44 protein-coding genes and 1 pseudogene (1 of these 45 running past the window's edge) are annotated in these 57,671 nt (G+C 45.3%); 15 read left to right on the forward strand and 30 right to left on the reverse strand.

Features of this window, described 5'->3' with window-relative positions; translation table 11 throughout:
* From L4D76_RS17790 to L4D76_RS17825, 8 genes and pseudogenes are all read right to left on the reverse strand, one after another.
* On the reverse strand, window positions 1-342 hold a 342-nt coding region (locus L4D76_RS17790), incomplete at its 3' end, for a transposase (protein WP_428442230.1).
* Between the two features lie 203 nt (window positions 343-545).
* The gene (locus L4D76_RS17795; protein WP_428442231.1) at window positions 546-1,211 is read right to left on the reverse strand and encodes a CDP-alcohol phosphatidyltransferase family protein; all 666 of its coding nucleotides are present in this window, start codon (window positions 1,209-1,211) and stop codon (window positions 546-548) included.
* Complete coding sequence (locus L4D76_RS17800; protein WP_428442232.1) at window positions 1,199-2,371, reverse strand: pyridoxal phosphate-dependent aminotransferase; 1,173 nt, start codon at window positions 2,369-2,371, stop codon at window positions 1,199-1,201. The genes L4D76_RS17795 and L4D76_RS17800 overlap by 13 nt, the downstream gene beginning before the upstream one ends.
* 95 nt (window positions 2,372-2,466) lie before the next feature.
* Window positions 2,467-3,291, reverse strand: coding sequence for a phosphocholine cytidylyltransferase family protein (locus L4D76_RS17805; protein WP_428442233.1), 825 nt, complete (start codon window positions 3,289-3,291; stop codon window positions 2,467-2,469).
* A 640-nt stretch (window positions 3,292-3,931) separates the two neighbouring features.
* Window positions 3,932-4,102: pseudogene (locus L4D76_RS17810) on the reverse strand (IS66 family transposase); the annotation flags it as partial.
* A gap of 192 nt (window positions 4,103-4,294) precedes the next feature.
* Window positions 4,295-5,170: an IS5 family transposase gene (locus L4D76_RS17815; RefSeq protein ID WP_428442234.1), complete on the reverse strand. Its 876-nt coding sequence runs from the start codon at window positions 5,168-5,170 to the stop codon at window positions 4,295-4,297.
* A gap of 388 nt (window positions 5,171-5,558) precedes the next feature.
* The gene (locus L4D76_RS17820; RefSeq protein WP_428442235.1) at window positions 5,559-6,014 is read right to left on the reverse strand and encodes a YaiI/YqxD family protein; all 456 of its coding nucleotides are present in this window, start codon (window positions 6,012-6,014) and stop codon (window positions 5,559-5,561) included.
* 151 nt (window positions 6,015-6,165) lie between these two features.
* A complete protein-coding gene (locus L4D76_RS17825; protein WP_428442236.1) occupies window positions 6,166-7,761 on the reverse strand; it encodes an ABC-F family ATPase in 1,596 nt (531 codons plus the stop codon).
* 362 nt (window positions 7,762-8,123) lie between these two features.
* Here L4D76_RS17825 and L4D76_RS17830 point away from each other — a divergent pair, with 362 nt between their 5' ends.
* Window positions 8,124-9,752: a methyl-accepting chemotaxis protein gene (locus L4D76_RS17830; protein ID WP_428442237.1), complete on the forward strand. Its 1,629-nt coding sequence runs from the start codon at window positions 8,124-8,126 to the stop codon at window positions 9,750-9,752.
* 143 nt (window positions 9,753-9,895) lie between these two features.
* Here the strand turns inward: L4D76_RS17830 and tdh are convergent, their stop codons facing one another.
* On the reverse strand, window positions 9,896-10,927 hold the full coding sequence (gene tdh / locus L4D76_RS17835) for an L-threonine 3-dehydrogenase (protein WP_428442238.1): 1,032 nt from the start codon (window positions 10,925-10,927) through the stop codon (window positions 9,896-9,898).
* Window positions 10,928-11,131: 204 nt separating this feature from the next.
* Complete coding sequence (locus L4D76_RS17840; RefSeq protein ID WP_428442239.1) at window positions 11,132-12,343, reverse strand: glycine C-acetyltransferase; 1,212 nt, start codon at window positions 12,341-12,343, stop codon at window positions 11,132-11,134.
* Between the two features lie 228 nt (window positions 12,344-12,571).
* Here L4D76_RS17840 and L4D76_RS17845 point away from each other — a divergent pair, with 228 nt between their 5' ends.
* The 6 genes from L4D76_RS17845 (at window position 12,572) to L4D76_RS17870 (ending at window position 20,902) form a co-directional block, all read left to right on the forward strand.
* Window positions 12,572-13,483 carry a LysR family transcriptional regulator gene (locus L4D76_RS17845; RefSeq protein ID WP_428442240.1) on the forward strand — a complete coding sequence of 304 codons (912 nt, stop codon included), beginning with the start codon at window positions 12,572-12,574 and terminating at the stop codon, window positions 13,481-13,483.
* 169 nt (window positions 13,484-13,652) lie between these two features.
* Complete coding sequence (locus L4D76_RS17850) at window positions 13,653-14,096, forward strand: DUF4174 domain-containing protein (protein WP_428442241.1); 444 nt, start codon at window positions 13,653-13,655, stop codon at window positions 14,094-14,096.
* A gap of 164 nt (window positions 14,097-14,260) precedes the next feature.
* Window positions 14,261-16,117 carry a maltodextrin glucosidase gene (gene malZ / locus L4D76_RS17855; protein WP_428442242.1) on the forward strand — a complete coding sequence of 619 codons (1,857 nt, stop codon included), beginning with the start codon at window positions 14,261-14,263 and terminating at the stop codon, window positions 16,115-16,117.
* Between the two features lie 158 nt (window positions 16,118-16,275).
* Window positions 16,276-17,376 carry an anhydro-N-acetylmuramic acid kinase gene (locus L4D76_RS17860; RefSeq protein ID WP_428442284.1) on the forward strand — a complete coding sequence of 367 codons (1,101 nt, stop codon included), beginning with the start codon at window positions 16,276-16,278 and terminating at the stop codon, window positions 17,374-17,376.
* A gap of 417 nt (window positions 17,377-17,793) precedes the next feature.
* Entirely contained in the window at window positions 17,794-19,233 is a 1,440-nt protein-coding gene (locus L4D76_RS17865; RefSeq protein ID WP_428442243.1) for a glyceraldehyde-3-phosphate dehydrogenase, read from the forward strand.
* Window positions 19,234-19,615: 382 nt separating this feature from the next.
* Entirely contained in the window at window positions 19,616-20,902 is a 1,287-nt protein-coding gene (locus L4D76_RS17870) for a polysaccharide deacetylase family protein (protein ID WP_428442244.1), read from the forward strand.
* A gap of 325 nt (window positions 20,903-21,227) precedes the next feature.
* Here the strand turns inward: L4D76_RS17870 and ppsA are convergent, their stop codons facing one another.
* Window positions 21,228-23,600 carry a phosphoenolpyruvate synthase gene (gene ppsA, locus L4D76_RS17875; protein WP_428442245.1) on the reverse strand — a complete coding sequence of 791 codons (2,373 nt, stop codon included), beginning with the start codon at window positions 23,598-23,600 and terminating at the stop codon, window positions 21,228-21,230.
* A gap of 183 nt (window positions 23,601-23,783) precedes the next feature.
* Between ppsA and ppsR the strand changes: the two genes are divergently transcribed.
* Together ppsR and L4D76_RS17885 are read left to right on the forward strand one after the other, a co-directional pair.
* Window positions 23,784-24,617, forward strand: coding sequence for a posphoenolpyruvate synthetase regulatory kinase/phosphorylase PpsR (gene ppsR / locus L4D76_RS17880; RefSeq protein ID WP_428442246.1), 834 nt, complete (start codon window positions 23,784-23,786; stop codon window positions 24,615-24,617).
* Window positions 24,618-25,013: 396 nt separating this feature from the next.
* Window positions 25,014-25,742, forward strand: a complete 729-nt coding sequence (locus L4D76_RS17885) for a hypothetical protein (protein WP_428442247.1) — start codon at window positions 25,014-25,016, stop codon at window positions 25,740-25,742.
* 378 nt (window positions 25,743-26,120) lie between these two features.
* Here the strand turns inward: L4D76_RS17885 and fruA are convergent, their stop codons facing one another.
* Genes fruA through fruB form a run of 3 tightly spaced genes read right to left on the reverse strand, consistent with a single transcriptional unit; the run spans window position 26,121 to window position 30,019 of the window.
* Window positions 26,121-27,860, reverse strand: a complete 1,740-nt coding sequence (gene fruA / locus L4D76_RS17890) for a PTS fructose transporter subunit IIBC (RefSeq protein WP_428442248.1) — start codon at window positions 27,858-27,860, stop codon at window positions 26,121-26,123.
* Between the two features lie 21 nt (window positions 27,861-27,881).
* A complete protein-coding gene (pfkB, locus tag L4D76_RS17895) occupies window positions 27,882-28,901 on the reverse strand; it encodes a 1-phosphofructokinase (protein ID WP_428442249.1) in 1,020 nt (339 codons plus the stop codon).
* On the reverse strand, window positions 28,901-30,019 hold the full coding sequence (gene fruB / locus L4D76_RS17900) for a fused PTS fructose transporter subunit IIA/HPr protein (protein WP_428442250.1): 1,119 nt from the start codon (window positions 30,017-30,019) through the stop codon (window positions 28,901-28,903). Before fruB ends, pfkB begins: the two co-directional genes overlap by 1 nt.
* Window positions 30,020-30,316: 297 nt before the next feature.
* Between fruB and cra the strand changes: the two genes are divergently transcribed.
* Window positions 30,317-31,300: a catabolite repressor/activator gene (cra, locus tag L4D76_RS17905; RefSeq protein WP_428442251.1), complete on the forward strand. Its 984-nt coding sequence runs from the start codon at window positions 30,317-30,319 to the stop codon at window positions 31,298-31,300.
* Between the two features lie 358 nt (window positions 31,301-31,658).
* On the opposite strand, the gene L4D76_RS17910 is transcribed toward cra, so the two are convergent.
* From L4D76_RS17910 to L4D76_RS17940, 7 genes are all read right to left on the reverse strand, one after another.
* Entirely contained in the window at window positions 31,659-32,711 is a 1,053-nt protein-coding gene (locus L4D76_RS17910; RefSeq protein WP_428442252.1) for a sensor domain-containing diguanylate cyclase, read from the reverse strand.
* 430 nt (window positions 32,712-33,141) lie between these two features.
* The gene (locus tag L4D76_RS17915; protein ID WP_428442253.1) at window positions 33,142-34,686 is read right to left on the reverse strand and encodes a GTPase family protein; all 1,545 of its coding nucleotides are present in this window, start codon (window positions 34,684-34,686) and stop codon (window positions 33,142-33,144) included.
* Window positions 34,667-35,842 (reverse strand): YcjF family protein, encoded by a 1,176-nt coding sequence (locus tag L4D76_RS17920; protein WP_428442254.1) that lies wholly within the window; start codon window positions 35,840-35,842, stop codon window positions 34,667-34,669. The genes L4D76_RS17915 and L4D76_RS17920 overlap by 20 nt, the downstream gene beginning before the upstream one ends.
* 106 nt (window positions 35,843-35,948) lie before the next feature.
* On the reverse strand, window positions 35,949-36,830 hold the full coding sequence (locus tag L4D76_RS17925; RefSeq protein WP_428442285.1) for an efflux RND transporter periplasmic adaptor subunit: 882 nt from the start codon (window positions 36,828-36,830) through the stop codon (window positions 35,949-35,951).
* 17 nt (window positions 36,831-36,847) lie between these two features.
* Window positions 36,848-37,051 (reverse strand): DUF1656 domain-containing protein, encoded by a 204-nt coding sequence (locus tag L4D76_RS17930; RefSeq protein ID WP_428442286.1) that lies wholly within the window; start codon window positions 37,049-37,051, stop codon window positions 36,848-36,850.
* 5 nt (window positions 37,052-37,056) lie between these two features.
* Window positions 37,057-38,697, reverse strand: a complete 1,641-nt coding sequence (locus tag L4D76_RS17935; RefSeq protein WP_428442255.1) for a TolC family protein — start codon at window positions 38,695-38,697, stop codon at window positions 37,057-37,059.
* A gap of 10 nt (window positions 38,698-38,707) precedes the next feature.
* Window positions 38,708-40,942 (reverse strand): FUSC family protein, encoded by a 2,235-nt coding sequence (locus L4D76_RS17940; RefSeq protein ID WP_428442287.1) that lies wholly within the window; start codon window positions 40,940-40,942, stop codon window positions 38,708-38,710.
* 269 nt (window positions 40,943-41,211) lie between these two features.
* Here L4D76_RS17940 and L4D76_RS17945 point away from each other — a divergent pair, with 269 nt between their 5' ends.
* Entirely contained in the window at window positions 41,212-41,553 is a 342-nt protein-coding gene (locus L4D76_RS17945) for a putative quinol monooxygenase (protein ID WP_428442256.1), read from the forward strand.
* 83 nt (window positions 41,554-41,636) lie between these two features.
* Here the strand turns inward: L4D76_RS17945 and L4D76_RS17950 are convergent, their stop codons facing one another.
* From L4D76_RS17950 to L4D76_RS17965, 4 genes are all read right to left on the reverse strand, one after another.
* The gene (locus L4D76_RS17950) at window positions 41,637-42,941 is read right to left on the reverse strand and encodes an amidohydrolase (RefSeq protein WP_428442257.1); all 1,305 of its coding nucleotides are present in this window, start codon (window positions 42,939-42,941) and stop codon (window positions 41,637-41,639) included.
* A gap of 107 nt (window positions 42,942-43,048) precedes the next feature.
* The gene (locus L4D76_RS17955; RefSeq protein ID WP_428442258.1) at window positions 43,049-44,044 is read right to left on the reverse strand and encodes a lipocalin-like domain-containing protein; all 996 of its coding nucleotides are present in this window, start codon (window positions 44,042-44,044) and stop codon (window positions 43,049-43,051) included.
* 131 nt (window positions 44,045-44,175) lie between these two features.
* A complete protein-coding gene (locus L4D76_RS17960; RefSeq protein WP_428442259.1) occupies window positions 44,176-46,635 on the reverse strand; it encodes an ABC transporter permease in 2,460 nt (819 codons plus the stop codon).
* Window positions 46,616-47,287 carry an ABC transporter ATP-binding protein gene (locus L4D76_RS17965; RefSeq protein ID WP_428442260.1) on the reverse strand — a complete coding sequence of 224 codons (672 nt, stop codon included), beginning with the start codon at window positions 47,285-47,287 and terminating at the stop codon, window positions 46,616-46,618. Before L4D76_RS17965 ends, L4D76_RS17960 begins: the two co-directional genes overlap by 20 nt.
* A 529-nt stretch (window positions 47,288-47,816) precedes the next feature.
* Between L4D76_RS17965 and L4D76_RS17970 the strand changes: the two genes are divergently transcribed.
* Window positions 47,817-49,277, forward strand: coding sequence for an SDR family oxidoreductase (locus L4D76_RS17970; protein WP_428442261.1), 1,461 nt, complete (start codon window positions 47,817-47,819; stop codon window positions 49,275-49,277).
* A gap of 55 nt (window positions 49,278-49,332) precedes the next feature.
* Here the strand turns inward: L4D76_RS17970 and L4D76_RS17975 are convergent, their stop codons facing one another.
* The 4 genes from L4D76_RS17975 to rsuA form a co-directional block, all read right to left on the reverse strand.
* The gene (locus L4D76_RS17975; protein WP_428442262.1) at window positions 49,333-50,904 is read right to left on the reverse strand and encodes a BCCT family transporter; all 1,572 of its coding nucleotides are present in this window, start codon (window positions 50,902-50,904) and stop codon (window positions 49,333-49,335) included.
* Window positions 50,905-51,272: 368 nt separating this feature from the next.
* Window positions 51,273-51,944: a DUF2913 family protein gene (locus L4D76_RS17980; RefSeq protein WP_428442263.1), complete on the reverse strand. Its 672-nt coding sequence runs from the start codon at window positions 51,942-51,944 to the stop codon at window positions 51,273-51,275.
* 16 nt (window positions 51,945-51,960) lie between these two features.
* On the reverse strand, window positions 51,961-53,151 hold the full coding sequence (locus L4D76_RS17985; RefSeq protein ID WP_428442264.1) for a Bcr/CflA family multidrug efflux MFS transporter: 1,191 nt from the start codon (window positions 53,149-53,151) through the stop codon (window positions 51,961-51,963).
* Window positions 53,152-53,383: 232 nt separating this feature from the next.
* Window positions 53,384-54,079 carry a 16S rRNA pseudouridine(516) synthase RsuA gene (gene rsuA / locus L4D76_RS17990; protein WP_428442265.1) on the reverse strand — a complete coding sequence of 232 codons (696 nt, stop codon included), beginning with the start codon at window positions 54,077-54,079 and terminating at the stop codon, window positions 53,384-53,386.
* A gap of 320 nt (window positions 54,080-54,399) precedes the next feature.
* Here rsuA and L4D76_RS17995 point away from each other — a divergent pair, with 320 nt between their 5' ends.
* The 3 genes from L4D76_RS17995 (at window position 54,400) to rplY (ending at window position 57,367) form a co-directional block, all read left to right on the forward strand.
* Window positions 54,400-54,894: a GNAT family N-acetyltransferase gene (locus L4D76_RS17995; RefSeq protein ID WP_428442266.1), complete on the forward strand. Its 495-nt coding sequence runs from the start codon at window positions 54,400-54,402 to the stop codon at window positions 54,892-54,894.
* 236 nt (window positions 54,895-55,130) lie between these two features.
* The gene (gene radD / locus L4D76_RS18000) at window positions 55,131-56,873 is read left to right on the forward strand and encodes a DNA repair helicase RadD (protein ID WP_428442267.1); all 1,743 of its coding nucleotides are present in this window, start codon (window positions 55,131-55,133) and stop codon (window positions 56,871-56,873) included.
* A gap of 215 nt (window positions 56,874-57,088) precedes the next feature.
* Window positions 57,089-57,367 (forward strand): 50S ribosomal protein L25, encoded by a 279-nt coding sequence (rplY, locus tag L4D76_RS18005; protein WP_428442268.1) that lies wholly within the window; start codon window positions 57,089-57,091, stop codon window positions 57,365-57,367.
* A 97-nt stretch (window positions 57,368-57,464) separates the two neighbouring features.
* Here the strand turns inward: rplY and L4D76_RS18010 are convergent, their stop codons facing one another.
* On the reverse strand, window positions 57,465-57,671 hold the 3' portion of the coding sequence (locus L4D76_RS18010; protein ID WP_428442269.1) for a DUF1289 domain-containing protein. It continues 48 nt past the right edge of the window; 207 of the gene's 255 nt are visible here — the last part of the coding sequence; its start codon lies beyond the right edge, outside the window; the stop codon is at window positions 57,465-57,467.

A 57,671-nucleotide genomic window follows, 5' to 3' on the forward strand; every position in this document is an offset into this window, starting at 1 on the left:
AATGCTAATGTCCAGAAGGCCGTGCTCATCCAATCGGAACACCGTGCTTTCAAAGATGCGATCAAAGCAACCGTGCCGGCTCCAGTACCTGAGCTTCCGGTAAATGCGGGAGTAATGAATTTCCGGACGACAGTCATCCCCTTTTTCTATTGGGAGTTCAGCCCACTGACAACCCGTGTGTAAGAGTTTCAGGATGCAGTTGAAGATTTTATAGTCGGTGATTTTTGGGGATGGTCCAGACTTGGGTTGCTTGAGGTGGGGTAAGATAAATTCATCGAATTGCTGAGGTGTTAAATTGGTCGGGATCCTTTGCCACCGCTGACTTCTCGGTTTTTTGGCCATGAACGTTCCTGTCTGTTGGCAAAAATCGGAAGTCTACTCTCTATCCCTTACCCAGAGCACCTTTCAGACAAATTCAGGGACATCTCGAAACCCGCAATGAGTTGGGCAAAAGGCAGCGCTCGGCGGCATCACCAAAGTGGCTGGCCGCACCCTACAGCAAAAATTAAAAGTGCTGATGTTTCAAGCCCTTCGCCCTGCTCATATCACCCGGCTGTATGGTGTAACTGCCAGCCATAAATCAATGTTAACAAGAGAGTGTAGACGGTAAGAATGTAATACCAACCGCCACTCAATTTCGGGGTTTTAATCGGTGCCACATTTAATATCGCTAATGCCACTAAGACAATATAGAGGAGTGTGGCGAAAACAGACGCACCGACAAGGCCATCAAAAACAAAAAGAAAGGCCAGGATGATGCTGTTATTGTCCAATGCTAAACCTTGGTAGGTTGATTCGTCGATCAAACCAAATACATTGAAATAACTTAATCTGAGCACTCCTGCTGCGACGATAATAAAAGCTCCCGGAACGAACCAAGGACTAAAATTACCGTAGCTTAATAAAACGACTGCAGGGCAGATGCCAAAGCTGACAATGTCGATCAGTGAGTCGAGTTGCCCACCGAATAGCCGCTGCTTTTCAGTCCTGCCTTTCAGCCGTCGGGCGATAATCCCATCGCTCCAGTCAAAGAATATGGCCCAAATCAGCCCGATCATTGCGGCTGGGAATATACCTAAAATAGCGAAATATATTGCCAGCACCGAAGAAAAAAGCCCCGCCAGTGAGCAGAGGTTGGGTAAGTCTTTAGCGAAGGAGAGTATCGTTGCTGGTGTCACAAGCGAGTCGTCGGTGCTTTCTACTGCTGACATGTGTTTTCCTCTGGCTCTGCGTTATTGACAGGAACGGCATCGTTACTTGAATTAAGCTTTCCAGCGGCTACTATGTTATTTAACGCAGCGACGATATTGCTGTTTTCAGCTGGAGTGCGACTGGCTATACGAATATAGCGGTCAGATTCAGGCATGCTTTTACCTTCGCAATGTTTAATATATATATTGTGATCAACGAACAGTTTTCGAGCCACATCCGGGCCGGAAGGTGCGTGATCGGGGAGGCGGCAGAAAATATAGTTGGCTTCTGGTTTATAGACAACCATACCGTCGATCGAACAAAGGTCTAGATAAAACTGATCCCGTTCTTTCCGAACCTGGGCGCAGCTAGTCTCGAACTCTTCACGGTATTCAGGTGCCATTTTTAGAAAAGTCTCGGCAAAACCATTCAAGTTCCAAATATGTAGTCCCGCACGAACTTTATCAGCAAAAGCAGCATTGGCCGTGAGCATATAACCGATACGCAAGCCGCAGATACCGTAAGCCTTACTCATGCTCTTAAAAATCGCCAGATTTTGGTACTGTGCGATATCTCTTTCAAGCGTCTCTTTATCGCGATTGCTGGCAAAGTCGATAAAGGACTCATCGACGATGAGCATGCAGTCGTGCTCGGCCAGTTTTGTCACCAAACGAATAAGGTCAGCCTTGGGTACCAACAATGAAGTTGGGTTGTTGGGTGTCACCACTATCGCAACATCGGCCTTGCAACGTTGTGCCTCTGCAGCGAACTTGTCTACGTCAAGCTGGAAAGATGGCGCATCAAGCGCAAACTCGACAACGGTTCCTACTGGAGCGGCATTGGCATACTCATTAAAAGACGGCACAGGAATAATGAGTTTTTTCGCAACATGCCCAGAGACGATTTTGATAAGTTCTGCGGCACCGTTCCCCACCACAATTCGTTCCGGTGGTTGATCAATCAGGTCCCCTACCCAACCGGCCAATGTGCCTTGGGCAACGGGATAATTTAGGACTAACTCATGGATTTGGCTTTTCAGCAGTTCAAAGAACCGCTCTGGTGGAAAGTGAAGATTGTACAGGTAGGCATGATCAATAAAGCCATAGCGCCAATAGCCTCCATGGGCAGTGGCGAGTGCTTCATATTGCTGTTCTCTAGAGGTTTGATCTTGATTCTGCATTACTTTGATTCTTACCTTATCAGGCTATAACAGGCGCGGTTGGCACACTGAAGAGCACATTGCGCCACAAAATGAATAGAAGAGTAGCAAGCGCTCTATACAGTGTCTGTTTTTTTATTTGCACGAATATTCTGAATATCCGTCACCAGAGGTCTAAGCCAGCGTTCAGCGGCTGTGGTCTGAGGAGCACGAGGAAACAACAGCTCCGCCTGATGCAAATCTGCTACGGTATCAATCTCATACCATCGGTCTTCGTGAAAGAAAACAGCTTCAAATTTAAGCGAACCGTTGGCCACCATATCGGCAAATACCACTTCATAATATTCACCAACACGCTCGTCAGTAATATAGCGGTCTAACAACGTTATCATCTTATGCCAGCTCTCCAAGGATAGGCTGTAGATGTTAACGGTTTTATACCGGAGTTTATCATCTAGATTCTGTTTAACATGGAAAGCAGTGACGTCTTCTTTGGCATTGAGTTCAACGGTTGTTCCATTCATCCAGGGTAGGATATTGGAAATCGCCATTCTGTCCGGTGTTAGCATATCCTCTAGCATGGATTTTTCAAAAACCAGATCGCTTTCTATCAGCATAAATGGCTCTTGGATAGCCTGCCGAGCCAGCCAAAGTGAGTAAATATTGTTGGTTGTCTTATAGACAGGATTAAAGACGTACTCGACCTGCATATCCGCAGCGTTTTTTTGAAGAAATTCACGGACACAATGATCCAAGTATCCTGTTACCACCACCAATCGACTGATACCCAGCGAACGGAGATTATCAACCAAACGACCTAAAATGGGTATTCCTCCGACCTCGGTAAGACACTTTGGTGCATCAAGGGTTAATGGGCGCAGGCGTGATCCAGTGCCTGCGGCTAAAAGCAGTGCAGTAGTTATACGATTACCAATAGTCATAAATAGTCAGTTATCCTCACAGTCATAGCTAGAAATTTTATCGACGTCAGTTTTTTGTCTTTTCAACCAGGCCTCTATTTCATCCCTATAGAAGCGTCATCAACTCCCTATTTTGGACCCAGTAAGCTAACCTTTTTGCGCCAGTCGTTAGAGATGGCCGCTGCTGAGCTTAAAATATTTGGCCCACACATCTACGGTCAAGATCACAACAAATAAACTTCTGTAAACTTCTGTTAACAATCTTATCGTTTGTATACTAAGTAATTATTGACGCAGTTGCAAAAATTATCAGCCAAAAATCAGTAATTTATCTATTTTCACGCAGTAATAATGTTTAGTGATGTAATCATTGGTAGTTATTTTTTATCACTCAAATCACAAAAAACACCATCGGAAACGGAAGTCTGGCCAATCAATAATACAACTACTTTTTAACAAAACTTCCTGTTAAATCAATGATGAACCAACGTGACCTGACGCACAAAAACATCAGATTCCTTTGATGCTTGCCAGCTTTCTGAACATCAATGCAAATGATAAAATTATCACCTAATTACAATTTTTGTGAGATTGATCACGGAAGGTAATTAAAGTGCAATTATCAAAATTCTGTAACTGTTCACCCGCAAATGGTTGACAGTTAGAACGTTAGCTCTTTAGGTATTGGGTAATAGGTCTTTTCAATGCAAGCTCGCACCACCGATTTTAACCAGTCATAAGGGTTGAGTCGGAGCAGCTTTGCCGTTTCAAGGAGAGACAACATGCGTTGCCTAAACTGCTCTCCTCGATGGGAACGCACACCATAGCAACCAACTCATTGCGGGTTGTAGAGTGATTGGGATTGGGTCGCTATCAAATGAGTCTTCTCTGACGGTTTGAAGCTGGAGTTTTAGCTCTGGCGGACGTTAAATCACCGATTTTCGCTGTCCTCGGTGTTTGCAGAGCACAGCGATCCGGGAGAGCCCCATCCTGAGACTCTCCTGACGCCACTTACTTACAAAACTCAGCTCTGGCAGAAGTGCCTGAGGTTGATCATCGTATAAGCGATCGTTTTTAGCGCGTAATGCACTGGACTGAGCCGTTCAAACCGGAGCAACAGACGCTTAAACTTGTCTTCCCAGGCAAAAACACGCTCGATGGTACGGAAACGTTCTTTGAAGATATCCGGGTTATAAAACCGCTTTCGACCCCGCTTGGAAGCCTTGCGGTTCCTGGGATTCTCCGGAATATTCGGTGTCATCCCCTGGTTGAAGATCACCTTCCGATTGGTTCGGCTATCATACACACCATCCAGGCTCATGATGCGACCCTTCAGGTCAAGGCCAACCGCCTTAACCATCTGCTTCAGAGACTTCATGGCCTCTGGCAGCAAAGGACATTCATTGCGATTGCCTGGTGCAGCGATAAAGGGGGCGATGACGTTGCAGTTGCGATCACAAACAGCCACGACTTTATCGCCTTTCATGTGCTTATGCCCATTGAATCCAAGGTTATCCCCTCCCTTCTTGGCGGCCGTTGACGTCCCATCTCCTTGGAGAATACTAATGTCCAGAAGGCCGTGCTCATCCAATCGGAACACCGTGCTTTCAAAGATGCGATCAAAGCAACCGTGCCAGCTCCAGTACCTGAGCTTCCGGTAAATGCGGGAGTAATGGATCTCCGGGCGACAGTCATCCCCTTTTTCTATTGGAAGTTCAGCCCACTGACAACCCGTGTGTAAGAGTTTCAGGATGTAGTTGAAGATTTTATAGTCGGTGATTTTTGGAGGAGGTCCATGCTTAGGTTGTTTGAGGTGGGGTAAGATAAATTCATCGAACTGCTGAGGTGTTAAATTGGTCGGGATCCTTTGCCACCGCTGACTTCCCGGTTTTTTGGCCATGAACGTTCCTGTCTGTTGGCAAAAATCGGGAGTCTACTCTCAATCCCTTACCCAGAGCACCTCTCAGACAAATTCAGGGACATCCCGAAACCCGCAATGAGTTGATTGCGATAGACTTCACCTTTCATGACCTGAAGGCGAAAGGAATCTCTGATTACGAAGGAACCATGGCTGACAAGCAACGTTTTTCAGGCCACAAAGAGATGGGACAAGTAAACACCTATGACCGTAAAACCGACATCGTTCCGACAATCGGCTCGGAAAGTATTAGCAAATAGTATTAGCAAAGTATTAGCAGTCGAAGTGGGCTCTGTTTGAATTTTTAAAAATCAAGGGTGATAAAACGGAGAAAAGAGAGGGTGAGAACGCACACCCTTACCACTATAACTTACTGTTTTTTATGGTTTTTCATAACAAACGCATCTAGCTTATTGGCAAAACTCTGACGATCAGATTGATTCAACGTGGCAGGGCCACCCGTTTGAATTCCGCTGCTTCGCATGGTTTCCATGAAATCACGCATTTGTAAGCGCTGCTTAATCGTGTCTTTGGTGTACATTTCACCACGAGGGTTTAATGCATGTACTTCATTTGTGATCAGCTCATCGGCTAAGGGAATATCAGCGGTGATCACCAAGTCCCCTTTTTCAGCTTGCTGCACAATGTGATTATCTGCCACATCAAAGCCTGCCGGAACTTGTGTTGATCGAATATGTGGTGAAGGCGGTACTCGCACATGGTGGTTTGCGACTAACGTCACCATGATCCCTACTCGGTTTGCCACACGAAACAGGATCTCTTTAATCACATTCGGACACGCATCGGCATCAACCCAAATCTGCATCTTATACTCTTCCTTTTTTTGTCGTTCATGACTGAACGCCATTTTATACCAATCTGCATAACAGCATACAAAAAAGCCGCCATTAATTAACGGCGGCTTTTTTAGCTTCTACAGTTTGCTCTTTTGCAAACCAATAGAGCGGACTAATAGATTAGCCTGTAAGACCTTGCTTACGTAGGTACTCTTCGTAAGTACCGTGGAAATCTTCAACGCCATCTTTAGTGATTTCAAGGATGCGAGTTGCAACCGAAGATACGAACTGACGGTCATGAGATACAAACATTAATGTACCTTTAAAGTTCTCAAGCGCAAGGTTCAATGCTTCGATAGATTCCATATCCATGTGGTTGGTTGGTTCATCCATCAGAAGGATGTTTGGTTTTTGCATGATTAGCTTACCAAACAACATACGACCTTGCTCACCACCAGAAATCACTTTAACAGATTTCTTGATGTCGTTTTGAGAGAACAGCATACGACCAAGGATACCGCGAACAACTTGCTCGTCGTCACCTTCGTTTTTCCACTGGCCCATCCAGTCAAGAAGTGTCATATCTTCTTCGAAGTCTGCACTATGGTCCTGAGCATAGAAGCCGATATTGTGGTTTTCAGACCACTTGATCATGCCTTCCATTGGTTCCATTGCACCAGCAAGGGTATTAAGGAGAGTAGATTTACCGATACCATTCTGACCGATAATTGCGATACGCTCGCCCACTTCAACCATTAGCTTAACGCCATTGATTAGAATGTTCTCGCCGTAACCTTGCTTTAGACCTTCAACTTCCAGAGCATTACGGAAAAGCGGTTTTTCCTGGTCAAAACGAATGAACGGAGTTTGACGGCTTGATGCTTTAACTTCGCTAAGCTGGATCTTATCAAGCTGCTTCTGACGCGACGTTGCTTGTTTTGCTTTTGATGCGTTAGCAGAGAAACGGCTTACGAACGTTTGTAGTTCAGCCATCTGTGCTTTCTTCTTCGCATTATCAGCATGTAGCTGATCACGTGATTGCTCTGCCGCGAACATGTACTCATCATAGTTACCAGGGAACAGGCGAAGTTCACCGTAATCCAGATCAGCCATGTGGGTACAAACACTGTTTAAGAAGTGACGGTCGTGCGAGATGATGATCATTGTGCAGTTACGTGCCAACAAGATCTCTTCCAACCAGCTAATAGTGTGGATGTCCAGGTTGTTCGTCGGTTCGTCAAGAAGCATAATTTCCGGGTCCGCGAAAAGAACCTGAGCAAGAAGAACTCGTACTTTAAGACCCGGAGCAACTTCGCTCATTAGGCCAAAGTGCTGCTCTTCAGGAATACCAAGACCAAGAAGTAGTTCACCAGCACGTGCTTCTGATGAGTAACCATCCATTTCAGCGAATTCTGTTTCTAGATCGCCAACACGCATACCATCTTCATCTGACATTTCAGGCAAAGCGTAAATACGGTCACGTTCTTCTTTTACTTTCCAAAGCTCTTTGTGACCCATGATAACGGTATCAACAACAGAGTACTCTTCGAATGCAAACTGATCCTGGCCCAGTTTCGCCATGCGCTCATTTGGATCTAATGAAACAGTACCGCCTGATTGCTCTAATTCGCCGCCAAGGATTTTCATGAATGTTGACTTACCACAGCCATTCGCACCGATTAGACCGTAACGCTTACCGCCGCCGAATTTAACTGAAATATTTTCAAACAATGGCTTATCGCCAAACTGCATTGTAATGTTAGCTGTAGAAATCAATGTACTGTTCCATAAATAGTTTATGTATCAAGCATTAAAAAAGCCGACATCATTAGCCAGCTTCTTCAATTTTAATTGCGGCGAAGTATAGCAGGTTTCGTGAGCCACATCACTATGAATAATGATTGTTTATCCATATTTGTCTATCAAACAATGCCTTACTGACTTAGCACTTAATGGTCTCTCCCCTCCGTCATACCCGAGGCGTCGGAAATCCATGAACGAAGTGGATTACTACATGCAGCACTGTGATCAACCATTACAAACTGTCTAGAAATGTGAGCACAACTGTAAGGTATTGCTACACTTTAGTCGTTAAAAACTCACTAAGCGGTATTCATACGATCAATCTCAGGAGGAGAATGATGAACGCATTGTCAATTAGGAAACGATTATTATTACTCATCATTATTGCTGTTCTTGCACTAATAACGGTAACAAGCATTACCTTGATAAATCAGAAAGCCGATATGATGGCTGAACGAAAAAATCAAATTCAGGTGCTGGTTGAAACTGCAGAAATCCTAGTCACCCGCTTGTATCAACAAGCAAATGCAGGTGACATCACAATGAATGAAGCAGAACAACGAGCCAAACAAGCCATTGATGCCATGCGATATGGAAAAAATGGTTACTTTATGATCTATAACACTCAGGGAGTGATGGTACACCACCCTATTGCTACCAATCTTATCGGTAAAAATCTCAATACCCTGCAAGATATAAATGGGGTATATATTGTGCGCGAACAAATTTCTACAGCACTCAATGGTGATGGTTTTGCTGATTACTACTGGAAAAAATCAAGTAATGACGAAACGCCCTACCATAAAGTTTCATATTCTATCTTCTTCGAACCTTGGGGATGGGTACTCAATACCGGCTTATATGTCGATGATGTTGAGTCAGCTTTCTGGGGCAGCGTTACTCTATTACTTCCTGCTATTTTGTTAATTGCAGCTCTATTGGTAGCAGCATCTCTTGTCATATCTTCTAGTATCGTTTCACCATTAAACAAGTTACAACAGCTAATTAGTCTGGCGGAAAAAAACTTAGATCTGACGGCTCGCTCAACTATTACCGGTAACAATGAAGTATCGGCCGTGGGTCAGGCATTCAATAGCCTGATGGACGCTTTTGAACAAACCCTTACCAGTATTTCCCATGGTGCCACTCAGCTTAACAAAGAAGCAGAAAAACTCGATAATTTATCAGATTATATCGTTACAGCATCAACACATCAGTCTGACGATACTAGCTCTATTGCAGCTTTAGTGCATGAATTTACATCCAGTATCAATACCATTTCGCTTGATGCCGATCAGATGAAACAACTCTCAAATGAAAGCGGCAACCACGCATCTCAAGGTGCAGCCACCATGCACCAAACCTTAGATAACATGAAAAAAATGTCTGAGACATCCATTGAATCCAGCAATGCTGTATCAGATTTGGATGGTCACTCTAAGGAAATTGAAGGCATTATTAATGTCATCAAGAACGTTGCTGAACAAACGAATTTGCTTGCACTGAATGCTGCGATTGAAGCCGCAAGAGCCGGAGAACAAGGCCGTGGTTTTTCTGTTGTAGCAGAGGAAGTCAGAAACTTAGCCGAACGTACTTCTGATTCGACTAAACAGATCACCTCTACAATTCAAGATCTGAGAATAGGTATTGAGAACACGGTTAACCATATTGAAAACAATGTGACTGCTGTTAATCACAATATGGAACAAACTCAAAAAGCAGAATTAAAAGTACTTCACATGCAAAAAATGTCTGAACAACTAATCATGATCATTGATGAAGTCTCTGGCTCATTACACGAGCAATCGAATGCAAACAATGAACTAGCAGAACGCATTCATAAAATTGCAGATATGGCGACAAATAACCATCAATCCGCAGCAGAAGTTCAAGTAGCCGCTAAGGAAGTGAACAGCTTGGTATCAACATTTCAGTTATCTATTAATCGGTTTAACGTTTCATAGTTAACTTTCAACTTAGTACTTTGTGTGCAGTTACGGGGGCTTTTATTTTCAGGAAAGCCTTGACTGCACATCGAGTTATTTATCAAAAAAAGGCGAACCCAGAGGCTCGCCTTACATTCAGCTATAACGTCGATTAGTACGACTTATTCCCAATCAAGGATCACTTTGCCAGACATGCCAGAACGCATGATGTCAAAGCCCTGCTGGAAATCGTCTATCTTGTAGTGGTGCGTGATAATTGGTGTTAAATCCAAACCAGACTGAATCAAGCTTGCCATCTTATACCACGTTTCAAACATCTCACGACCATAGATACCTTTGATAATCAAGCCTTTAAAGATCACCTGATTCCAGTCTACCGCCATATCTGATGGTGGAATACCCAGCAGTGCAATTTTACCGCCGTGGTTCATGTTCGTTAACATGCTGTTGAATGCTGACGGCACACCGGACATTTCCAGACCCACATCGAAGCCTTCGGTCATGCCCAGTTCAGCCATCACATCTTCAAGCTTCTCTTCCGCAACGTTAACGGCACGTGTTACGCCCATCTGACGAGCAAGATCAAGGCGGTATTCGTTCACATCAGTGATAACAACGTGGCGAGCACCAACGTGCTTTGCAACAGCTGCCGCCATAATACCAATTGGACCTGCACCGGTTATGAGCACGTCTTCACCCACTAGATCGAACGATAGCGCCGTATGAACAGCATTACCAAACGGGTCAAAGATAGATGCCAGATCGTCAGAAATGCTGTCAGGAATCTTAAACGCATTAAATGCAGGAATGACCAAATACTCAGCAAATGCGCCTTCACGGTTTACACCCACACCTGTCGTGTTACGGCACAGGTGTGTACGACCACCGCGACAGTTACGGCAATGGCCGCATGTAATATGGCCTTCGCCAGATACACGGTCACCGATTTCAAAACCACGAACTTCCTGGCCGATGCCAACCACTTCACCAACATACTCATGACCGACAACCATTGGTACCGGTATGGTTTTTTGTGACCATTCGTCCCAGTTGTAGATATGGACATCAGTACCGCAAATCGCCGTTTTCTTGATGCGGATAAGTAGATCATTGTGGCCCATTTCAGGCTTGTCTACTTCGGTCATCCAGATGCCTTGTTCAGGCTTTAGTTTTGATAGCGCTTTAATTTTCATTGTTCTATTCGCTTACATCTTGAATGCTGTAATAGGCCAGGTTGGTCACCCTTGATAGCCTTTTACAGCATATAACGAGAATAAAGTTGCCTCTTGGATCTTTAAGAGACACGTTTGGAATTAATTTGAAGTATCGAGTAGATAGTGTCGAGAAGCGAGTAAAGGACGATAAATACTCGTCCCTCGCTTCCCGCAGCCCGAGACTTAAATAATCCCCATCTCTTTGCCCACTTCGATAAACACATCGATTGCGCGATCTAGTTGCTCAGGTGAATGAGCTGCAGACATTTGAGTACGAATACGCGCTTGACCTTTTGGTACTACAGGGAAAGAGAAACCAACGACGTAGATACCTTTCGCCAGTGCACGTTCTGCAAATTCTGCCGCTACTTTCGCATCACCCAGCATAATTGGAATGATTGCGTGATCTGCACCAGATAGTGTGAAGCCAGCCTCAGCCATACGAGTACGGAAGTGCGCTGAGTTTTCCCATAGACGCTTACGCAGGTCACCACTTTCAGCAAGCAGGTCGATAACACGAATCGATGCAGAAACAATCGCAGGGGCCACTGAGTTCGAGAACAAGTACGGACGAGAGCGCTGACGTAACCAATCAATCACTTCTTTCTTACCAGCCGTATAACCGCCCGAAGCGCCGCCCATGGCTTTACCCAATGTGCCCGTAATGATGTCGATGCGATCCATTACATTGTGGTGCTCGTGTGTACCACGGCCATTTTCGCCCATAAAGCCGACTGCGTGTGAATCATCGATCATCACAAGCGCACCGTACTTATCAGCAAGATCACAAATTGCAGGAAGGTTAGCAACAACACCGTCCATCGAGAAAACACCGTCAGTAACAATCAGTGTATTGCGAACACCCGCTTCCTTCGCGGCAATCAGCTGCGCTTCGAGCTCTGCCATATTGTTGTTTGCATAACGGAAACGCTTGGCTTTACAAAGGCGAACACCATCGATGATAGATGCGTGGTTTAGGGCATCAGAGATAATTGCATCTTCAGGGCCTAAGATTGTTTCGAACAGGCCGGTATTGGCATCAAAACAAGAGGTATACAGAATTGTATCTTCCGTACCCAGAAAGGCCGATAGTTTTTGTTCTAGTTCTTTGTGAGAATCCTGAGTACCACAGATAAAACGTACCGATGCCATGCCGAAGCCATGCTCATCCATACCGGCTTTTGCCGCTTTAATCAGTTCAGGGTGATTGGCTAAACCAAGGTAGTTGTTCGCGCAGAAGTTCAGAACTTCTTCACCAGTATCAACACCATCTTTGTTAAGGATAGAAACAGCCGCTTTTTGCGCTGACGTAATGATACGCTCAGACTTGTATAATCCCTCAGCTTTTACGTCTTCGATTTGCTGGTTGATTTGGTCGTAGAATGCAGCAGACATAGTGTTCCTCACATTTATTATATTTTGGGGAAATAGCTATCCAGTGAAATACAAACTTAACGCATGTCTTACAACATCGATAAGGTCACTTAACACTCGCTCGTAGATTATTAGCTAATAAATCGTACAATTAACACATCGATTTAACTTTAAACATTCTAATTCAAGTGCATTACAACTATTATCCCCTCATGTGGAAAATGATTGTTGAACCTGAGGCACAAATCCGTGGACACTAACAGACTTATTGCATTAATGCCTGATCTCGCAGTCTTTATTATTGTTGTTGATGAAGGCAGTTATACGGCTGCAGCAAAGAAGCTTGGTGTCACGCCATCTGCGCTCAGTAAACAGATTTCACGCCTCGAGCAGTCTCTTTCGGTCAAGTTAATTGAACGCACTACCCGTAAGTTAATGATCAGTGAGTCTGGCACTAAAATTTATGAACAATGCAAGGTAATGACCAATGCTGCTAAGCAGGCTGTTGAGATCGCCAGCTCTGAACATACCATTCCATCAGGCATGCTCACCGTGGCCGCGCCAAAAGCCTTTCTGAGTATAGTACTGCAACCCTTAGTGACCCCTTTTCTTACGCAATACCCTGATATTCAGCTAAAGCTAAAAGCCTCTGATGGTGAGATTGATATCCTTTCTGAAGGCATCGATGTTGTTTTTCGTTTAACAGAACACCCTTCAGAAGCCTTGGTGAATAAAAAGATTGGTAAAGTAAATCTAACCTTATGTGCAAGCCCTGATTACCTTGAACAACGTGGCGAACCGCAAGTGCCAACCGATCTGATTGATCACGATTGTATCTACCTGGGTGAAACCGCCACCGACCATATTTGGGACTTCGTCAAAGACGACCAATTTTACACCGTGAGTGTGACGGGGCGCTACGCCGTGAATCACTCTCAGATGCGTTTGAAAGGCGTTAAAGACGGTTTAGGTATTGGTATTTTCCCTGATTTTGTGATCAAAGAAGCACTGGAAAAAGGCACTGTCAAAGAAGTACTAAAAGACTGGACGATCAAAGGCAACTATCAGGGAGATATCGCCCTTCAATTTGCCCAAACGAAGTACATGCCAGCAAGGCTTCGTGCATTTATCGATTATATTTCAGAGCATCTCTCTCAGTAACCGCGGGCTCATAACGTCATCCTCGTCGGCTCGGGGATGTCTATACCCAAACCACCGCCGCACTTACCCCCTCATAGCAGTCACACTGTCTTATAATTATTGGCATGGATCATAAAGAATCCCAAAGCGCCACTGGTCGTACTAAGTAACAATACTTAGGAGAACGACAATGAATATTCTCGCTTATGGCCTGTTAGTATCTCTCTTGCTGGGCGCTAACACTTGCCTTGCATATCCTCAAGGTTCCATGCACTGGAACCATCGCAGTATTCTCTTTTTTGCTCCCGAGAAAGACCAACATGTTCAGCAATTCATTAAGCAAGTGATGATGAACGAGTGCGTACTGCAAGAAAGGGACATTAAAACGGTTATCATTACCCATGATGGTTTTCATCAACCTGCCGATGTGTTCAGCCCAGAGACAGTTGCGCTACTGCAACGTAAATACAATATCAAGGAAACCAGCCACACAGGGGTCCTGGTCGGAAAAGACGGTCTTGAAAAGCATCGTTGGGGTAAAGAAACCAATTGGATTCTATTAACCGAATTGATAGATCATCTGCCGATGCGACAAGTCGAGATGCGAACGCGCCCAAGTCGATGCAGTATTTAAAAACAAATAAAGACTCGCTTTCTTTTTAACGGACTGACGTTTCCTACGCCTGTTCCCCTACTCCTTTCTTTTTTTGACCTGGGGTGAGTTTCTTGTCTTCAAAAATTGCTAACTTATAAATCAATTGAACATCCCAATAGCTGAAACAGGCAGAGATAATAACAATGAAGACGCCATTTCTTTACCACGGCCAGGATAACTACTGGCTTGCTCCTACCTCACAAAGCCTGAAGTTAACGTTAGTCAGTGAAGCCGGCACCTTGATTTCAGCGATCTTTATTCGCTGCGAGCCTGATAATGAAGAGCTGCTGATCGACATGGAGCGTGGAGAAATCAAAGGCCGCCTTCAATACTGGCATGGCGATATACCGTTAAATGGTCACCAAGCCACGACTCACTACTGTTTCAAAGTAATGCAAAACAGTCGGCAATGGTGGCTGCACGGCAGTGGTACTTCTCCTCGTATCCCGGGCAAAGAAAGTCATTTCAAATACAACCGTGAGGATCAGCCACCAGCATGGGTAACACAGCAAATTTTCTATCAGATCTTTCCAGACCGTTTTGCCAATGGTGAACCTGAAATCAGCGTTAGTTCTAATAAATATTGTTTACAGGGAGATGAACGCCCAACCATCGCAAAAGCATGGGGAGATCCGGTATCCGATCAAAGTGCTGATGTCCAGAGTGAGTTTTATGGCGGTGATCTGCGAGGGATCCAGAACAACATTGATTACCTACAAGATCTCGGCGTCACTGCACTGTATTTGAATCCGATATTTACCGCACCAAGCAATCATAAATATGATACAACCGATTATCGCAATATTGACCCGCATTTAGGCACTAACGAACAATTTGCGGAGATGGTTAACGACCTTCATAACCGTAAAATGAAAATCGTGCTGGATGCCGTTTATAACCATACCTCGGTTGATCATCCGTGGTTTGATATGTACCAGCGCAACAGCCAAACACTGGGCCTTGGTGCTTATGATCATCCGGATTCTGTTTATCGTCATCATTACCAGTTCAACGGCGATTCAAATCAATACATCAGCTGGAATGGCATATCGACACTGCCTAAGCTCAATTTCTCAAATCCGGATGTTCAGAATTATATTTACGCCGGAGAAGATGCCGTTATTAAACACTGGCTGCGCCCGCCTTACAATATTGATGGCTGGCGTTTTGATGTCATTCACATGTTAGGTGAAGGGGCCGGTGCCGCGAATAACGCCCATTATGTGAAAGCATTTCGTGAAGCTGCCAAATCGGTAAACCCTGAATGTTACGTACTGGGTGAGCACTTCTTTGAGGCGTCAAATTGGCTGCAAGGGGATCAAGAAGATGGCGCCATGAACTACTACGGTTTTGCCCACCCTGTTCGCGCTTTCTTCGCCAAGCAGGATATTGCCTATCACCCTTGCCAGATAGATGCCCAGGAACTGATGGATTGGTTAAACGAGGCACGCACTAAACTGCCCTGGTTAAACCAGCTTTCGCAACTGAATCAGCTCGACAGCCATGACACTATGCGCTTCCTGACGATGCTTGGTGACGATAATGAAACCATGCATCTGGCACTGTTAATGTTGTTTGCTTATGTAGGCACACCATGTCTGTATTACGGCACGGAAGTTGGTTTGCAAGGCGGTCAGGATCCCGACAACCGCCGTTGTTTCCCGTGGGAACGCACTACGAATCCTCATTCGACCTTTGACTATCTTCAGCAGTTAATTGGTTTGCGGAAATCATCTCGTGCGTTGCAGCTAGGCAGCGTGCAATGGCTGTTGGCAGAAAATCAGCACTTTGCTTTTGCTCGAACACTAAACGACGAGAGCGTTATTTGCCTGATCAACAACAGTGCCAGTGCCAAAACCTTGCACTTACCGGTTTGGCAACTCGGTATTGAATCTGGCTCACTGAAAGACTGCCTGACAGATGATGAGTGGCAGGTAAAAGACGGTTCACTGGCGATAACACTGGCTGGCAAAGAAGGCCTTCTGCTGTCGTATTCCTGAGCATCTCGCAGTCCTGAGTATCATCTTGCAATAACAATGGCCGAAATTAGCTTCGGCCATTGTTATTTCTGACTCTGCCCTTTCCATCTTGATCCCTTTCAGTTTACATTGGTTATTATTTATAGGGGGTCCATTCCCTTGTTATGGCTGAGGAACTTATGGGTCTTGAACGTTATATTGGCATTATGTCCGGTACCAGTATGGATGGTGTCGATACTGTTTTAGTAGAGATTGACGGCACTGATATTCGTTTGCTCGGTGAGCATTCGTTTCCTATGGATGCCAGCCTGAAACAGGCTCTACTTGATATTTGTTTGGGTCAGCCAACAAATCTTCAAACTATTGGTGAACTTGACCATCGTTTAGGTCACTTGTTTGCCGATGCTGTATTAGCGTTACTGACAAAAACAGGTAGCTCTGCCAAATCAGTAAAAGCCATCGGTTGTCACGGACAAACTGTATTCCACTCGCCCGAAACTCAATACGCCTTCACCATGCAGCTAGGTGATGCCAACATCATCGCTGCCAAAACCAACATTACGACTGTTGCCGATTTTCGGCGTAAAGATATGGCGTTGGGCGGCCAGGGAGCACCACTCGTCCCTGCATTTCATCAGCAACTCTTTCATGATCCCGTCATTACCCGAGTCATTTTAAACATTGGTGGCATTGCCAATATCACCGTTTTGGCACCAGACACACCCGTCACTGGTTTTGATACCGGGCCCGGCAACATGTTAATGGATGCATGGATCAATAAGCACAAAGGCTTGCCCTATGATGAAAATGCACAATGGGCAAAGACCGGTACGGTTAATCAGCCCCTTCTGGAACAGCTGCTTAATGACAGATATTTTCAGCTGGCCCCCCCAAAGAGCACGGGGAGAGAGCTCTTCAACTTGCCATGGTTAGAGCTGCATCTTGCTGACTTTATCCTTCTCCCTGAAGACGTACAGGCCACGCTAGCAGAATTTACTGCCGTAACCATTGCCAACGATGTAAGAAAACAGAGTCCGGGAGAGTTGTTAGTCTGTGGCGGCGGTGCCCACAACCCACAATTGATGCAACGATTGAGTGAGTTATTACCACAATGGGATGTACTGACAACAGCAGATCGGGGTGTTGATATCGATAATATGGAAGCCATGGCTTTTGCCTGGCTCGCTTATCGAACACTACATAACCAGCCTGGCAATTTACCAGAAGTTACTGGTGCCAGTAGGCCAGCTTCTCTGGGAGCGATATACCCGGCGTCATAGTCTGGCTACGCATCCGCCTTGCCCAACCCGTTAAAGTCATGGTTTGGGCTTCTTTTTATCGTGAAACACATCTCATATCTATTTTTTAATCTGAAAATGCATTCGGATTACAAATGAAGTAACACACCAATCACAACTCATTAAAAAATAAGTCTCCTGCTAATTATCGCCAAACAGATAAATCTCGCGTTTTATATGATAAAAACCACCCATTTACACCCGTAAAGATCACATTTTACAGTCATTAATTTTACTAGGAGAAAAACGACGCAAACGTTACACTTCTGCCACATAAAAACAACAAAATCCTTGATGACATTTTATCCAACTTCTCCCTGTAACTGTTTAGCTCACCGCTATTTCATGCAATAGCAAAGAGAGTAATAGTTACCAAAACGTGAAAGGTGCTAAGTAATAATGAGTCCGGAAAAATACCTTCTTGATTGGCAAACGAGCCAAACGAATGCAGAATCCATCTCACCACTTCTTGGTCAGCTATACCGACAAAAAGGCGTTGAAGTCCTTTTGTTTGGTCGCCAATTAGTTAATGCTTCTACCATTGACATTATCAAAGCGCACCGTGTTGCTCGTCGCTATACCGGTGAAGCTTTATCTCCAACCCAAACCCTTCCTGTCATTAAAGCGCTTACCGAACTCGACCTGTCTCCTTGTCGAGTTGATATTGGCCAGTTAGCTTATGCTTATTGGAAAGATCGAGACGATGAACACGGTTTAAATGACTTTTTACAGACTGCCCTAACAGAGTCACTGAGTAGCACGCAATCTGTTGAACCCCGTGATGTGGTACTTTATGGCTTTGGCCGTATTGGCCGGTTGCTTGCTCGTCTCTTGATTGAAAAGAGTGGCCCGGGTTACCCGCTTCGTTTACGTGCCGTTGTGGTACGTGGTGGCAAACATGGCGACTTAGAAAAACGGGCGAGCCTTTTGCGCCGAGACTCTGTTCATGGCCCATTCAATGGCAGTATTACTGTTGATGAAGATCGCAAAGCCATTATCGCTAATGGTAACTTCATTCAAATCATCTATGCGAACAGTCCAGCGGATGTCGATTACACTACCTACGGTATCAATAATGCGTTAATCGTCGATAACACGGGTATTTGGCGTGATAGTGAAGGACTAGGCCAGCACCTTGCCAGCAAGGGTGCTGAAAAAGTACTGCTTACCGCGCCGGGCAAAGGCGATATCAAAAACGTCGTGTTTGGTGTCAATGAGTCGGTTATCCAGGAAGATGACAAGATCATCTCAGCGGCAAGTTGTACCACCAATGCCATCACTCCGGTACTAAAAGCGGTCAATGATAAGTACGGAATTACTTCAGGTCATGTTGAGACGGTTCACTCATTTACCAATGATCAGAACCTGATTGATAATTTCCACTCAGGTGATCGCCGCGGTCGTTCCGCATCGCTTAACATGGTATTGACTTCAACAGGTGCAGCCAAAGCCGTCGCCAAGGCTCTGCCAGAGCTTTCAGGAAAACTGACCGGCAACTCAATTCGCGTACCAACGCCAAATGTATCAATGGCCGTTGCTAACCTGAATTTAGAATCGGATGTTACCGCCAACGAGCTCAACGACTATTTACGTGACATGGCACTGGTATCGCCACTGTCTGGTCAGATTGATTTTACTGAATCGACCGAAATCGTATCCAGTGACATTGTCGGCTCTCGCCATGCGGGTGTTGTAGATGGTGTGGCGACCATAGCCCAGGATAATCGTTGCGTATTGTATATCTGGTATGACAATGAATTCGGTTACAGCTGCCAGGTGGTTCATTGTATGGAACAAATGATGGGGGTCCGTTATAAGACCTACCCAATGCTTAAGTAACTCTTACTATAAGCGATAACAACAAACTCTTGTTCTTTGCCGCCTGCGTCTACCAGGCGGCTCTTATATACCTAATCGCTCAAATAAACTCTTTCCCCTGACAATTGGCAATAAAAGCCAGTGCGCTCTTGATCTTATTTTACCATGCAAAATATGTCACCCCCACAAAGTCTCAGTGATGTCATGCGCAGATACATCATGCTGATAAATATATTATTCCCGGTGTTATTGAGTTCGCATTATGCACCTCACATACTTATTGCGGTTTATATGCACAGTAAGTGTGTATTAAATCAATAAGATACCAGATTCATTTACTGGCATGTGGGGCTGAATCCCTCAACGGAATCTAAGCGACTCTCAAATAAAGAAAGGATATAAAATGAAATTTAAGAAAACAGTTCTGTCTGCATTGTGCACCGCAACTATTTTAGCAAGCTCAATGGCTGCTCAAGCGGCACCAAAAGGGACGATTTACCTTACTTTTGATGATGGCCCAGTCAATGCGACAGCGCCTTTGATCGATGTGCTTAATGAAGGCGATATCAAAGCAACATTTTATTTCAATGGTTGGCACTTAGACGGTATTGCCGATGAAAATGAAGATAAAGCACTCGACGCTTTCAAGTACGTATTAGATTCTGGTCATGTCGTAGGTAACCACAGCTATGACCATATGGTACATAACTGTGTTGATGCAAATGGTGATAACAGCGCTGCGGCATGTAACGTAACAGGCAACCACCAAATCGATTCATACCAGGATGCCGTATATGATGCATCTATGTTTGATAAAAACTTAGAAGTCATTGAATCATATATTCCGAATGTAAACAGCTACCCTAACTACAAAGCCAATAAGTTAGCTCGCCTGCCATACACCAATGCCTGGCGTGTAACCAACACTTTCAAAGCTGATGGCCTGTGTGCAACATCTGATGATTTCAAACCTTGGGAAGCAGGTTATGTATGTGATCCGCTAAACCCTTCAAACAGTGTTCGCACATCCATCCAGGTAGCAGAAATTCTAACCGATAAAAACTATCGACTCCATGGCTGGGATGTAGATTGGGCACCTGAAAACTGGGGTATCGCAATGCCGGCCAACAGCCTGACGGAAGCTGATGCATTCTTAGGCTATGTTGATGCAGCTATCAATGCATGTGCCCCGACGACTATCAACCCTGTAAACTCAAAAACACAAAACTTCCCATGTGGTACATCACTGCATGCTGACAAGGTAATCATACTAACGCACGACTTCCTGTTTGAAGATGGCAAGCGTGGTATGGGGGCAACTCAAAACCTACCTAAGCTGGCGAAGTTTATTAAAATCGCAAAAGAAGCAGGTTATGTCTTTGATACGATGGACAACTATGCACCAGCATGGTCCGTCGATGTTGCATATGCAGCAGGTGATTATGTCACTCACCAGGATACTGTCTATAAAGCAGTAAAAGCCCATACAGCACAAGCTGACTGGGCTCCATCTTCAACATCTACCCTATGGGTTAACAACATGCCAACAACGGTATGGACAGTGAATGTAAGCTATAACGATGGTGATGTTGTAAGTTATATGGGTAACCGTTACGTTGTTAATGCTGCTCATACTTCACAAGCAGCCTGGACACCAAGCACAGAGCCAACTCTATTTACTCAGCTATAATCAGTTGTAACTAATACTTCATCACAGAAATTTTGACGAGTTCTGTCACCAAACTTCGTCATTCCGTAAAGTGAGGTACGAACTTATACGGAATCTAAGGAGCAGACGGTTAGAACTGGATCCCGGATATCTCGTTCCTCTATTCCGGGATGACGTGTTTAGGAACTTCAACTGTTCATAATTTATGTGAAAGAGTACTTGTCATCTGATTAAAGTACACTCCGCTGAAAACAAAAGCGTGAAGGTTAGCCTTCACGCTTTTCAGTTTTTTACCTAGCACAATATTCGCAGTCAGATCACGAATATTGCGCAGCTACCTTTCATTTTAAGCGGATAGATTTTTCCCTAAATGTACCCAGGTTTCAACCACGGTATCAGGATTCAACGAGACCGAGTCAATGCCTTGTTCCATCAGCCAATCAGCGAAATCTTCATGATCCGATGGTCCTTGACCGCAAATGCCGACATACTTACCCGCTTTGTTCGCAGCTTTAATCGCCATCGAAAGCATAGCTTTAACTGCAGCATTGCGCTCGTCAAACATGTGGGCAATATCACCAGAATCCCGGTCTAAGCCCAAGGTTAATTGCGTCATGTCGTTAGAGCCAATCGAGAAGCCGTCAAAGTACTTCAGGAAGTCATCCGCCAGAATCGCATTCGAAGGCAATTCACACATCATGATCACTTTCAGTCCATTCTCACCACGACGTAAATCAAACTTAGCGAGCAAATCGATGACAGATGCCGCTTCACTCACGGTACGCACAAACGGGATCATGATTTCAACGTTCTTTAATCCCATTTTCTCGCGTACACGTTTAATCGCTTCACACTCAAGCGCAAAACAATCCTGGAACTGCGGTGAGATATAACGAGAAGCACCACGGAAGCCAAGCATCGGGTTTTCTTCCGTTGGTTCAAAGCCACTGCCACCAACCAGATTACTGTACTCATTCGACTTAAAGTCAGACATACGTACAATCACACGCTTCGGCCAGAAAGCAGCCGCAAGGGTAGAAATTCCTTCGGTGAGTTTGGTAATGTAGAACTCAACAGGGTCGCTATAACCCACAATACGCTGGTCAATCTCGGCTTTCAGTTCATCCGATTGCTCGTCATAATTTAACAGTGCTTTCGGGTGAATGCCGATCATCTTATTGATAATGAACTCCAGACGCGCCAGCCCGACCCCTTCATTAGGAATACAAGCAAAATCAAATGCGCGATCAGGATTACCGACATTCATCATCACTTTAAGTGGCAAATCAGGCAGATTGCTAACTGAAGAGCGGCGCACTTCAAAGTCAAGCTCCCCTTCATACACAAAGCCAGTTTCGCCCTGGGCACATGAAACCGTAACCAGTTGACCTGTCGTCAAGGTCGCTGTCGCCGAAGCACAACCCACAACAGCCGGAATACCTAATTCACGAGCAATAATTGCAGCATGGCAAGTACGACCACCACGGTTTGTCACAATCGCCGACGCTTTCTTCATGACCGGTTCCCAATCAGGATCCGTCATATCAGCCACCAGCACATCACCTTTTTGTACCTGATCCATTTCACTCAAATCAGAGACAACACGAACCTTGCCCGTACCGATCCGCTGGCCTATTGCACGACCTTCGATTAACGGCGCACCCTGACCATTAAGGTGGAAACGCTCCATCACCTGCTGATCGTCACGTGAGCGAACAGTTTCAGGGCGTGCCTGTACAATGAACAGTTCACCGGTTACACCATCTTTCGCCCATTCGATATCCATTGGACGGCCATAGTGCTTTTCGATGATCATTGCCTGCTTGGCCAAAGACTCTATTTCTTCATTTGTTAAGGAGAACTGCTTACGCTCATCAGCGGTGGTATCAAGCACTTCGACTTGGGTACCCAGCTCTTCACCTTCGGCGTAAACCATTTTGATTAGCTTCGAGCCAAAGGTACGACGCACCACGGCAGGATTACCGGCCTGCAGCATTGGTTTGTGTACATAGAACTCATCAGGGTTTACAGCGCCCTGCACAACCATTTCACCCAAACCCCAAGAGGAAGTAATAAATACCACCTGATCAAAACCTGATTCAGTATCTAGCGTGAACATTACTCCTGAGGATGCCACATCCGAGCGAACCATGCGCTGGATACCCGCAGAGAGTGCCACCCCCTTGTGCTCGAATCCCTGATGGACACGATAGGAAATGGCTCGGTCATTGAACAGCGAGGCAAATACATGCTTCACCGCTTCGATAACCGCATCAATACCACGAACGTTAAGAAAAGTTTCCTGTTGACCTGCAAATGAAGCATCTGGCAAATCTTCAGCGGTCGCTGATGAACGAACGGCAACAGAGAGCATCTCATCACCTTCACCCAGCTCGCTATAGCATTCGCGAATATCCTGCTCCAAATCGGCTGGGAGCGACGCCTCTAGAATCCAATTTCGGATCGTTTCACCTGCCTGTTGTAATGCATTCACATCATCAACGTCCAGTTTATCTAGAAGGTAATGAATACGATCGTTTAAATCACTCGCATCAAGAAACCGGTTAAATGCATAAGACGTTGTTGCATATCCATTCGGTACTTTTACGCCGGCACCGGCAAGATTTGCAACCATCTCGCCCAGTGACGCATTCTTTCCACCCACTTTATCAACATCGTTCATTGATAAAGCATCATACCAAACAACATTCTTTTGCACCGTGACTCTCCTTTATTGGATTCAACAATTTATGTGGGCAACCTCCCAACGAAAACGATTGCGTTAGCAGTTAAAAAAATACTGCGACACAATAGCCGGGTCGATCACCATACCCTGTAAGATTATTGTTATAAGTATTGATACCGCCAACGTTACAGAATAATTTTAAGGATTCAACTTGTTATGCAGAGCAAATCAAATTTTCGTGATGTGTTTTACGTTTCTGATGCTACAGCGATTACTTCTGAAACACTCGGACACGCTATTTTGGGGCAATTCCCTCTCGAAACTCGTCAGACCACCCTACCATTTATTGAAACGAATGAACGGGCAACTCAGGTAAAAAACATTATTAATCAATCGTTTGAAACGACAGGCGTAGAGCCTCTTGTCTTTTACTCGATTGTATTGCCTGAAGTGAAAACTATCATTGAACAAAGTCAGGCACATTTTTATGATGTGCTTAATGTGCTGGTTGAGTCATTAAAAAACGATTTGCAACTCGAACCGCAACCACAACTACAACGGTCACACAGTATTAACAGAGACGCAGCAAGCTATCAGGATCGTATAGCCGCAATTGAATACACCTTAGCGCATGATGATGGGATTTCACTGAATAATCTTGATCAGGCCGATGTGATTTTATTGGGTGTTTCTCGCTGCGGAAAAACCCCAACCAGCCTTTATTTAGCCATGCAATTTGGTATCCGTGCCGTCAACTACCCTTTCATCGCCGAAGACATGGCAAGCTTGAAGCTGCCTGCGGTTATTGAGCCTTATCGCTACAAGACCTATGGCCTGACCATAGATGCAGAACGTCTGGTTGCCATTCGTCACGAGCGCTATGCAAATAGTGATTACGCCAGTAGACAACAATGTGAATGTGAATTGAATAAAGTTGAAGCCATGTTTCGTCGCGAAGCCATCCCTTACCTCAATACATCGTCGCTATCAGTCGAAGAAATCTCGACTCGCTTGCTGGATATAAGCGGTCTAAAACGCAAAATGTGCTAACGATAAACATTTTTATCGTCTAAAAATAAGCATCACTTTGCGTGCCAAATGCCGCTCTGATTACAACTAACAGGAAATGCTGAGTTGGCTGTGTTCAAACCAACAAGCGACCGGCATTTCTTCTCTTCAAGATGCTTTGGTTGCGGTGTTTTACCGCAATTTCTGGCCCCTGCAAGAATTTCATTTAATAGCCTGATCCAAAGGATTGAATAACACGAGTAAATCCTAACCACTCGCTGTTAAAGATAAATTTCTCACAAATGAGAGCATGAATATACTTTAAAATCAGATTGTTACTTTTAGTTCAATTATTCCCTTCGTATTAATCAAAAAAGCCCTAGTTCTTGTAATATGCTTACTTTGTGATTCATAAATAATTACACAGGGGTTGCTGAGATGCTTAGGCCAGTGCTAATTTTTCTGACTTTATTGATCACGGCCTGTGGGGGGTCAGACGGTGATACTATTGAAACCAATAGTGCCCTGGATGAACTCGCAAATGAACGGCACGCAAGTGTTCATTTCGTCAATACCGCAAATCAGTCGGTCGACTACTTTGTCAAAGAAACAGACAGTTCAACACCCCTCTTTGACGACGCAAGCAAAGTGGCGACCAATAACAATGACAAAAACGAAATCAATCAACATCCAATTCGCTGGTCAACACCAACACCATTACATATTGATCTAGGTATTGGGGATACCAACACTCAGACCGGGAAAAGTGAAATCACGGATGTATTACTCAATAACTCAGACAGTATATGGGCAATTGCCTGGTTAGATGCCGATCAACTAGACGGCAATCAACTCGCACTTTCATCATTTACTCATACTCCGCAATTATCAAACCAGGAAGGTATGTACAGTGTTCGTGTATTTACTCATACGACAATCGATATTAGAGCCATAGCCTCTTATTCTAAAACTGAGCCAACCTTAGAAAAAGGGGAAATTTCAAATCAATTGACCGTTGAAAGCTGCAGCAGTGGACTATCTTTCAAACCTGGAAGCGATTCTGGAAGCGATTATCAAAGCATTAGCTTATGTGATTTAGATCCAGGGAAATTATACCTGCTAGTAACTGACGGCAACGAGTTGTTAATCGCAGCAGAAATAAAATAATCACAACAACAACAATAACAATAACAATAACAATAACAACAACAACAACGTTGGGGACAACAATAACAACAAGTAACACCTGCGCATTAAGCGGAAACGCTTTCTATACCGCAAGGAACACCTGCAAAACATAAAGTATTTACTGGGGCCGGCTTTCTTATTGTGCTTTAGCAGTTGATAAATTGCACACTCCGGGGAAGGAAGCCTGCTAGATTTTAGTATCAATAAACAGAATAAGAGATACTGAACGCAAGTAAATGCAAAAAATTCATGTAGGCAGCGGTGGCAAAAGCCCCGGCATTATCAGTGCCGGGGCTTTTTATTTTGGCTCTACCTGAGATGTCTGCTTATCAAGCAACGGGTCACGGTTGTTAATCGTTACGCCGTCACCAGTTGTTCTTGCTCTGACTTTTTAAGGAAAGCATAAGTCACACCGGTTAGCAGCGTACCGGCCGCAATCGCAACCAGATACATCAGCACGGGGGTGATCGCATTTGGAATAAACAGAACAAACAGACCACCATGTGGCGCCATCAATTTTGCACCAAACAGCATAGACAGACCACCGGTTAACGCACCACCCGCCATGCAGCTTGGGATCACACGCATTGGATCGCGAGCTGCAAATGGAATCGCACCTTCTGAGATAAAGCACATACCAAGCACGAAAGACGCTTTACCCGCTTCTGATTCACTTGCGTTGAATTTTCTTTTTGCAAGGAATGTTGCCAGACCCATACCGAGCGCAGGCACCATACCCGCCGCCATGATTGCTGCCATTGGCGCGTAAGTCTGTGACGCAAGCAGACCGACACCGAACGTATATGCCGCTTTGTTTACCGGACCACCCAGATCGAAACACATCATACAACCAAGGATGATGCCCAGTAGTACTGCGTTAGCCGACCCCATATTGTTCAAGAATTCAGTCAAACCTGTCATTGCAGCAGCAACCGGGCCACCCACGATGTAAATCATGATAAGACCAGTGATCAAGCTCGCTGCTAACGGAATGATCAGAATAGGTTTAAGCGCTTCCATCGACTGAGGTAGCTGCACTTTATCGGCAATCAGTTTGGCACTGTATCCCGCAAGAAAACCGGCAACGATGCCACCAAGAAAACCTGCACCTATCGAACTTGCTAACATGCCGCCAATCAAGCCAGGAGCCAGACCCGGACGGTCAGCAATCGAAAATGCGATGAAACCAGCAAGAACAGGCACCATCAACGCAAATGCCGAACCACCACCAATGGTCATCAGCGCCGCCGCTAACGTACCTTCTTCTTTAAATGCTTCGATACCAAAGACAAATGACAACGCAATCGCCAAGCCACCCGCAACAACCAACGGCAGCATGTGTGATACACCTGTCATCAAGTGTTTATAAGCACCGGTTTTCTCTTGTTTCTGATCGCCCGCAGACGCATTGCCCGCGTCATGCTTGTAAATCGCAGCACTTGAAAATGCTTTATCTAATTCTTGTGCGGTTTTCTTCAGTGCCAGACCGGTGCTGGTTTTGTATAGCTTCTTACCATCAAATCGAGCAAGGTCGACTTCAATATCAGCCGCAATAATAACCAAATCAGCCGCTGCAATTTCCTCTGCCGTTAGCTGGTTTTTCGCACCAACAGAGCCACGGGTTTCCACCTTAATATCATGTCCCTGACGCTTACCCTCACCTTCCAGCGCTTCTGCTGCCATGAAGGTATGTGCTACACCTGTTGGACATGCAGTGATCGCAACAATTTTCTTCTTCCCTGATGCAGCCACCGTTTCAGCGACAACTTTCTGAGCCGTCGATGCAGATAGAACAGTTGCTTTTTCTACGGCTTGTTGCAAGTAAACTTTTGGCTCAGCAAAACATTCAGAAACCTCTGACTGATAGACTTTTTTACCTGCAAAGCGTGATTTATCAATTGCGGTACTTGCGGCAATCACAATGCAGTCTGCGGCTTTAATCTGAGCAGAAGTCAGAGACTTCATCGCCGTAACCGTTGACTGACATTCAATATCGGCGTTCCACTGTAGTTCTGCTGCTGCTTTTTCCAATAGGCCTGCAGCAATGACGCTGTTTGCAATGCCACTGGGGCAAGCTGTTACGATTGCAATTTTCATCTTGATACCCTCTGATCCTTGTTAGCACTTCACGTAATTTTTAGATCTGGTCTTTTCAGCAAGATCTGATTTTGAGATTTGCACTCTTTCTTTCATCGCCAGCACGGTCTCAATATCTTCAACACCGACTCCAACTTGAGCCACTGCCAAAGCAGATAATGCTGTTGCGAAACGAAGAGTTTCTTCTCTGTTCCAGTTATTCAGATGCCCCCAGCACATACCGGCCACTAATGTGTCACCCGCACCCACTGTACTGACGACCTGCATTTTTGGTGGTTGCGAACGTAACCATCCTTTATTACTCAGCCACATCACGCCTTCTGCACCTAAAGACACCACCACATTGGCAATTCCTTTTTGTAAAAGTTGTTCTGCAACTGCTGTAAATTCCGCTTCTGACGTTAATTCACGTCCTGCCCATTCTGATAGCTCTTCATCATTAGGTTTTACCAACCATGGGTTTGCTTCCAGACCAGCCGCTAATGCCGCTTTACTGCTATCAAACAACACTTGTTTACCCAATTGATGAAGACGCGATACCCAACCCGCACACATCTCAGGCGTAATACCAACAGGTAAGCTGCCCGCAATAACAAACACATCATGGCTATCGACCAGTTCAAACAATGTCTGCTCGAAACGGATAATATCGTCTTCAGATACCGCAACCCCCGGGAAGTTGATATCGCTAACCTGGCCTGTTTGCTCAACCAGTTTCACGTTGATGCGGCTTGCACCTTTAACACGAACAAACTTATCCGTTGCACCTAGCTGTTCAAAAAGCTGACAGAACGGTTCTTGGTTATCTGCACCTAATAAACCGGTAACGGTAACCTCTGCACCTAACTCAGCCAGTACTTTCGCAACATTTACACCTTTACCTGCGGGGTGCAAACTGCCTTTGTTCACGACGTTAACGGTACCGGCAGTCAGCGTATTCAGGCTGCCGGTTAAATCCAAAGCAGGATTTAGCGTAACGGTGACAATCTTTGGTTTGTGAGACGCTGTTTGGTGAAAAACAGGATGATTTGAATCAGTCATTACTTTCCCTCACCCAAGCCATCAGCAATTGCCTGGCCAATCGATTCCAGTGCCAACTCAGCATCATCACCTTGCGCAGTAAATTGCAGCTGATGGCCATGTTTAACACCTAAAGCAATCACCTTCATCAGGCTCTTCGCATTTGCCGATTTGCCGTCACCACATAGATTAAGTACCTGAATACTTGAATTGAATTTCTTTGCCACGCTCACCAGCATCGCACCAGGACGGGCATGCAGACCGTGTGAATTGCGGATCTTGAAGACTTCTGTTGAACCCTCAATGGTCTCTTCGGTGAAAAGCGAAACTACTTTTTCTTCAGTTGCAGCAAACAGTTTTTCTGATTGGTTCTTATAAAGCAGCTGAGTTAAATACGCCAAATTCTTCAAGTGGGCCGCATTACAAGCAGCAACCATCAATAATCCTTTAACTGGTTGTCCGTCTTCTTCAAAAGAGTGAGCCGGCGTAACAAAAGAAAGTGCCGTTTTCACCACTTCTTTATTGCTCTTTGCCAGCCACAAACCTTGACCAAGGTGAGTTGCACCAGAAGCAATCGCATCAGCAACACAGCCGTTACCAGCAAGCTTGCGGTTTTTTATAAGACCAGCAGCAACAGCCGTTAGCTGGATTACGTCTGTTGCCGGAAATGCCAGTTGAACCAGCCCGGTATCAAATTCAGCTTCTAGCTGCTCGTCACCATTTAGTATCGCAATTATGCCGTCAGCACTGTCGCTTTGTTTTAGTTTCTCTTCAACGCCATCAGCTGAAAGCACTTTCGTTAGTTGCTTAAGAATACCAAGGTGCTCATCAGATTTTGCCGCAATACCGATAGCCAGATAGACGGTATTTCCATTGCCCCAATCCACACCCTGCGGGAAGTGATGGATCTTCACGCCTGTTTGTTTTACCAAACCGCGCGTATCCGTTGTACCGTGAGGAATTGCGATTCCATTGCCCAGGAAAGTCGAGTTCTGAGCTTCACGAGCCAGCATGCCATTGACATACCCCGCCTCAACCAGCCCCTGTTTTTCTAAGCTGACGGCCAGCGCCTTTATCGCTTCTTGTTTGTCAGGGGCGGCTTGTTTTAGCTGAATATCGTTCTGTGATAGTGACAACATGAATTCACTCCATATGACAGTTTTCTGTCTTCTACTCGGTCTTCTTTATGATGAACCCAAGGTTCATCTCGACCCGTCGTTTAATTATAAGTTAATGCTGAAACCAAAGCTGAATCGTTTCAGCTTTTTGGCCATTTAAAAGTTTCAGCAGAACATGTAAACATTTTAAAGCTCTGCTGAAACCTTTCAGCTGACATGCTGAATGGTTTCAGCTATTATTGCAATTGTTCCGTGCAGGATCATTTGCGAATATATGATCAACTGCACAAATATTCCGGCGAAGAGTAAGAAATCTCGATGACGTTAGATGAAATTGCAAAACTTGCTGGTGTCTCCCGTACCACTGCAAGCTATGTCATTAATGGCAAAGCCAGCAAGTATCGGATCAGCGAAAAAACCCAACAGAAAGTCATGGCGGTCGTTAATGAGTTTAACTTCCGTCCTGATCATGCCGCCAAATCATTACGTGCAGGCAACAGCCGCTCATTTGGATTGATCATCCCGGATCTGGAAAACAGCAGTTATGCAAAACTGGCAAAATTGCTGGAACGCGATGCAAGAAAAGCGGGCTATCAACTCATCATCTCCTGCTCTGATGATGATATTGAAACCGAAATGAAAGTTGCAGAGACCTTGATCAGCCGCCGTATCGATGCACTGCTCGTGGCTAGTGCCCTGCCCGCCGATCACGACTTTTATAAAAAAATTCAGGCTGGAGGTGTACCCGTAATAGCACTTGACCGTGCCTTAGATGATGAAGTCTTTGCCAGCGTGATCAGTGAAGATTTAGAGGGGGCTTATGAGCTCACTCATGCCCTGTTACAAAAAGATGTAAGAAGTATCGGCCTGATCGGTGCGGTGCCTGATCTTGGGGTATCAAAGGAGCGTGAGCAAGGGTTCTATGCAGCGATCCATAGCCACCATCGCGATGTTGAGACGCTGATTGCTTACGGCGATCATTTCAGTCAGGAACAAGGGCAATATCAGGTACAGCAGTGGATAGATAACAACAGCTTTCCGGATGCCATTCTTGCCACCTCTTATACCTTGTTTGAAGGTATTTTAGATTGCCTGCTAGCCAATCCGGCGCTGATGGCGAAAACCCACCTGGCCACATTTGGTGACAACCGTTTATTGGATTTTCTGCCGATTAAAATTCAATCTCTTCCTCAGCAATTTGAGTTAATTGCCGACAGCGCCCTGGAGTTAGCACTTAATGCGACAGCCGGGCGATACCGCACAGGTGTGGAAGTGGTACCGAGGGAAATTAAGCGACGTTAATCGTTCATATGAAAAATGATAGCATAGCACCAGAGCGATAACGTAAGCCGAAGTCTATACCCAAGTAACCTCAAGATGCTCGTTTCAGCGAGAATTTCCAGACGCTAAGGTCAGGCGCTGATTTGCAGATATAGTCGCTCTACATCAAAAATCAGTAACGCAACATTAGAGTCTGGAAAACTCGCCCTTCGGGAGTGATCCAGCCAGCCCACTTCTGTGTCAAATGCACTCGAAAGGACCAGTCATTCCTTCGCACATTTTCCTTGAATTGAACTGGCTGGCATCACTCTGAATCCTGCATCTTGAGGTAACTTGGGTATATCGCAATGGTGCATTATTCTGCTGTATCACGGTAATGTTATTGCTCCACGGAAAATGTTACAAACCGGTTTCGCCCTTGCTGTTTTGCTGCATATAAGGCTTTATCTGCCCGTTCAATCAACATATCGATCAAGCCATCAACACTGCCCCGATAATGACCGGTACTCTGATATTGGCAGATCCCCATGCTTAATGTAATTGGTTTATCGGTCACTGATAAAGCTTCTATGTTCGTCATAATACGCTTACAGACAGTGTTGATCTGCGCCGCTCTGTTTTCCGGCAACCAAAGCAGAAACTCATCACCACCATATCGGGCAACAAAATCATAGTCACGCAGTACCCCTCGGAGTACGTTGGCGACCTCTGCCAATACCAAATCACCATGTTGATGGCCATAGTGGTCATTAACCGCCTTAAAGTGATCGATATCGATCAGTACCAAGGCCGATTCATTGCAACTTCGGTTGAGACGGTTAACTTCTTGACGCAAATACTTGAACAGACAGCGACGATTGGGCAGCTTAGTCAGGCTATCGGTTGCAGCCTGCTTTAGCAAATCACGATTCATCGCCAACAGTTCGGCTTCCTGCTGGCGACGGATTAATTCCACTTCGATCCACGAGGCCATCAGTTTCAATGAATCGATGTCGATATCCTTGAATTTACGAGGATATGGCTTAGCACTGGAAAAGTTAAGGGTACCGTAAAGGTCACCATGACAGCGAATAGGTATACCTATGTATGACTCTAGTCCAAGCTCCCGATATGCGGGATGCTGACCGAGTTCGTCACTCTGTCCCACATGCTCTACCGCCACGGGTTCATCTGTGTAGCAAACCAAGGAGCAGTAGGTAGCACCAAGCTCAAAACTGTCCCCTGATTTTAGTGAAATATCTTCCGGGCAGACACACTGAACAATGGTGTAACGATTACCATCCACCTTCGAGAGAATAGCAATATCGAGATTAAAACGTTCAAGCCCCATCTTAAGCAAAGCCTGTATTTGGTAATCAAAGCCGCGATCGTAGGCGTTAGTGATTTGATACAAGCAACGAATGACGCGCTCACTTTCAGAGTAGTTCTTCATACACGGGCTCTATCGTTTAGTCCAAATCAACATTTCTGTTCTGCAAAAAAATAATACCAATTGCATATACAACACATTAAACATATATGCTTGTTGGAATAGCTTATATTTCACATTTTGTGAGCTATACCCAAACTACCTCAAGATGCAGAGTTCAGCGAGAATTCATTGGCTTTTAGTCAAGGCGGCCATTTGAGTGAATAGTGGTTCTATTTAGAGAATGGCTAACACAGAATAAAAGCCAATGAAACTCGCCCTTTGGGAGCTTCTCTGGAAAACCACTTCTTCACAAAATATGTTTGAAAGGGAATGCCATTCCTACACACATTTCGTTCGAATTGAGTTCCCAGAAGAAGCTCTGAACCTCGCATCTTGAGGTAGTTTGGGTATATGACCCCACTATCGTTGAATTGGGAATAACTGTTACCTTTTACTCTCTATCTGATTGCTCAAACATCTTCTTTCCTAACCGGTACAGACGCTTAGCCTGTTCACCCAAAGCCAGTTTACCATGCTCCAAACGGCGGCGGTTCAGCTGAGTATTCACACCGCTCTCATAGGCTGTCTGCAAAAACTCACTAATTTGATCAAGGTTATAAGCTGTTTTTCCCTCGCCGACACACAGCGGCAATATCTTATCGGGGTTAAGCAATGCCCGGTTATATTCCACCGCTTCTTTAATGATCATTGCCTTGGCTGAATCGCCTGAGGTTAAATCATAGGGCGGAGACCATTCCTGAACCGGTTGTAACCTGTCTACCTGATTGACTAATGCCATAATTTGCGGCTTTTTCCTCGAACGATTAGCCGCATCGGCATAGAAAGCATCCACTTTGCTTTTCAATTGACTATCTAAAGCTCGTGCTGACTGGTTCGCTTTTAGTACCCAGAACACCAAATCACTGTTAATGATTTGCTCAAAAATTAATGACTCTGTTTTTGGGTTACCATCAATACCCGGCAAATCAACCAAGTGGACAAGATCAATCCCCTCCACTTCACATTTATGCACAGTCACACAGTCAGTAGATGGGAGCGCGCTGACTTCAGCCACCATACTGCCAGTAATAGCGTTAACAACGGATGACTTACCGGCACTCACCTGACCAATGATCGTCACACGCAATGGGTCGATATCAGGTGCCAATCGTTCCTCATCCAAGTCAGCGGCGTGACTATGTTGCAACTCGGTATCTTTAGCCTGAAACCGGCCGCTATATAAATCAATCGCGACCGACACCACTTCCTGCAATAAGGCTTTCTTCAGTTTCGCTTGCACTTCTGCGCTGACTTCATCAAATAATCGACCAATGATTTGCCCTCTGGCTTCTGCGATCCACCCTGCTGGGGTTATCGCGCGAAAAACACGGTAAATATCATAAGCTTTCTTGGCCGTTTGAACCTTATCCTTCTGTTCATAACCTTGCTTTAGCGTGGTTATACGGATCTTTTCAGAAAACGGCACATGATCATGCAACAAGCGGCGATAGCGACGACTGACTTCTTCCACCATTAACAGAAATTCTGGTGCTGAGAATGCGAGTTCCTTCGCTTTAGTCTCCGGGTGATATTGCCTTGCCACTTCGCTGACAATAGTAAACGCATGGGATCGTAGCGATGTCCAATCCGCGCTCTCAGCTAACTGCTGGTCAATCATGGCATTCTGGGATTGCCAGACTTGTCGATCAAAATCAGCCCATTGCAGTGATGGCTTAACCATAATTTCCGCAAACTCTTCAGCGGTGGAACCTTCTATTTTATGATTCCGCCGAAGCCACAGGTACGGCAAGAATATCGCTAGACATAACACGGCAATAATAATCAGAAAAAGCAACCAATAGCCTTTCTCAAACAGCGATATCACACCAAAGACAGCAAGCACACCAAACGGCAGAATGATCGCTGTGATCATCAACGGAACAAAGCCATCAGACACCCGGCTCATCAACTGATAACTATTTTTTATCGGTTTCATTACTATCCTGTTTACCGCTTTTACCGACTTCTATTTCGGCAACAGCTTTTGCATTATTCAATGCCTGCTCAAACAGCGCCTTCATTTCATCTTTCGTAACAGTTTCGCCCTTACTCTTGTGATACAGATATTTACAGGCTGCCCGGCCAATCGCATAAGTGGATGAAAAACTGATTGCCGCCGCCGTTGCACCGCCGACCGTCTGACCATAGGCAGGAATGAACTTCACCAGCTGGCGAATACCCAGCTTAGACAGATACTGCACCATAAAGCCTGTGCCTAATGTGCTAATGAACTCCATAAAGCACTGTTTATCCCATGCTACTGCATATTGGTTAGCCAGACTGTGAAGCATTTTTCCCTGAATAGCAGGCACTGAAACCAGGCCTACCGCCGGGATCGCATCACTGGCCCCTGCCGCACCGGCATACCACATCACTTCTGTACGAAGTTTTTCAAAATTACTTTCTTCACGGGATGCGTCCGCTTGCTTCTTGGTCAACAAACTGAGGATCGGTAGCATCTCAGCCAACTCATTTTTCAGTTCGTTAATACCACTTTCGCCGATACGGGCATCATCAGCGTAATCGGGTTCTGTTTCATGGGGAGCAAAATCCGCCGCAACCGACGGCACAGTTCTCCCCCATATTGCTTCAACCTGGCTCTGGTTATGGATCATGGCCCTTTCGCGCTCAGCGATCTCGGCAATGGCGAGTACCGCTGTATGAACAACAATAATTTGCTTTATTGTCCCTGATTTTTTAATTCTTGTAAGGGCGTTGAGCACACCACTCTGTTCAGGCTCTTCCGCTTTCATCACCACGATCAAGGCATGGCTTCGATGCTGACAGGTTTGAATATCTTCAGCGGGATCGTAGTCAGTTTCAGACACGCCACGTGTATCAAGAAAACGTAACAGAGGATTATTTACCGGATAGTCATAACTCACAGCAGTCTTGGTGCAAGGGCGGAAACCATTACCGATTTCCACTTGAGAGTTTCCCGTCAGCGCTTGGACTAACGACGATTTTCCTGCTCCGGTTTTACCCAGCAGCCATAGGGTCGGCAGCTGTTCCTGCCATTGGGTAAAGGCGGGTTCAATATCTGGATTAACAGATGGATTGATGTAATCGAAGATTTTCTTAAGACTATTCATTCCTGTAATCACTTAATCAGCATCCGTGAATTGTTTTATGGCTATTAACCCCATAAAACTTAACATAATTACAGAGACGAAAGTCAGATACTCCCGCTCTTTACCGCTAATTTTCAGTCTCTTCCTGCATTACCATGATTGACGCTGACAACCCGAAGCGTAACTCGACCCCTTCAGGCAAATCATCAAGTGAGATACGTACAGGGATCCGCTGTGCTAGCCGGATCCACTGGAATACCGGATTCACATTGGGTAACAAGTTATAACCCACGGTGCCATCTGTCGGCGCAATCCCCCACCCCAGCGACTCAACCTTACCTTCAATTGGCTTATCCGGATGCGCCATTAGCGTCACCATTGCTTTATTGCCCATCTGAATTTGCTCAAGCTGGTTTTCACGAAAGTAACCAAAAACCCAAAAACTATTACTATCTACAAGCGCAATCAGGGGTTGATTCGCCACAGCCTGAGTACCAATTTGAATATCAATATTTGAGACATACCCATCAACCGAAGCAAAGACATTGGTAAATGTCAGGTTTAGCTTAGCCGCTTTTAGTTGCTGTTCAGATACTTTGATTTGAATTAGCGATTCTTCGTATGCAATTTGTCTACGGATCAGATCTTTATGCGAAACCGCTCCTCTATCTTTAGCTCTAATATCCAAGAGTCTGTCGTACTCGATTTTTTTTCCGCGAGCACTGAGTTTTGCACGCTCAAGGGATGCTTCTGCTTGTGCTAGTGATATCGCGTAAGTACTCGGATCTATCTGGAACAGTAAATCCCCTTGCTTAACAAATTGGTTATCATTGACCGTCACATTTACAATTGGGCCCGACACGCGTGGCGCCACTTTTATCACGTTGGCGCGTACCTGCCCGTCACGAGTCCAGGGATGAGTAAAGTACTCTTCATATTTTTGGTAACCCAGATAAATAGCGCCGCCAATGATCAGGACATTAAGTACTATGACCAATATCTTTTTTATCTTGTTCAAGTTCCCTCCTAAAACCGTAAGAAGAAGCTATCGATCGCGACGATGTAAAACAGCGTGATCGCCAGAAAAGTCATGGATGGAAAAGCAATTAATCGAGATAAACGTGTTTTATTCAGTATCGCTACTGTTATCCATGTCGCTGTCACGGCAATGAAAATCACAAGTAGCATGGGAGAGAAATAAACATCACCCGCCGAGAGTTCATGAGGCATCGCCATTATTGAACACTCCCTTCATTCTTGGCATTGTCAAACAGTGCTTGCGGTTGCTTGACTGAACCAGGCAACAGTGGAGGTAGCAGCGGAGGTGAATCCAGCTTATCACCCCAATCTGTACGTTTTTTCATTTGCTCAATATGTGTTTCACTGACAAAAGGCTTGCCGGTATTCACTTCCCAGCCGCCACCCAACGCCTTGTAGAGCGCTACAACCTGGTTGGCTACATTTCCTTTTATCAGAGCATAACTGTCTTCACTTCGAGTCATTTTCTCTACTGAATTAAGTAATCGCTCAAAGGTGATCTGGCCATTTTCATATTGGATCATTGATATATTAAAAGCCCGCAAAGACGCATTCACCGAGTTTAATTGCAGCTGTTTCTGCTGCTGATACCATTGATAAGATTCCAGCGCGTTACTCACCTCTTGAACCGCCTGCAACACTTTCTTGTTATAGCTCGTCAACGTTTCCTGGAAACGGGCATCTTCTAAGCGGATATTGTTTTTCACTCGGCCATATTGAAAGATATTCCAGGAAAACGCAGGCCCTGCCGATAATGTGAGTGAATCACTGAAACTAAAGCTGCTACCCGTTCGTACTGTACTGTTAACCCCTATTGAGCCGAATAATGAAAAGCTCGGATACAGCTCGGCTTCTGCAACCCCTATTTGGGCACTTTGAAGATGGGCCTGTAATTCTGCCACTTGTAAATCAGGACGCCGCATCACCAGTGATCCATCAATGGCACTATCAACCGCCGGCGGTCGGGGAACTAACGAATAATCGTCGTAGCCTGATAGTTGTTGCTTGGCGTCACCTCTGACATATTTCGAGTTGTAAGTTTTGACTCGTGCATCAATATCCGCAGATGCCAGCATGGCTTCTATTTGATCCGGCATTACACCCAATAACAATGCTAATGCATTACGAGATTGCAGCATGCCGATTTGTAAACCTGGAAGCGCCGCCTTGGTCGAATAAAGTTGGCTCTTCGCCTGCTGCACATCCAGTTCAGTCACATTACCGGAGTCATATTGCACCTGGGTGATGCCAACGACACGTTCCTGGATCTGGATATTACGTTCAGACAATAAAATGCGTTCTTGAAAAGTACGATAGTTAACGTAATTACGGGCTACTTCCGCTGTAATACTCACGATAATATCGTTGTACGACGCTATCGATGCATATAAGCCAGCCTCAGCAGACTCAATACCACGGGCATATTTACCCCAAACATCCATCTCCCAACCGGCATCAAATGACAAGGCTGCATTCGTGAATGATTGCTCGTTATTATAGACTTTCGCCAAATTACCGGACGCCCTCTGCGACTGCGGATAACGAAACGAGTCACTAATACCGAAGAGCATGCGAGCCTGAAGTATACGCAGGCCTGCTGCTTCAATATCCAGATTTTGCTGGTTGGCATAATCGACTATTGCGTTCAAAGTAGGATCGTTAAACTGCATCCACCACTGCATAGTATTTTGCTCAGCGCGCTTGTTGTTGTTCGTTTTCCAACTTTCAGGCAGTTTTACTTCATTCACCCCCTGAAAATCAGGTCCCACAACCGTACAGGCAGTAAGACTGTATAAAAGTTGAAGAGTGAGGCATGTTTTAATCTGTTTTTTAAACATCTCTCACCCCTTAGAATTTCATCTGGCGCAAATTCACCCAGTTGACATCCTCATAAGCCACTTTGCACTGATTCATCGCTTGGTACACATTCTTATTCAAGTTCAGGAGAATATAAAAACCGGCTATCTCTGAATCAGAATAGTCATTTAAGCTTAGGCTGTTGAAAAAGCTTTCCAGTTTTTCTTCGGTACTCTCATAATCAATACTGTAAGCATGAAAAACATCATTCAGCGCCTCTTGCCTTCGACCACCAGTCAGTGATTTCGCCATCTGTGCCAAGACTTGATCGCCCTTGGTAACACTAACATAGGTGGCACGGGCCTGATTCACCAACACGTTGGTCTTAAGCATCTGATCTGCTGATACAAATGTATTTAAATGGTTACACAGCAAATTGCAGCCTTTTGCAAATTCCACCAGCGCTTCAGGGGAGGCTTGAGTGATCGTCTTCTGGTTAACTTTGCCACTCCATAATATGAGTTTTTTTACGGTCACGTTCATAGTCACTAAATGCAAACTGCGATGAAGTCGATTTACAGCCGATGGATCAGAAAGCTGCTGAACACGTAATAACCCGCAGACATGCCGGAAAAAGCGCTCCCTCATGACCAGAAATAAATGCTCTGGCCTTGATGAAAATGGAAAGTAATAGGAGACAATAATCATCAACACCACGAGATAGAACAGCAAAATAATGGTAAGAATAATGCCAAAATGATATGTCATGGTGTTATCAATACCGAGGATAAATAATCCTATCAGGAAGAAAATGGTGATGGGCCCTTTAAACAAATAGAAGCCAATAAAGGTGTAGATAAAAATAAAGGCCCCCAGTTCAACACCCAGTGAAAGTTGCGGCAGAATAAAAACATATGAGGGAACAGCAAACAAAAAACCAAAAGTGAACAATACGAGTAGCAGAACCGGATGCACCGGGATATATGAAAGAACTGATACAAATATGGTCGAAAATATAACAAAACTGTATCCACCTGGCGGATTAAAATAAATCCATAAAATGCCAGCCACCCAATACGTTACAAACACCTTTATCGCTGTTTTTGCATTCTCTGCATCCCACCATAAAAACCGTCCCGGTGTCTTTGGCACTGTTTCCTTAAATGAAACACGCCCGGTGACCGAATCAATACAATATACGGTAGCAGTCAGACGCGAGAGGGTTTCATGTAACGAATTCAGTATATAGCCGAGCGTTATCAGGCTACCTTTTTGTAGATGAGAGCAGGAGTTTAAAGCTTCAACATCATAGCTCACCTTATGCTCTAAGGCGTTACGCTCGCTATTTTTTTCACCCCACCCAGCCTCAACAGACGCAAACAGATCCTCAATTTTATAAATGGTATCGTGATAATTGGTTATAAATGATGGGATATCAATGGATGCCAGATCTTTGCTTTGCGCGACGAAGATGAGTAGCTGAGTCACTTTTTTATAGTAATAAAGCGCCAAATCCCATTCTTTCTTGTACGCTGAAACATCACTGCATTCAGCACTTATCGCACTATATCGTTGCTCTAATGCATTCTGTGCCGCATACAATTGCTGAACCAGGCCTTCTTCAGTTGGTTCTGTCTCGATATTTCCGGCACTCTCTGTTGTGCCAGTTACTTCATTTGCTGCTTCGATGTCCTCGTCGGATTGATTATGTGACTCATGGATCTCTGATTGTGGCATTGTTGAAACTTGATTTGATAAACGCTTAAACAATTTGAGCTGCAAGGCACCAAGTTCAGCCGCTAACATTCTGAGATTTTGTTCAGTCTTAGTTGGAAAAACAAAAATGCCGACAAGCGTATAAACAACAACACCAAACATTGTCATATACGCACGGTCAACGCCATAGATAAAAGCCCCGCCCGCGTCACCACCGTTAGACATCATTAAAATCATTACGCCGGTAAGCATGAAAAGCGTCGGATCTTGCTTGTACGCATTACGGATATAAAAAACAAAAGAAATAACAATAGAAACTGTCAGCATATACAGCAAACGATCTTGCGCAAACAGACCAACCAGCAACAATCCGATCACAGCACCGACCAAAGTACCTAAAATTCGTAATGTCCCTTTCGCCAGCGATTCACGTCGGCTTCCCGTCGATGCAATCAGCATTACTGTAGTCGCAGCCGTCGATGCTTGAGGCCATCCCAATGCCAGTGGAATAAGGAATGCAAGCGTTAAGCTTAAAGCAACTTTGGTCGCAAACTTAAATTTATCACTCAGACAAAAAGGCATCAGCCAGTGACGAATAAATAAGAAGTACCTGAGTGTAAGAGGTTGCGCTATTTGATCGGAGCCCTTATCTGTCATCCAGACACCTCAATTATTAATCAGCCGTATAAAGCCTAGGCGATAATATTGAAAGCCCCCTAAAACATGATCATGAGAAGTGCCGTTAAAAATGAACTGAATTAACTACATTAGCTCAGGGTAAGCTGGTAGCCTAATGCAACCATACTCATAGATCGCACAGCAAGCAGGGAAAATAAAGTATGTCTAAAAAGGTCTATTGCATTGCGCAATTTCAACCTAAGCCAGGACGGGAAAAAGAGCTTTTCACCGTACTACAGGCTTTGGAACCCAATACACAGCGGGAAGATGGATGCCTTCAGTATATGGTGACACGCCATATTGAAAGCCCTTTTGCAACGGGGGAGTCCTTCCCTATTGTGTTCAATGAAATCTGGGCAGATATGGCGGCATTTGAAGCACATTGTCAGCGTGAAGAAATTAAAGCATTTTTTGCCGAGCATTGTGAAGCCGAGAGCGGCGCGGCTCAAAAGTGGAATGTAACCATCTATTCAGATGAGCCTGAAGGATATGACGCTCCATAGGTAATTTAATTAAAAAGACGATAACGGCTAGATAGATCGCATCTATTTAGCCGCTTTATCTTAGGCCAAGAATTATTAGCCCATCAACTTCCTATGAATCGGTTCTGCAGCCGCTCAATCACGGCAGTAAACAGCTTCACCCCCGGTAGCATTCTGCTTTCATCAATATCGAAGTCACCATTATGATGCCCTGCGGTCAGATCTGAACCCAGCAGACAATAAATCGCTTTACCGCCCTTGGCTTGTACACGGTCCACCAGATAACCCGCGTCTTCACTGGCACCGAAGTCTTTTTCACGAATGACATTATTGAAACCACAGCCGTAACCTACAGATGCCAGCAGTTCTACCAGCTCAATGTCATTGTGTAAGCCTATTGCTTCGCCCTGAGCATGAACTTCAACGTTAACACCGTGCATCATAGATGAGGCCTGAGCAATCCGTTCAACGTGCTGGTACATATAGTTATTCAGATCGCGATTTTCACCACGGGTTTCACCTTTTAATACGGCTTTATCCGGAATAACATTTCGTCCGTCACCCGCCGTCAACTGGCCAACGTTCACCCGGGTCATACCATCTCGATGACGGGGAATTGCCAGCATTTGCGTAACGGCAGTGCATGCTGCAGCCAATGCATTACACCCTGCATTAGGTTCAATACCTGCATGAGCTGGTTTGCCTTTAAAATGAAGATCAAATTTAGAACTACAGAGGAAATGTTGGGGATCACACACTAATGTCCCGCTGGGTACATTCATACCGATATGGGCGGCAAAAAAATAATCAACATCGTCCAGCCAACCACTTTCTGCAATCGCCTTCCCGGCACGACAGCCTTCTTCAGCAGGTTGAAACAGTAATTTAATCTTGCCTGATAGCCGCTCTTTATTTTCTGCCAGCACTTCAGCCAGACCTAAACCTATTGACGCATGCGCATCATGGCCACATGCGTGTGCTATCCCTGGCAACAATGATGCAAAACCGAGAAATCGCGGACGGTGTGAATCGTCCTGACTTTCCATCACTTCTACTGCATCAATGTCAAAACGGAAAGCATAAACAGGCCCTTCCCGCCCGGTATCAAGTTCCGCCCCAATACCGGTAACACCATTCATTTTTGCAAGTGTACTGGCATCCGCCCCCCAACTCAGAGCGCGTTGCTGAGCTTCAGCAATACTGGTTTCATCACGTCCCATGATGGCATCACGGGCAATGATACTGTCAGAAAAACACAAATCAAAACCAAGGTTTTCCAGAACCCCGGCAATGCGGCCAGTTGTAAAAAATTCACACCAGGCTGATTCCGGGTAACGGTGAAATTCACGTCTGTAGTTCATCAAGCGTTGCGATAACGCTTGCTCATCAAAAGTTAACTTGTTTACCACTTAATAATCCTATTACTTTTATGGCTAACGGATCTGTTTACTGCCACGCGCTATCGACTAGCAATTCCATCCCGATTTGCTTGCTATAAAAAGCCTGATAGAGGCGATTAGTAACCCGTTAATTCCATAAATCCTTGTCCTGAATGACTGCCCTTGACCTTAATTGGCCCTTCCCAGTAAGGAAACATAAATGGCAACCACTGTTCCTTGCGGACAACTTCCGCTCTAAGCTCAATCTGTTGTGATGGTACATCAATACGCCAATCTAAGGGTAAACTTTTACCTTCAAGGGTAGTATATCCTAATGGTGTTAACTGAATGTCTTGCTGGCTTAACTGAACGACTTTTCCATCAGGCCAGCTAAGGGTACCAAAATAGAATGGCTGTTGATTTTTCTCCCGGATCTGATAGAGCATCAAGGCACTTCCATCATCTAAATGAATAGAAAACCAATCCCACCCCTGCTGTTTTTTCGCCAGCATAGTGCTGCTCCACTCACGATCGTACCAGCCATCCCCTTTCACCTTGTACTGTTTTCCATCCAGCTCAAGGATGCCATCCACCTTGAGAAACGGGGCACTGTAATAATACGAGGCGATATCTTCTGATCGGTGTTTCCGGCTATAACCTTCCTTTCCCTGCAGTACAATCTTACCTAGGTTATTAACCTGCAGCCTAGCAGCCATATCACCATCTTGAAATTCCAGTAAACCGGGAAATGGGCTCTTACCTAAAGAGCGCCATGACCAGTTATCTAACCAGGCTCGATATGGTTTGCTCATAACCCCTGCCTGTCCGATACCACCACGGGCAAAGCGCTCGGCAAACCAGCTTTTTTTCTCTGATGTCACAACTGCATGAGCCATGAATATTTGGGGAGTTTTCCAGCCACCTTTTTTTTCTGTTCCGGTTGCCATGCGAAACATGGTCCACTGAACTCCGAACGTTTCACCATTTTCAGCTTCAAGGTTGGCTGTTAGATACCACCATTCCGTTCTGAAACCAGGATGACTGGAGAAATCACGGGGGAAGCGGAGTGGGCGACCTTCAACAACAGGTTGATAGTTACCTTCACTGGTTTGAGTCAGTAGTTCTGTGCTCATTGAGCGATCTTCTGCCTGATCACACCCCAATAAAAACAAAATGAAAAGTAAGGAAACCCACCACCGGAACTCTCCTTTTAACTTTAAAAGCAAAATGTTAGGCACTAATTTTTGAAATACTTGCATTAACATCAGAAAGACTCTCGCAACGACAAGATAGCTGAACGTTTAACCAGGCGCCACACAGGCCATGCCCCGGCAGCCAACAAAGCAAGTAAAGCCGTACCCAGCGACACTAAATATTGTGTTGGGAAAAAGTGAATTGGCATAGTCCAACCGAAGGAGTATTTTAAGACAACATCAATTAATAGCTGCGCTAACACTAAACCCAGCGGTAATGCCATTAGCGCTGTCATCAGGCCGATAACTAATAGTTGCCCGCCCCCTAAAGCGGCCAATTCACGACCGGTCATCCCCATACAACGAAGCAGGGCAAACTGCCGCTGTCGTGAAACTTCACCGGCAACAGTAGCAAAGAACAGCCCGCAAACGGCAATGAATAGCGTTAACTTACCTAATGTTGCTGTCACAATAAAGGTACGGTCGAATACCCGCATGGCTTGACTCATCAGCTCAGCATTATTACGAACCCTTTCAGGTTGCAGACGGAAACGCTCGCCCAACTTCGCCAATAATTGAGTGCTGTCGGCATCATCTTCCAAATGAATGGCTAAGCTAACCCGCCCCATTTTCGGCCACAATGCCTGCCAGTGCTTCTGAGAAATCAGCACCTGCCCGTATGGATTACCATAGTCATAATAAACACCCGCGATAATCCAGGAACCTATCATTGGCGCAGGTAAATTGATCTTATCGCCAGGGTGCCAACCTTGCTTTAATGCCATTGATTCACTAACCATCACGGATTGAGTATTGTGCAGATTGTACCAATAATCAGGTTCAGCCACTTTGACCAACAATGCCTCTTTTTCACCAGCGCTGGCTCCGACACTCTTGACCTCTAAGGTGCCAGCTTCAGTAGGTGTTTCTTTACGCCACTGCCACCAAACTTGCTCCACTTCAGGTTGCAACTCCAACCATTTCGCCATACGCGGAGCAACGCTCGACGATGGACGAACGTAAATATCTGCTGCCAGACGCTGCCCCAGCCAACTTTCCGTTGTACTGCGGAAACTACCAACCATGGTTTCCATACCAATATTGGAAGCAAGAGCCAGCATAAAGGCCATCGCAGCAACACCGCGGTAACTCAGACTGGCTGCCGCATCGGAGAAAAACCAGCGCAGGCGTGCCGAACGGAAAAACAAGCCCAGCTTCTGAAATAGCTGCCACAGTAAAAATGGCATCATCAGGCCTGAAGCAATCAGGATGCATGCAATCAAGACGAACCCCGCCAACTGCCCATGCGGCAACTGGTAAACGGCAATGGCACCGCCAATAAACAGACAGGAAAAAAAGGCTTGCCATGCAAATTCACGTCCGCTAAAACGCACTAAAGCCATATGTGTCGCTAAGCGTGCCGGCGGTGTTTTAATTAAGCGCATCATTGGCCAGCCACAAGCGAGCAAACTGCCAAAGACCGCAATGGCAACACTGGCTGCGCCCCATTGCCAGTGCCAGGTAACAGACAAGCTGACATTAGCACTATAGAGATCGCTTAACGTAGCCGCCACCGACGGTAACAATTGCTGAGCCAACAAAAGCCCTAATAAATTACCGCCAATAAGGCCTAATATAATCCAAACGATCAGTTCAACAACCAGTGCACCGGCCAGCTGAAAGCCAGACACGCCCGCTTGACGTAACAGCCCGACCAAAGGCTGACGCTGGGTTAATGACAATGACATTGCCTGATAGAAGATAAATAAACCAATTACAAAAGAGAGCATCCCCATCGCAAACAAATTAAGATGGAATGCTTCTGTTAACGGTTCGAGCTTGGCGCTCTGGTGACGTTCCAGGGTTAATCCCGGCGGGAGTATCTGAGTGAGAGTTGTCAGATCTTTCTGTGGCATTTCCCCGCAAAGAACCGTCGTAAGACCAGCACTTGGATGCAAATCGCGCAGTAAGGCCATATCTGCGATCATTCTTGGCCCGCCGATACGCTCATCACTAACCACTCGTATCGGCCCTATTTGCTGGCCATTGTCCAGCGTTAGCTTTTGCCCTTCCTCAACGCCCATATAACTAGCTAACTGACGACCGACCATGATTGGATACGGTGGTTTCATCAGTTCCAGCATCTTTCCTTGGTATTGCGTCAGACCTTTGCTTCTGATGCTCGATAACATAGCAACCGGATCGATGCCTACAATTTCAAAGTCGCGCCCCTGAGCAGTGACAATACGATGTTGTTCAAACGGTACACAAGTTTTAAAACCAGAGCGGCGCAGCTGGACATAGAAACCCTGCGGTACTTTGAGCCCCATTTGGGCATGACGAATTCGGTAAGGAAAAGGATTAGAAAATAGTTGCTCACCTTGACGATAACTTTCACGAGCCTGTTGGTTAACCGCCATTACACCGACTAACAGAGCGATGCCTAAGGTCAGACCTAGCCAGACCAGTAAAATCTGAAATGGGTGACGGCGGTAATGCCCCCAAAGAGCTTTAGCTACGGGGCTTAACATCCAATTGCCCCCCCTGGAGACGAATACAACCACGCATGTGTGAAGCTACTTGTTTACTGTGCGTTACCAATAATAAAGTACAGTCAAGCTGCTTAGTCAGATTAATCAGCAAACGGATCACCGCGCCCGCATTACGCTCATCCAAACTACCGGTCGGTTCATCAGCAAGCAGAATATCGGGTTCCATATACAGCGCTCGCGCAATAGCCGCTCGTTGTTGCTGGCCGCCCGACATTTCTTCAGGGTAGCGCCCTAATAACGGCATAAGATCGAGAGCGGAGATGATCTGTCGCCACAGTTCGGGCTTTTCATCCAGCCCCTTTAACTGACGGCAAAAACGAATATTATCGGCAATAGTCAAAGTAGGTAAGAGATTAAATTGTTGGAATACCATACCAATGTTATTGCGACGGAATGCGGTACGTTCACGCTCAGAAATATCGTGTATTGGCGTATTACCGATCCATATTTCGCCTGAATCGGCAGAATCTAACCCTGCAATTAAATTTAACAGAGTACTCTTACCAGAACCACTCTCACCCATCAGAGCAAGTTGGTCACCTTGTGCCAGTTCAAGCTCAGCACCCTGTAAAACGGAATGGTATTCACTGCCATCCTGATAACCTTTACAAAGCTTAGCAAGTCGTAACATCTACGTCCCCGATAATGAAAAAGGTCTTGAAAGTAAAAATTATATTACTGAATAATATGACACAGTTTGCCATTCCAGCCGACAGTGAAATCTACAGCAAAGCCAGACAACGAGAAAGGACTTTCAGAACCTTAGCCATAAATAAAATGCGATGCGTTGCAAACTGCCTACAAAAAGGCCAAATACCCTACAAGCGACTAACAACTTTGAATCTTGAATCAACGACTTAAAAATGTTCATGCCTTGGAGTAATTGTAGGATATTTCCGAGGAGCGACGCCAGCTAACATGATCGTGGCAACAAACATAGCCTTACCTGCAACACCACTGGCCGCTGCATTTCATTCACCAAGCTTGTTCAGCATTAAGCAATCAACCAGACTGCAACTTGTAGACAGCGTAATTTGTAATGCGAAAGACAGGGCAAAGTTTATCCACTACAGTTTTAGTAACAATATTTTTTACTAATACCAATCGGTATAACGGTTTCAGGTCATTACCTGGATTTTGCTGCAGGGAGCATGCAACAGATGATCAAAACAATTCTGGTAGTCGGCGCATCTGGTTATGTTGGTAGTCATCTGGTACCGGAATTAGCCAACAGTGGCTATCAGGTCAAAGCAACGGGTCGAAACCTGAAGTTGCTTCAGAAAAGGGGATGGTCTTCGATCCCCAATGTTGAACTTATCGAACTGGATTTGAACCAGAACACGGACCTTCGACCACTTCTCGCAGGTGTTGATGCCGTTTTTTTTCTTGTTCACGGTATGAACCACGGACACGATTTTATTGATTTCGAACTCGATGCTGCTCGTCATTTCAGTCAGGCTTTAAAACTGAGCCAGGTTCAGCGTGTTATCTATCTCGGCGCACTGCAATCGGTTAAAGGTTACTCAAAGCACCTCGCCGCCCGAAAAGCCACCGGCGAGATATTACGAGAAAGTGGTATACCCATCACTGAACTACGTGCCGGCATTATTATTGGCCCGGGCTCCGCGGCCTTCGAAGTCATGCGAGATTATATTTATAATTTGCCGGTAATGCTTACACCCAAATGGGTTAAGTCACACAACTCCCCTATCGCCTTGCGCAATGTTCTGCATTATTTACTGGAATTGCTTCACTTCATCCCTTCACGTCACCAGATAATGGATGTAGCAGGGCCAGAGCAACTCACCTACGAGTCGCAAATGCGTCAACTTGGCAGATTAATCGGCAAAAAAGTACATGTTATCCCTCTGCCTTTTTTACCCCTGTCAGTGGCTGCCTATTGGCTAAAGTTCATCACATCAGTTCCAACTAATATCGCTCGGGCTTTAGTCGGAGGATTACAGTTCGATCTTCCCGCTGATGGTAGTGCCATTCAGTCATTGATCCCTCAATACCTGCTAACGTATGAGGAAGCGGTGAAAGAGACGCTTCGCCATGAGACAGAAGTCGTTCGCAGCAGTGTGTGGGGGTTCGATCCCGATGCGCTTGCCCGTTGGCAACCTGGTTATGGTTATTACCCCAAACAAGCCGGATACACGTTGAAAACCGATGCCAGCGCCGAACAACTGTGGCGGCAAATACAATTGATTGGCGGAAAGGAAGGCTATTTTTATGCCAATTCATTATGGCGGATCAGGGAATGGCTCGACCATCTAATCGGGGGAAATGCCCTGACCCGCTTTCGTCGCGATCCCCATACCCTTGAACTAGGCGATCAGGTCGACTCATGGAAGGTCCTTAACATTGAACCCAATCGTTTTCTTTCCCTGTTATTTGGCATGAAAGCCCCGGGTTTAGGACGATTAGAATTTACCATCGAAGAAAAAGACGAGTATCGCGAAGTCGATATTCGTGCCTGGTGGCACCCTGCAGGTTTTTCGGGGTTACTATACTGGTTTGCGATGATGCCTGCCCACTTGTTTATATTCCGAGGCATGACACATGCGTTGGTAAAACGCTGTAAAGCGAAGGCACAGGAAGGTAAATCGGTCACGTTATAAAATGAAAAAGAGGTGCTAATGCACCTCTTTTTCTATTGTCAGCATCACTAGCAATCTATTGCTTTTGCGCCTGACTCATTTTTATCGCAGCTATCGGACCTGTAATTAATGTTACAGCAACAATAAAAGAAACAGGAACCGCGGTGATCACAATGAAAGATTGGAGTGCATTAAGCCCCCCATCTCCGGCAAGTAGCAGTACGGCAGCCACGCAGCCCATAATGATCGCCCAGAATAAACGATGCACTCGGCTTGGTTTATCATCACCGGAAACGACCATGGCTATTGCATAAGCCATTGAGTCACCAGTAGTCACAACAAAAGTCGTTGTTAAGACCAGGAATGCCGGTAGCAATATACTGCTATAAGGTAACTGAGACAGCGATGCCAGTAATACAGCAGGCAAGCCAGCGTCATTTAGCGGGCCCGAAATAATACCCGGTGTCTGTAGCTCCAGGAAAATACCTGTACCACCCAGAACCGAGAACCAGAAGTTAGTCACGATCGGCGCACCAATCGCCACAGCCAGAACCAGCTCTCGAATACTGCGGCCTTCAGAAATACGGGCAATAAAAATGGCCATCATTGGAGCGAAACCAATGAACCATCCCCAGAAAAACCAGGTCCACCAGATATTCCAACCTTCAGAATCATTCGTCAGGCTCATTTCAGGCAGGTTTGTCAGGTAGCTGGCAAAGCCATTACCAAACTGCTCGAAGATGAACTGGGTTGGGCCAAGGATCAGCATCACAAGCAGCAAGCCGAAAGCGCCAATAACATTAGCACGACTCAACCATTGCAGACCTTTGTCCATGCCTGAAGCGGCAGAAAGTGAATAAGCAGCAACAACCGCAGCCAGAATTACCAGCTGTGAAGAGACGTTATTTTCAATGCCCGCAATCACTTCCAGGCTATAACCTAATTGTGATGCCAGAAAACCAATCGGACCAATAGTACCTGCAGCAACAGCAATGATTGAGCAAGCATCAATGACCGCTCCCATCCAGTGATTCTCCAGACGATCACCCAGTAGAGGATACAGCAATGCTCTCGGGCGAAGTTTGACGCCACATTGATGGTGCGCATACATCAACACGATGGTTGCTAACGTGCCTAGTACAGACCAGGCAAGGAATCCCCAGTGTAAAAAGCTCTGGCTTAGGGCCGGTACAACGGCTGAGGCAGTTGAGCCAACCACACCGCTATAACTTGGAGAGGGGGTAATGAAATGATAAATAGGCTCTGCTGCAGACCAGAAGACACCGCCACCGGCAAGTAATGTACACATTATCATTGCCAGCCAACGGAACGTACCGATAGACGGTTTGGCCAAAGTACCCATGCGGGTTTTACCGTAACGACTTACGGCAATGAGCAAAGCTAAAGCGAAATTAACAACCATAAGCCATTGCCACCAGTAACCAAACTGTGAGGCTGCCGATGAAAAGAGAGACTGGATCAGGGTAGTAAAACGAGAAAGGTCGAACAGTGCCGCCAGAAGGAACAGGCTGATAAAACCTATTGTAAGCGTTGGCACAAGCTTATCGCCAATATGGCGGTTTTTTGTAGTTTTTTTTGTAGGTGTTGTTACTAATTTATCGCCAATATGGCATGCATTGCTTTGCATAAATTTCTCACGGTTATTGTGAGGGGCAACACATTAACAACAATTAATGGCTACATCCAGTAAAAACACCATTGACTGCAGTAATAAAACTACAATTTATGTTCTTATATTACTAAAGATAAAGCAATATCAGTCACTTAGAACTCTAATTGTTATTTGAATTATTTTTCATGAAAAATGACTAGAATGGTCGATAATTACCCATATCAACAAATGAAAAAGTCATGAATAGTACCAATCGGTATATCGCTTTAATAGAAGCCACTAAATGATGAATAACCCATCAAAGCCTGTTTGCAGACAAAAAAATGGCCCTATCCAGGCCATTAGCATTCTATCTATTTATACTCTAATTATTATTGATTCCGTTACATATCGCGTGTCGGTAGCTCAGGTAAGTGAGCACCGTTATTGTGCGGATACAGAACATACTCACCGTGGTACTTAACTTTCGATTTGTAATCAGTGACCTTGAACAACAGTAACCCCAGGCTGAATGCCGTATCAATGAGTTCCTGTGCGCTACCGCGAACATAGAGCGATAACGGCTTAGCCAGCTCAACTTGCTCAACCGATCCATCCTGGAGAGAAAATACGTCGCGGAATTGCTTCACACACACCACCAGAGAGGCCTGCCCCTCAGTATGATGGGTAACCTTGCGGTTTACTTCAAACTCAGTAGTGACCATCCAGCCTTTCTGCTCTAGCGCCTGATAAAGCGACTGAATTTGATCGCGGGTGACGATCTTTGCCTTGCCGTCATCGCCTCTGACTCCTGCGTAGGCTTCTGCAATATGCTCAAAATTTTGTTTTAACTGGGCATTCTTACCCATACTGCGAGCTTGCTGCTGCCAGCTCATCAAGGTTTTTACGACACAACGGTCGAAAGCTTGCTGCTTAATTGCTTTAGTCACCCATGCACTGAGAAAATGCGTTTCGCTCACGGGGTTTTTCTGTATTTTTCCGGATAGCTGAGATTCTTCGAGCTCTTTTAAACCCGCCGTTACCAGCTTATAAATTTCTTGAGAGTAAATCGCCATTGTTTTCCTTACAACTTTACGCATCTCTGGACAGAAGCCAGTAGAAAGCGGCTGACAGTAATGCACAAGTCGCCATAGTTAACGCCATAGGCCAGACTGTAGCATCAGGCATCATCGCAACAGCCCCTCCCACCACCGTACCCGTACCAAAACGTATTGTACCCGCTAACGATGAGGCGGTTCCGGCCATATGCGGATACTTCGACAATAAACACGCCATCGTGTTACTGCCTATGATTGAGATCGTGCCGACAAAAAGCATGACAGGGATAACCACCCCCCACAAGCCCAGGTGAAGCATTTGACCAAGGATCAATCCGATACCGGCGATTAATTGGACAGTCAAGCCAAAACGCAGCATCCAGTGTGATCCCATCTTCTTCACTAACCGGCCATTAATACTGGTCATCAGGATCAGACAGACCACGTTTAAGCCAAACAGGTAACCAAAGTTCTGAGTACTAACCTGATAAAGATCGATATAAATGAATGAGCCGACAGTAAGAAACGTAAACATCCCGGCAAAAGAAAAACCACTACAGAAGACAAAGCCAACAGCGGTTGGCGTCGTCATCAATCTGGCGTAATTTCGTAATGTCGTACCAAGATGGAAAGGTAGACGCTTTTCGGCAGGCAGCGTTTCCGGTATTTTCCATAATACAGACAAAATCACCAGCACGGCACATATTGCCAGCAACCAGAAAATAGACCGCCAGCCAAACCAAACCGATACGTATCCACCAATCATGGGGGCAGCTAATGGCGCGATCGTCATTACTAACGTAACAAATGACATGGTACGGGCGAACTCTTCTCGCTCAAACATATCCCGGACCAAAGCCTGAATAATCACGGCGGCAGATGCCCCGGCAAAACCCTGTGCGGCACGGAACCAGGTTAACTCAACAATATCCCGACTCATCGCACTCAGCACTGCTGCAATGGTAAAGAAAACAATGCCAATGATCAGTATCGGACGACGGCCATAACTATCAGCAAGCGGACCATGCAGTAACTGCCCGATTGCGAAACCTGCGGTATAAGCGGTTAATGTTGTTTGTACCAAGCTGGGAGTCACCGCTAAATCTTTTGCAATAGCGGGCATTGCTGGCAAATACATGTCAATCGCCAGCGGGGTGAGTGCAGCAATGGCACCTAAAATTATAATTAGTTGCAGACTCAGCTTTTGGCTGTCTTGTCGGGTCATAAATTCACTACGTGTACTGTTGTATTCACAAAGAACAGTATGGGAAAAATCAAGAAAGGTATTGTACGATGAATTGATCGCTTTTATTCTTTCCCGTCAGGAATAGATCAGTTTCTCTTTCATTAAACAACAGCCACAAACGATCGAGGCAATACCTAAAAGGTATATACCAAGATAAAACCAAACCACTTCAAAATGCAACGTTCAGCATCTTAAAGTAGTTTGGGCCTCGTTATTTCAGAAAAGACGCAATCTCTTCGTCAGTAAGGGGACGGTATTCTCCAGGCTCCAGCTCGTCATCAAGCACCACCTTACCCACTTGCTGGCGGTGAAGCCCGACAACTTTGTTGCCAACGGCGGCAAACATACGTTTTACCTGATGATATTTACCTTCAGAAATCGTCAGTAACGCTTCTCGCTCACCTAGCAACTCTAATTTAGCTGGACGCGTGAGTTCTTTTTCACTCCGTAGCTGAACACCGTCAGCAAAAGTCTGAATGGTTTCTTCCGGAACAGGATCAGCCAATTCAACGTAGTACGTTTTCTCACACACATGACGAGGAGATGTAATACGGTGTGACCACTGGCCATCATCAGTTAATAAAACCAGGCCTGTCGTATCACCGTCTAACCGGCCAGCCACGTGCATTTTTTCCGGGCTGACTTCATCGATTAAGACGAAGACCGTCGGGTTATGATCATCCACATGTGAACAGACAAAACCTTGTGGCTTGTTTAGCATAAAATATCGTGGCCCGTGTAAGGCTAAGATGCGACCATTAAATTCAACTTCGCAATCGTCGGTGATTTGGAACGAACCGTTTTTTACAATCTCGCCGTTCACTTCAATCAATTTGTCTTTTAGTAGCTTACCGGCTTCTCTGCGAGTAATACCCAAAGTGGTACCTAAGAATTTATCAAGCCTCATCACTGGCTCCACATGTTACAAAAGGGGCCGTATTATAAAAAGCTCCGCCATAACTTGCATTAAAAACTTACCTGTATACCCAAACTACTTCAAGATGCAGTGGTTTGGGTATCTCCAATCCAATGATCGCCGGTTATCAGATGAGTAAAAAACAACACTCATCGCAAAATTTCCCACCTTTTTCTCCGAACTATTACTAAGCTCAAAAAAGCGGAACATTTTTATTCTAAATCAGTCTTAATGAATAGACACTCTACAGACTGATTACGTACGACCAGTAATCAAACATGAGTGAATCGACTAACAACCAAGGTTAATCTATGAAAATCTCACTTGTTGCGCCAAGTCTGTCTTCTATTGACATGCTATTAAAACTCGTCGAAGAGCTTTTTTCTTACGAAGCATTACCACAAAAAATTGAACAAACAAGCCAAGCTATACACCAGCTGCTAAGTAATCCTGAATTAGGCCAAGCATGGTTTGTTGAAGTAGAGCATGAAGGCGAGAAAATGATTGCGGGTCACATCATCGTCAGTTACAGCTTTAGCCTTGAGCACGGGGGCCGTGTCGGCTTAATTGACCAATTTTTCCTCAAGCCTGAATGGCGACAGCAAGGTATCGGTACCGAACTGATCCCTCAGATTGAACACCATCTTGCCAATAGCGGTGTACACGCCCTGTCACTAGAGATAAACATCGGTAACTCTGGTGCACGCAGTTTTTATGAAAAGCATGATTTTGTACCACGTCGCCAATTTTGCATGATGACAAAAATCATCACACCGGAAGAAATACCACTAACCATAGCGTCATAAACAAGGCTTCATAAACATAGCCTCATAACCGTGTAGCCGGGCTCACAAACGTGGGCCCAAAGATAGTCCTGAACCACTCTATTGGCCTTCATCACTATCGCAGCTTCTACATCGCCATTTGTTCTTCTATAGCCAAACCACTTCAAAATGCTGAATTCCCGTGAACACTGCATCTTGAGGTAGTTTGAGTATCTGGGTACACTGCCAGTCCAGTTTCTATAAGTGTTTGCTCGAACATGTATACCCTTCGTCCTTACCAGCAAGACAGTGTCAAAGCCACCATTCATTACTTTCGGAAAAATAGCAGCCCTGCAGTATTAGCATTGCCAACAGGGGCAGGTAAAAGCCTGGTTGTCGCTGAATTGGCCCGCATTGCCAGGGGGCGAGTCTTAGTCTTAACCCATGTAAAAGAGCTGGTTGAGCAAAACCACAGTAAGTATGAAAGTTATGGCCTGAAAGCTTCAATCTTTTCTGCCGGTTTAGGTCGTAAAGAAACGGACCGTCAAGTGGTATTTGCCTCCGTGCAATCTATGGCCAATAGCCTGGAGCAATTTGCGAATGAGTTTTCTTTATTGGTCATCGACGAATGCCACCGCGTTCCGGATGATGAAAACAGTGCTTATCGCCGGGTTATCTCTCACCTGCAGAAAATCAACCCGGGTATTAAGATCCTTGGCCTGACCGCGACCCCTTATCGCTTAGGCATGGGCTGGATCTATAAATACCACACCAGAGGGCAAGTGAAGACTGAGCAGGAACGCTTCTTCAGGGATTGTATCTTTGAACTCCCTATTCGCTATCTGTTAGATGAAAACTTTCTGACGGAACCTAAGGTCATGGATATGGCAGTCATCGGCTATGATTTTTCCAGCCTGACACCTTCTGCGTCCGGACATTATCGTGAGGCTGATTTAGATAACGTTATAGAAAAATCGAGCCGGGCTACACCGATGATCATCGAACAGGTTATCGATTATGCAAAAGAACGTCGCGGAGTAATGATTTTTGCATCAACGGTAAATCATGCCCAAGAGATCATGGGTTACTTGCACAACGAAAATGCTGCATTAGTGGTAGGTGATACGCCTCTTGATGAACGCGATCGAATTATCAATGCCTTTAAACGCCAGGAGATTAAATACTTAGTCAATGTATCGGTACTCACAACGGGATTTGATGCTCCCCATGTCGATTTAATCGCGATTCTTCGCCCGACAGAATCTATCAGTTTGTACCAGCAGATTGTCGGTCGCGGACTCCGGCTGTTTAAGGGCAAAAAAGATTGTCTGGTTCTGGAATACGCGGGAAACTGTTATGACTTGTACCAGCCAGAAGTCGGCGATCCTAAGCCCAACAGCGACAGCGACGTCATCATGGTGCCCTGCCCTGCCTGTGGGTTCAATAACAGCTTCTGGGGAAAATTAGATCCTGCAGGATTTCTGGTTGAACATTACGGCAGACGTTGTCAGGGCTATTTTGAGGATGATGACGGCGAACGGGAAGAATGTGGCTATCGCTTCCGGGCCAAGTATTGTGAAGTGTGTGGCGCCGATAATGATATAGCTGCGCGTCGATGTCACCAATGTGATGCGGTAATGGTCGACCCTGATAAAAAATTACGGGATGCACTGAAGCTCAAAGATGCCATGATCATGAAATGCGTTGATTTGCGCCTTGAAGCCGGGAAAAATAAATTCGATAAGCCTCAGCTTAAAGTCATTTATATCAGCGATGAAGGATCTGAAATCAGCGAGATCTGGCCGCTGTCGACAAAGACCCAAAAATCAGCCTTTTTGAAGAAATTTATTAACCCCCATCTGGTCGATCGTCATCGCCCTTTCACCGATACTGCGCCAACTAAAGTAGCCAATAATGAACACCGGTTGCGTCCACCGGAAATCGTGATCACCAGAAAGAGCGGCCGTTTTTGGGTCATTCGCGATAAACTGTTCGATCTTAACCAGTACAAGAAAGAGTAATACCAATCGGTATAAACGAACACATCAGGCCGGTGCCTTTCCAGACAGAATGCTGGCAATTCACCCGCTTGTACGTTGATTTTTCTAATTAATTCAAGAAGACAACTATTAGCCTTGCTAAGACTTGACCTGAATGTTAGAATCCGCGCTCGTTTTTACGACATTGAGTAAGGTCGCATTACTCAGTGAAATTAAGAAATTAAAGAGTATTTAATATGAAAATTGAAGCAATTGTACGTACTGACCTAGGTAAAGGTGCGAGCCGCCGTCTACGTCTCGCAGAAAAGTTCCCAGCAATCATCTACGGTGGCGAAGCAGCTCCTGTTGCAATCGAGATCCTACACAGCGATATCATCCACCAGATGGATAAGCCTGAGTTTTACGAAGGTCTTGTTCTAGTGATTGATGGTCAAGAAGTTAAGGTTAAGCCGCAAGACATCCAACGTCACGCGTTCAAGCCAAAAGTTGAGCACATGGACTTTAAACGCATTTAATTGCGAGTTCATACTCAATCAAAAAGCGCCTAACGGCGCTTTTTTTGTTTTTGGACTATATATTTTCAAATAGGGTTCCGAGCATGACACGAAACAGTCAGAAAAGGCTCTGTTGAGAATCGTCTTCTGATATTGATTCTGCCGACTCCTTCTCTGCTCTTGCTTGTCTGATCATTCGAAGATAGCGCTGACGACATAAACGAATCGTATTGCGCTGCTGATCGGGTGTCATGTTTTGCCAGTTAAATCGTTCATCCCGGCTTCTCATGCAACCCCTGCAATAACCTCGCTCATCAACCTGACA

It is taken from the genome of Photobacterium sagamiensis (assembly GCF_050337085.1).
In the GTDB taxonomy this organism is placed as follows: domain Bacteria; phylum Pseudomonadota; class Gammaproteobacteria; order Enterobacterales; family Vibrionaceae; genus Photobacterium; species Photobacterium sagamiensis.

Coding starts and splice junctions, on each gene's coding strand:
- radD (WP_428442267.1), top strand. CDS start 55,131: ATGTATACCCTTCGTCCTTACCAGCAAGACAGTGTCAAAGCCACCATT.
- L4D76_RS17985 (WP_428442264.1), bottom strand. CDS start 53,151: ATGACCCGACAAGACAGCCAAAAGCTGAGTCTGCAACTAATTATAATT.
- cra (WP_428442251.1), top strand. CDS start 30,317: ATGACGTTAGATGAAATTGCAAAACTTGCTGGTGTCTCCCGTACCACT.
- L4D76_RS17820 (WP_428442235.1), bottom strand. CDS start 6,014: ATGCAGATTTGGGTTGATGCCGATGCGTGTCCGAATGTGATTAAAGAG.
- L4D76_RS17935 (WP_428442255.1), bottom strand. CDS start 38,697: ATGTTTAAAAAACAGATTAAAACATGCCTCACTCTTCAACTTTTATAC.
- L4D76_RS17805 (WP_428442233.1), bottom strand. CDS start 3,291: ATGACTATTGGTAATCGTATAACTACTGCACTGCTTTTAGCCGCAGGC.
- rplY (WP_428442268.1), top strand. CDS start 57,089: ATGAAAATTGAAGCAATTGTACGTACTGACCTAGGTAAAGGTGCGAGC.
- L4D76_RS17915 (WP_428442253.1), bottom strand. CDS start 34,686: ATGAAACCGATAAAAAATAGTTATCAGTTGATGAGCCGGGTGTCTGAT.
- L4D76_RS17840 (WP_428442239.1), bottom strand. CDS start 12,343: ATGTCTGCTGCATTCTACGACCAAATCAACCAGCAAATCGAAGACGTA.
- L4D76_RS17965 (WP_428442260.1), bottom strand. CDS start 47,287: ATGTTACGACTTGCTAAGCTTTGTAAAGGTTATCAGGATGGCAGTGAA.
- L4D76_RS17995 (WP_428442266.1), top strand. CDS start 54,400: ATGAAAATCTCACTTGTTGCGCCAAGTCTGTCTTCTATTGACATGCTA.
- L4D76_RS17960 (WP_428442259.1), bottom strand. CDS start 46,635: ATGTTAAGCCCCGTAGCTAAAGCTCTTTGGGGGCATTACCGCCGTCAC.
- malZ (WP_428442242.1), top strand. CDS start 14,261: ATGAAGACGCCATTTCTTTACCACGGCCAGGATAACTACTGGCTTGCT.
- fruB (WP_428442250.1), bottom strand. CDS start 30,019: ATGTTGTCACTATCACAGAACGATATTCAGCTAAAACAAGCCGCCCCT.
- L4D76_RS17885 (WP_428442247.1), top strand. CDS start 25,014: ATGCTTAGGCCAGTGCTAATTTTTCTGACTTTATTGATCACGGCCTGT.
- L4D76_RS17850 (WP_428442241.1), top strand. CDS start 13,653: ATGAATATTCTCGCTTATGGCCTGTTAGTATCTCTCTTGCTGGGCGCT.
- L4D76_RS17870 (WP_428442244.1), top strand. CDS start 19,616: ATGAAATTTAAGAAAACAGTTCTGTCTGCATTGTGCACCGCAACTATT.
- fruA (WP_428442248.1), bottom strand. CDS start 27,860: ATGAAAATTGCAATCGTAACAGCTTGCCCCAGTGGCATTGCAAACAGC.
- L4D76_RS17920 (WP_428442254.1), bottom strand. CDS start 35,842: ATGAATAGTCTTAAGAAAATCTTCGATTACATCAATCCATCTGTTAAT.
- L4D76_RS17865 (WP_428442243.1), top strand. CDS start 17,794: ATGAGTCCGGAAAAATACCTTCTTGATTGGCAAACGAGCCAAACGAAT.
- L4D76_RS17830 (WP_428442237.1), top strand. CDS start 8,124: ATGATGAACGCATTGTCAATTAGGAAACGATTATTATTACTCATCATT.
- tdh (WP_428442238.1), bottom strand. CDS start 10,927: ATGAAAATTAAAGCGCTATCAAAACTAAAGCCTGAACAAGGCATCTGG.
- L4D76_RS17815 (WP_428442234.1), bottom strand. CDS start 5,170: ATGGCCAAAAAACCGGGAAGTCAGCGGTGGCAAAGGATCCCGACCAAT.
- L4D76_RS17860 (WP_428442284.1), top strand. CDS start 16,276: ATGGGTCTTGAACGTTATATTGGCATTATGTCCGGTACCAGTATGGAT.
- L4D76_RS17955 (WP_428442258.1), bottom strand. CDS start 44,044: ATGAGCACAGAACTACTGACTCAAACCAGTGAAGGTAACTATCAACCT.
- L4D76_RS17795 (WP_428442231.1), bottom strand. CDS start 1,211: ATGTCAGCAGTAGAAAGCACCGACGACTCGCTTGTGACACCAGCAACG.
- ppsR (WP_428442246.1), top strand. CDS start 23,784: ATGCAGAGCAAATCAAATTTTCGTGATGTGTTTTACGTTTCTGATGCT.
- L4D76_RS17945 (WP_428442256.1), top strand. CDS start 41,212: ATGTCTAAAAAGGTCTATTGCATTGCGCAATTTCAACCTAAGCCAGGA.
- L4D76_RS17970 (WP_428442261.1), top strand. CDS start 47,817: ATGATCAAAACAATTCTGGTAGTCGGCGCATCTGGTTATGTTGGTAGT.
- L4D76_RS17930 (WP_428442286.1), bottom strand. CDS start 37,051: ATGCCTCATGAACTCTCGGCGGGTGATGTTTATTTCTCTCCCATGCTA.
- L4D76_RS17980 (WP_428442263.1), bottom strand. CDS start 51,944: ATGGCGATTTACTCTCAAGAAATTTATAAGCTGGTAACGGCGGGTTTA.
- rsuA (WP_428442265.1), bottom strand. CDS start 54,079: ATGAGGCTTGATAAATTCTTAGGTACCACTTTGGGTATTACTCGCAGA.
- L4D76_RS17975 (WP_428442262.1), bottom strand. CDS start 50,904: ATGCAAAGCAATGCATGCCATATTGGCGATAAATTAGTAACAACACCT.
- L4D76_RS17910 (WP_428442252.1), bottom strand. CDS start 32,711: ATGAAGAACTACTCTGAAAGTGAGCGCGTCATTCGTTGCTTGTATCAA.
- pfkB (WP_428442249.1), bottom strand. CDS start 28,901: ATGACTGATTCAAATCATCCTGTTTTTCACCAAACAGCGTCTCACAAA.
- L4D76_RS17800 (WP_428442232.1), bottom strand. CDS start 2,371: ATGCAGAATCAAGATCAAACCTCTAGAGAACAGCAATATGAAGCACTC.